The organism is Pseudomonas sp. GD04058, assembly GCF_029836855.1.
GTDB lineage: Bacteria > Pseudomonadota > Gammaproteobacteria > Pseudomonadales > Pseudomonadaceae > Aquipseudomonas > Aquipseudomonas bharatica.
The window spans coordinates 56329-110832 of record NZ_JAOECN010000017.1 but is presented as its reverse complement, the minus strand read 5'-3'; the positions used below and the strand labels follow the sequence as shown (position 1 = coordinate 110832).

At 65.5% G+C, this 54504-nt stretch carries 44 protein-coding genes (1 of these 44 only partly in view); 19 read left to right on the top strand and 25 right to left on the bottom strand.

Annotated elements, in window-relative coordinates; all coding sequences use genetic code 11:
* Positions 1 to 170 precede the first annotated feature (170 nt).
* From N7650_RS16000 to N7650_RS15990, 3 genes are read left to right on the top strand one after another with little or no spacing between them, the layout of a single operon-like run.
* A complete protein-coding gene (locus N7650_RS16000; RefSeq protein ID WP_279899059.1) occupies positions 171 to 674 on the top strand; it encodes a CinA family protein in 504 nt (167 codons plus the stop codon).
* A gap of 2 nt (positions 675 to 676) precedes the next feature.
* Positions 677 to 1183, top strand: a complete 507-nt coding sequence (locus N7650_RS15995) for a hypothetical protein (RefSeq protein WP_009396134.1) — start codon at positions 677 to 679, stop codon at positions 1181 to 1183.
* Positions 1184 to 1192: 9 nt separating this feature from the next.
* Positions 1193 to 1639 carry a YetF domain-containing protein gene (locus tag N7650_RS15990; RefSeq protein ID WP_009396135.1) on the top strand — a complete coding sequence of 149 codons (447 nt, stop codon included), beginning with the start codon at positions 1193 to 1195 and terminating at the stop codon, positions 1637 to 1639.
* Here the strand turns inward: N7650_RS15990 and sulP are convergent, their stop codons facing one another.
* The gene (sulP, locus tag N7650_RS15985) at positions 1640 to 3379 is read right to left on the bottom strand and encodes a sulfate permease (protein WP_279899058.1); all 1740 of its coding nucleotides are present in this window, start codon (positions 3377 to 3379) and stop codon (positions 1640 to 1642) included.
* 259 nt (positions 3380 to 3638) lie between these two features.
* Here sulP and N7650_RS15980 point away from each other — a divergent pair, with 259 nt between their 5' ends.
* Positions 3639 to 5816 (top strand): ATP-binding protein, encoded by a 2178-nt coding sequence (locus N7650_RS15980; protein WP_279899057.1) that lies wholly within the window; start codon positions 3639 to 3641, stop codon positions 5814 to 5816.
* A 2-nt stretch (positions 5817 to 5818) separates the two neighbouring features.
* Here the strand turns inward: N7650_RS15980 and yfcF are convergent, their stop codons facing one another.
* The 4 genes from yfcF to N7650_RS15960 all read right to left on the bottom strand — a co-directional run bounded on the left by yfcF (position 5819) and on the right by N7650_RS15960 (position 10416).
* The gene (gene yfcF / locus N7650_RS15975) at positions 5819 to 6445 is read right to left on the bottom strand and encodes a glutathione transferase (RefSeq protein ID WP_279899056.1); all 627 of its coding nucleotides are present in this window, start codon (positions 6443 to 6445) and stop codon (positions 5819 to 5821) included.
* A gap of 101 nt (positions 6446 to 6546) precedes the next feature.
* Entirely contained in the window at positions 6547 to 7878 is a 1332-nt protein-coding gene (locus N7650_RS15970; RefSeq protein ID WP_279899055.1) for a cytochrome c, read from the bottom strand.
* An 11-nt stretch (positions 7879 to 7889) separates the two neighbouring features.
* Complete coding sequence (locus N7650_RS15965) at positions 7890 to 9659, bottom strand: GMC family oxidoreductase (protein ID WP_009396361.1); 1770 nt, start codon at positions 9657 to 9659, stop codon at positions 7890 to 7892.
* Positions 9660 to 9696: 37 nt separating this feature from the next.
* Positions 9697 to 10416, bottom strand: a complete 720-nt coding sequence (locus N7650_RS15960) for a gluconate 2-dehydrogenase subunit 3 family protein (protein ID WP_009396363.1) — start codon at positions 10414 to 10416, stop codon at positions 9697 to 9699.
* Positions 10417 to 10710: 294 nt separating this feature from the next.
* Between N7650_RS15960 and N7650_RS15955 the strand changes: the two genes are divergently transcribed.
* Both N7650_RS15955 and N7650_RS15950 read left to right on the top strand, forming a co-directional pair.
* Positions 10711 to 11409, top strand: coding sequence for a 2OG-Fe(II) oxygenase (locus N7650_RS15955; RefSeq protein ID WP_279899054.1), 699 nt, complete (start codon positions 10711 to 10713; stop codon positions 11407 to 11409).
* Complete coding sequence (locus tag N7650_RS15950) at positions 11396 to 11938, top strand: 2OG-Fe(II) oxygenase (protein ID WP_279899053.1); 543 nt, start codon at positions 11396 to 11398, stop codon at positions 11936 to 11938. The genes N7650_RS15955 and N7650_RS15950 overlap by 14 nt, the downstream gene beginning before the upstream one ends.
* An 11-nt stretch (positions 11939 to 11949) precedes the next feature.
* Here the strand turns inward: N7650_RS15950 and N7650_RS15945 are convergent, their stop codons facing one another.
* The 3 genes from N7650_RS15945 to N7650_RS15935 form a co-directional block, all read right to left on the bottom strand.
* Positions 11950 to 12993 (bottom strand): ABC transporter substrate-binding protein, encoded by a 1044-nt coding sequence (locus tag N7650_RS15945; protein ID WP_064303992.1) that lies wholly within the window; start codon positions 12991 to 12993, stop codon positions 11950 to 11952.
* A 357-nt stretch (positions 12994 to 13350) separates the two neighbouring features.
* Entirely contained in the window at positions 13351 to 14277 is a 927-nt protein-coding gene (locus N7650_RS15940) for a PDR/VanB family oxidoreductase (protein ID WP_279899052.1), read from the bottom strand.
* Entirely contained in the window at positions 14274 to 15326 is a 1053-nt protein-coding gene (locus tag N7650_RS15935; protein ID WP_009407989.1) for an aromatic ring-hydroxylating dioxygenase subunit alpha, read from the bottom strand. Before N7650_RS15935 ends, N7650_RS15940 begins: the two co-directional genes overlap by 4 nt.
* 195 nt (positions 15327 to 15521) lie before the next feature.
* Here N7650_RS15935 and N7650_RS15930 point away from each other — a divergent pair, with 195 nt between their 5' ends.
* Together N7650_RS15930 and N7650_RS15925 are read left to right on the top strand one after the other, a co-directional pair.
* A complete protein-coding gene (locus N7650_RS15930) occupies positions 15522 to 16223 on the top strand; it encodes a GntR family transcriptional regulator (RefSeq protein WP_037062423.1) in 702 nt (233 codons plus the stop codon).
* Between the two features lie 227 nt (positions 16224 to 16450).
* Positions 16451 to 17785: an MFS transporter gene (locus N7650_RS15925; protein WP_279899051.1), complete on the top strand. Its 1335-nt coding sequence runs from the start codon at positions 16451 to 16453 to the stop codon at positions 17783 to 17785.
* Positions 17786 to 17971: 186 nt separating this feature from the next.
* Here N7650_RS15925 and N7650_RS15920 read toward each other — a convergent pair whose 3' ends face one another.
* Complete coding sequence (locus tag N7650_RS15920; protein ID WP_279899049.1) at positions 17972 to 19303, bottom strand: OprD family porin; 1332 nt, start codon at positions 19301 to 19303, stop codon at positions 17972 to 17974.
* Between the two features lie 358 nt (positions 19304 to 19661).
* Here N7650_RS15920 and N7650_RS15915 point away from each other — a divergent pair, with 358 nt between their 5' ends.
* Genes N7650_RS15915 through N7650_RS15905 form a run of 3 tightly spaced genes read left to right on the top strand, consistent with a single transcriptional unit; the run spans position 19662 to position 25222 of the window.
* Positions 19662 to 20819 carry a TolC family protein gene (locus tag N7650_RS15915; RefSeq protein ID WP_279899063.1) on the top strand — a complete coding sequence of 386 codons (1158 nt, stop codon included), beginning with the start codon at positions 19662 to 19664 and terminating at the stop codon, positions 20817 to 20819.
* Positions 20820 to 20836: 17 nt separating this feature from the next.
* Positions 20837 to 22048 carry an efflux RND transporter periplasmic adaptor subunit gene (locus tag N7650_RS15910; RefSeq protein ID WP_279899048.1) on the top strand — a complete coding sequence of 404 codons (1212 nt, stop codon included), beginning with the start codon at positions 20837 to 20839 and terminating at the stop codon, positions 22046 to 22048.
* 24 nt (positions 22049 to 22072) lie between these two features.
* Positions 22073 to 25222, top strand: a complete 3150-nt coding sequence (locus tag N7650_RS15905; protein WP_279899047.1) for a CusA/CzcA family heavy metal efflux RND transporter — start codon at positions 22073 to 22075, stop codon at positions 25220 to 25222.
* Positions 25223 to 25229: 7 nt separating this feature from the next.
* Here N7650_RS15905 and N7650_RS15900 read toward each other — a convergent pair whose 3' ends face one another.
* Together N7650_RS15900 and N7650_RS15895 are read right to left on the bottom strand one after the other, a co-directional pair.
* Positions 25230 to 25943, bottom strand: coding sequence for an alpha/beta fold hydrolase (locus N7650_RS15900; protein ID WP_009407978.1), 714 nt, complete (start codon positions 25941 to 25943; stop codon positions 25230 to 25232).
* A 161-nt stretch (positions 25944 to 26104) separates the two neighbouring features.
* A complete protein-coding gene (locus N7650_RS15895; protein ID WP_009407976.1) occupies positions 26105 to 26986 on the bottom strand; it encodes a LysR family transcriptional regulator in 882 nt (293 codons plus the stop codon).
* Positions 26987 to 27091: 105 nt separating this feature from the next.
* Between N7650_RS15895 and N7650_RS15890 the strand changes: the two genes are divergently transcribed.
* A complete protein-coding gene (locus tag N7650_RS15890; protein WP_279899046.1) occupies positions 27092 to 28483 on the top strand; it encodes an aldehyde dehydrogenase family protein in 1392 nt (463 codons plus the stop codon).
* A gap of 138 nt (positions 28484 to 28621) precedes the next feature.
* Here N7650_RS15890 and N7650_RS15885 read toward each other — a convergent pair whose 3' ends face one another.
* From N7650_RS15885 to glcC, 4 genes are all read right to left on the bottom strand, one after another.
* On the bottom strand, positions 28622 to 30052 hold the full coding sequence (locus N7650_RS15885; RefSeq protein WP_279899061.1) for an aldehyde dehydrogenase family protein: 1431 nt from the start codon (positions 30050 to 30052) through the stop codon (positions 28622 to 28624).
* 7 nt (positions 30053 to 30059) lie between these two features.
* Positions 30060 to 31559, bottom strand: coding sequence for a cytosine permease (locus N7650_RS15880; protein WP_279899044.1), 1500 nt, complete (start codon positions 31557 to 31559; stop codon positions 30060 to 30062).
* A gap of 73 nt (positions 31560 to 31632) precedes the next feature.
* A complete protein-coding gene (locus N7650_RS15875) occupies positions 31633 to 32034 on the bottom strand; it encodes a nuclear transport factor 2 family protein (RefSeq protein WP_009407962.1) in 402 nt (133 codons plus the stop codon).
* A 197-nt stretch (positions 32035 to 32231) separates the two neighbouring features.
* A complete protein-coding gene (glcC, locus tag N7650_RS15870; RefSeq protein ID WP_279899043.1) occupies positions 32232 to 32990 on the bottom strand; it encodes a transcriptional regulator GlcC in 759 nt (252 codons plus the stop codon).
* A 209-nt stretch (positions 32991 to 33199) separates the two neighbouring features.
* Here glcC and glcD point away from each other — a divergent pair, with 209 nt between their 5' ends.
* The 5 genes from glcD (at position 33200) to N7650_RS15845 (ending at position 39732) form a co-directional block, all read left to right on the top strand.
* Complete coding sequence (gene glcD / locus N7650_RS15865; protein ID WP_009407958.1) at positions 33200 to 34699, top strand: glycolate oxidase subunit GlcD; 1500 nt, start codon at positions 33200 to 33202, stop codon at positions 34697 to 34699.
* On the top strand, positions 34699 to 35751 hold the full coding sequence (gene glcE, locus N7650_RS15860) for a glycolate oxidase subunit GlcE (protein WP_279899042.1): 1053 nt from the start codon (positions 34699 to 34701) through the stop codon (positions 35749 to 35751). The genes glcD and glcE overlap by 1 nt, the downstream gene beginning before the upstream one ends.
* Before the next feature lie 6 nt (positions 35752 to 35757).
* Positions 35758 to 36975 (top strand): glycolate oxidase subunit GlcF, encoded by a 1218-nt coding sequence (gene glcF, locus N7650_RS15855; protein WP_279899041.1) that lies wholly within the window; start codon positions 35758 to 35760, stop codon positions 36973 to 36975.
* A 146-nt stretch (positions 36976 to 37121) separates the two neighbouring features.
* Positions 37122 to 37520, top strand: coding sequence for a heme-binding protein (locus N7650_RS15850; protein ID WP_009407955.1), 399 nt, complete (start codon positions 37122 to 37124; stop codon positions 37518 to 37520).
* Between the two features lie 28 nt (positions 37521 to 37548).
* The gene (locus N7650_RS15845) at positions 37549 to 39732 is read left to right on the top strand and encodes a malate synthase G (RefSeq protein WP_279899040.1); all 2184 of its coding nucleotides are present in this window, start codon (positions 37549 to 37551) and stop codon (positions 39730 to 39732) included.
* 106 nt (positions 39733 to 39838) lie between these two features.
* Here the strand turns inward: N7650_RS15845 and treS are convergent, their stop codons facing one another.
* The 7 genes from treS to N7650_RS15810 form a co-directional block, all read right to left on the bottom strand.
* On the bottom strand, positions 39839 to 41905 hold the full coding sequence (treS, locus tag N7650_RS15840; protein ID WP_279899039.1) for a maltose alpha-D-glucosyltransferase: 2067 nt from the start codon (positions 41903 to 41905) through the stop codon (positions 39839 to 39841).
* Between the two features lie 89 nt (positions 41906 to 41994).
* Complete coding sequence (metC, locus tag N7650_RS15835; RefSeq protein ID WP_279899037.1) at positions 41995 to 43167, bottom strand: cystathionine beta-lyase; 1173 nt, start codon at positions 43165 to 43167, stop codon at positions 41995 to 41997.
* Positions 43168 to 43278: 111 nt separating this feature from the next.
* A complete protein-coding gene (locus tag N7650_RS15830; protein WP_279899036.1) occupies positions 43279 to 45201 on the bottom strand; it encodes a methyl-accepting chemotaxis protein in 1923 nt (640 codons plus the stop codon).
* A gap of 24 nt (positions 45202 to 45225) precedes the next feature.
* Complete coding sequence (locus N7650_RS15825) at positions 45226 to 46479, bottom strand: OprD family porin (protein WP_279899035.1); 1254 nt, start codon at positions 46477 to 46479, stop codon at positions 45226 to 45228.
* Between the two features lie 33 nt (positions 46480 to 46512).
* A complete protein-coding gene (locus N7650_RS15820; protein ID WP_279899033.1) occupies positions 46513 to 47817 on the bottom strand; it encodes a citrate:proton symporter in 1305 nt (434 codons plus the stop codon).
* 106 nt (positions 47818 to 47923) lie between these two features.
* Entirely contained in the window at positions 47924 to 49243 is a 1320-nt protein-coding gene (dctA, locus tag N7650_RS15815) for a C4-dicarboxylate transporter DctA (RefSeq protein WP_279899032.1), read from the bottom strand.
* A 60-nt stretch (positions 49244 to 49303) separates the two neighbouring features.
* A complete protein-coding gene (locus N7650_RS15810; protein ID WP_081263226.1) occupies positions 49304 to 50383 on the bottom strand; it encodes a 4-oxalomesaconate tautomerase in 1080 nt (359 codons plus the stop codon).
* A 147-nt stretch (positions 50384 to 50530) separates the two neighbouring features.
* On the opposite strand from N7650_RS15810, the gene N7650_RS15805 reads away from it, so the two are divergent.
* Complete coding sequence (locus N7650_RS15805) at positions 50531 to 51424, top strand: LysR family transcriptional regulator (RefSeq protein WP_009407939.1); 894 nt, start codon at positions 50531 to 50533, stop codon at positions 51422 to 51424.
* A 436-nt stretch (positions 51425 to 51860) separates the two neighbouring features.
* Here N7650_RS15805 and N7650_RS15800 read toward each other — a convergent pair whose 3' ends face one another.
* Positions 51861 to 52763: a LysR substrate-binding domain-containing protein gene (locus tag N7650_RS15800; RefSeq protein ID WP_009400286.1), complete on the bottom strand. Its 903-nt coding sequence runs from the start codon at positions 52761 to 52763 to the stop codon at positions 51861 to 51863.
* A gap of 182 nt (positions 52764 to 52945) precedes the next feature.
* Here N7650_RS15800 and N7650_RS15795 point away from each other — a divergent pair, with 182 nt between their 5' ends.
* Entirely contained in the window at positions 52946 to 53956 is a 1011-nt protein-coding gene (locus tag N7650_RS15795) for an AbrB family transcriptional regulator (RefSeq protein WP_009400288.1), read from the top strand.
* Between the two features lie 267 nt (positions 53957 to 54223).
* On the opposite strand, the gene N7650_RS15790 is transcribed toward N7650_RS15795, so the two are convergent.
* On the bottom strand, positions 54224 to 54373 hold the full coding sequence (locus N7650_RS15790; RefSeq protein WP_279899029.1) for a hypothetical protein: 150 nt from the start codon (positions 54371 to 54373) through the stop codon (positions 54224 to 54226).
* 61 nt (positions 54374 to 54434) lie between these two features.
* Positions 54435 to 54504 carry the final stretch of a LysR family transcriptional regulator gene (locus N7650_RS15785; RefSeq protein WP_064302905.1) on the bottom strand. Its footprint extends 809 nt past the window's final position, so the window shows 70 of its 879 coding nt (coding positions 810-879); its start codon lies beyond the right edge, outside the window; the stop codon is at positions 54435 to 54437.

The following is a 54504-nucleotide window of genomic DNA, read 5'->3' as shown; positions in this document are numbered from 1 at the left end:
TGAGGGCGCTGAAGATCTACCGGCATGCACTTGGCGGCCATAACGCGGTTCTCAGACGGGCACCTCGCAGCCACCACTATTCAGAAAGATGTCTAGATACCCACGCTCTTCGCTGGAACCAACGCCCGGGCCGTTGCGTCAACCGCAAAACAGCAACAGGGTGCATGACGATGACCAAAGATCCCGTGGAGAGCGTGCTCGAATACCTCAAGCATCACCAACTGGTCCTGACCACCGCCGAGTCCTGCACGGCGGGAGACGTGGTGGCCATGCTGGCCGCGATACCCGGCACCGGCGAAGTGCTGGAAAGCGGTTATGTGGTGTATTCGCCGACTGCCAAGAAACGCCTGCTCGGCGTCAGCCAGGAGACCATCGACCGTTATGGCCTGACCAGCGAAGCAGTGGCCTGGGAAATGGCCCGCGGCGCCCTGCGCGACAGCCAGGCGAATGTCGCCATCGCCACCACCGGCATCGCCGGCCCCGAGGGCGAAGGCAGCATCCAGCCAGGCACCCTGTGCTTTGCCTGGGCCTTCGCCGGCGAGCCGCTTGCCACCTTCACCCGTAGCCAGCGTTTTTTCGGCGAGCGTGCCGAGGTCATGCGCCAGGGCGCGCTGTTCGGCTTGACCCAACTGGAGCACTACCACCAGCGCTGGCTGCGCGGCGAGCGTGCCTGACCATGAACAACGACGAGCTGGTCTCGCGCCATTACCCGGTCGAGGAAGACATGACCCTGCAGCAGCGGGTCTGGCGCTTCGAGCGGGTCGGTTGGTACGTGCTGGTGCTGATCGTGCTGCTGGCCCTGGCCGGCCTGTTCGGCAACGGTCCGCTCAGCGATGCCGAAGCCACCAGCGCCGACGGCCGCATTCGCGTGGAATACCAGCGTCTGAGCCGCAGCGGCACGACCGACAGCATGCGCATCCAGGTCCGCGGCACCCCGGGCCAGCCGGTGCAGCTGCTGCTCGGGGGCTCGCTGCTGCGCGAAGCCAGCATCGAGACCCTGCAACCCGAGCCGCTGTCGGCACAGTCCCGCGGTGAAGAAATCCTCATGCGCCTGGGCACCGGCGAGGATGGCATCGCGACGCTGTACCTGACCCTGCGCAGCGAACACGTGGGCCGCCTGGAAGGACGCGTCGGCCTTGGCCAGGGCAGCACCACAACCTTCTCGACCTTTTTCTTTCCCTAGGAGCCAGCCATGGATTCCATTCTCCGCGCCGCAGGCATGTACCTGGCGTTGATGCTGGTATTCCGCATCGCGGGGCGCCGCTCCCTGGCCGACCTGACCACCTTCGACTTCGTCCTGCTGCTGATCATCGGCGAAGCCACCCAGCAGGCATTGCTGGGCGACGACTTCTCCTTCATCAACGCCATGCTGGTCATCGCCACGCTGATCGCCCTGGACGTCGGGCTGTCGCTGGCCAAGCTCAATTCGCGCCGCCTGGCCCGGCTGCTGGACGGCCATGCCACCCTGGTGGTCGAGCACGGCCGCTTCCTCCACCAGCGCATGCGCCGGGCACGCCTGACCGAGGACGACATCCTGGAATCGGCGCGGGACAGCCAAGGCATCGAACGGGTGGAGCAGATCAAGTTCGCGATCGTGGAGCGCAACGGCAAGATTTCGGTGATCCCACAAGAACAGTGATCAGGGCTTCCAGTCCACCTGATGTTCCTCAAGATACACCTCCACTGCCGCTTCCACCGTCGGCTGGAATACGTCCCGGCCGATATGCGCCAGCACTTCGAGGCGCTCCAGCTTGTCCCGCACCGGATCCTTAACCTCGGCGAAGCGTAGTTCGATGCCCTGCCCGCGCAGGCTCTGTTCCAGCTCGACCAGCATGTCTGCCGAGGTCACGTCCACGCTGGTCACCGGCTCTGCCGCGATCACGACCCGTCGCACCGGCCCGGGTGCCTGCTGCACCGCCTGCAGTACAGAGTTCTGGAACAGCTCCGCGTTGGCGAAGAACAGCGGCGCATCCCAGCGCAGCAGCACCAGCCCCGGCACCAGCCGCGCCTGCGGGTAGCGGCTGACGTCGTGATAGCCGCGAATTCCGGCGACCCGCCCGAGTACGGCGTAGTGCGGACGCCAGCCATCCCAGAGAAACTCGATCACCGCGATGGCTACCGCCAGGCCGATGCCTGGCACCGCGCCGAGCACGGCGACACCGACAAAACAGGTGATCGACAGCCAGAACTCCCATTGCTGGATACGGTAGATGCGCCGCAGGTCCTTGAACTCGAACAGGCCGATGGCGGACGCGATCACCACGGCAGCCAGGGCGCTGCCGGGCAGATGCTTGAGCAAGTCGGGCCCCAGAAGCAGCAACAGCGCCACCCCCAGCGCACCGAACACCCCGGCCATCTGCGTACGCGCCCCGGCCGCTTCGGCCACCGGCGTACGCGATGAACTGCTGCTGACCGCAATGCCCTGGAACAGCCCGGTGGCAATGTTGGCCATGCCTAGGCCGATCATTTCCTGATTGGCATCCACTGGCGTACGGGTCTTGGCGGCATAGGTGCGCGACAGCACGCTGGTATCGGCGAAGGACACCAGCGCCGCCGCGAAGCCGCCGATCAGGGTCGCCTGCACGTCGGCAGCGTCGATCAACGGAAAGGCGAATCCCGGCAAGCCTTGGGGCAAAGAGCCGGTGACCTTGACGCCGTACCTGGCCTCGAACTGCAACGACCATGCGACCAGCGTCGCAGCCACCACGGCGACCAGCATTCCGGGCACGCGCTCGAAGCGCTTGAGCAGCAGGATGATCGCCAGGCTGCCGGCGCCCACGGCAAACGCAAGCCAGTTGGCCTTGCCATCGAGCAGCGCCTGGACAAGGTGCCAGACATCCCGCGCCGGCCCTTCGCTGTCGACGCTGATGCCGAACAGCTTGGGCGTCTGGCTGATCAGCACGGTCAGGGCGATGCCGTTCATGTAGCCGTAGCGGATCGGCTTGGACAACAGCTCGGTGATGAAACCAAGTCGCAGTATCCCGGCCGCGAGGCAGACCAGGCCCGAGACCAGGGCCATGGCACTGGCCAGGGTGATCGCCCTGAGCGGATCACCGCCGGACAGCGGCAACACCACGGCAATGATGATCGCGACCAGGGCCGAATCGGGACCGAGCACAAGGATCCGGCTCGGCCCGAACAGGGCATAGGCCAGCAGCGGCACGATGGTCGCGTACAGCCCATGGATGCCCGGCACCCCCGAGGCCTGGGCGTAGGCGATGCCCACCGGGACCAGCATGGCGGTGAGCACCAGGCCGGCCAGCAGGTCCCTGGGCAACCAGGCAAGCGGGTAGCTGCGCAGCACCTGCAGGCCCGGCAGCCAGCGCTGCCAATCACGTTTGCCAGGGGACGCGGCGGGCTTGGACGATGGAGGCTGCATAGATTTCCTTGGGCGACGAGCAGAACGCCTGAGCAAATCTAGCAAGGTTATTGGCTCCCGCAGCCGGCGGCGGTCAATGTTTGGTGCGCTGGGCAATATTCAATTGCCAGCACGGCTGTGCTAGAACATCAAGGCGGCAGGCAACCTGTGGTTTTCCCATGCCGAAGCGGAACGTCCCGGCGCGCGCGCCAGTCCAACGCCGGCTGGCTCCCTGGCCCTGCGGGCAAGAACGAATGAAAAGAAACACCGGTGGAACGCGATGAAGCACCTGACCCGTGAAGCGCTGGAGGCGGAAATCCTGCGTTTGCGCATGGCCCTGGAGAATGCGGGGCTCGATCCCGACCCGCCGTCAGCCCATTACCAACCCTTCGAAACCACCGCCATGCACAAGGCCCAGGTCGCCTTGCGCAAGAGCGAGGAACGCTTTCGCACCATCCTCGAAACGGTCGAGTCGGCCTTTGCCCTGGTCAAGGTCAAGTTCGACGCCGATGACCGTCCCATCGACTACCAGTTCGTCGAGGCCAACCCGGCCTTCGAACGCCAGGCCGGGGTCGATCTGCGCGGCAAGTGGGTCACCGAGTTCGCTCCGGACCTGGAAGACTTCTGGTTCCAGACCTACGGCCACGTGGCCAGGACCGGCGAGCCGGCCACCTTCGAAAGCTATGCCGAAGCCTTCAAGCGCTGGTTCGACGTGCGCGCGGTCAAGGTCGGCGAACCCGAGGAGCGCTTGATCGCGATCATCTTCAGCGACGTCACCGAACGCCGCAACGCCGAGGAACGCCTGCGCCGCAGCGAGGCCTTGGCGCGGCAGAACATCGAACGCGTGCAACTGGCCCTGGCCGCCGGCGCGATCATCGGTACCTGGCACTGGGACCTGCACAACGGCCGGTTCAGCATCGATGAGGCCTTTGCCCGTGCCTGCGGCCTGGATCCGGCCTGGGGCACCGAAGGCCTGACCCTCGAGCAGGTGTTGCAATCGGTGCACCCGGATGATCGCAACGGCCTGACCGAAGCCATAGGCGCGGTGATTGCCAGCGGCAAGCCCTATGCCCATCAATACCGGGTCAAGCGCAGCGACGGCCGCTATTACTGGATCGAAGCCAATGGCCGCGTCGATCGTGCCGACGATGGCAGCCCCAGCAGCCTCCCGGGTGTGGTGATCGACGTCGAGGAGCGGCGCTTGGTAGAGGCCGAGCGCGACCGCGCCATCGCCGCGTTGCGCAGCCTCAACGAAACCCTCGAACAGCGGGTCGCCGCGCGCACCCTGGAGCTGATGCAGGCCGAAGAGAAACTGCGCCAGTCGCAGAAAATGGAAGCGGTCGGCCAGCTCACCGGCGGTATCGCCCACGACTTCAACAACCTGCTGGCGGGGGTTTCCGGCGCCCTGGAAATGATGGCAACCCGTATCACCCAAGGCCGTATCCAGGAGCTGGACAAGTACCTCGACACTGCCCAGGGCGCGGTCAAGCGCGCCGCTTCCCTGACCCACCGGCTGCTCGCTTTCTCCCGCCGGCAGACCCTCGACCCGCGGCCCACCGACGTCAACCGGCTGATGCAGGGCATGGGCGAGCTGATCCAGCGCACCGTGGGCCCGGGCATCGCGGTCGAGACGTCGGCAGCCCCCGGCCTGTGGCCGACCCTGGTGGACGCCAGCCAATTGGAAAACGCCCTGCTCAACCTGTGCATCAATGCCCGCGATGCCATGCCCGATGGCGGACGCATCCGCATCGAAACCGCCAACACCAGCCTGGATGCCGAGGGTGCCCGGGCCCAGGAAATCGCCGAGGGTAAATACGTCCTGCTGACGGTGGCCGACACCGGCATCGGCATGACCCCGGACGTCCTCGCCAAGGCGTTCGACCCGTTCTTCACCACCAAGCCGATCGGCCAGGGCACCGGGCTGGGGTTGTCGATGATCTACGGTTTCGCCAAGCAGTCAGGTGGCCAGGTGCGCATCAGCTCGGAATCGAGTGGCGGCACCAGCGTGCAGATCCTCCTGCCGCGTTACCAGGGCGCCCTCGACGAGGAAAGCGCCGGCAGCGATCTCAATGCGATCATGCCGAGCGTGTCCGGGGAAACCATTCTCATCGTCGACGACGAACCCAGCGTGCGCATGCTGCTGGTGGATGCGCTGGGCGATCTCGACTACAGCCTTATCGAGGCGGGCGACAGCCTCTCGGGGCTCAAGGTGCTGCGCTCGGACGTGCACATCGACCTGCTGATCACCGATGTCGGCCTGCCCGGCGGCATGAATGGCCGGCAGATGGCCGATGCCGGGCGAATGAACAGGCCGGACCTGAAGGTACTGTTCATCACCGGCTATGCCGAGACCGCCGCCATCGGTGAAGGGCAACTCGAACCGGGGATGCAGGTGCTGACCAAGCCATTCGCCCTGGAAACCCTGGCAGAGCGGGTGCGGGAAATGATCAGGTCTTGAGATTACAACGCCGGCCGCACCTTTTCCGCCCACTCCCGCACCGACGCCCGCTGCCACTGCCGCGCCGCATAATCCTTCAGCCGCTGCGGCACTTCATCGCCATTGAGGATCAACCGGTTGAGCATCACGGCCAGGTCCGCATCGGCGATGGACCATTCCCCGCACAGATACTCCGCCCCCTCCGGCAACAACGCCTGCGCCGCCGCGATCAGCTTGCGCGCCGCGGCCTGCCCCGCCGTCGACAACGGCCCCTGCTTCGCGCCGTAGAACACCACCAGGGTGGAACGCTCTTCGCGGATCGGCATCAGGTCGCTGCGTAACCAGGCCTGAACCTGCCGGGCGCGGGCGCGCTGGCGCGGATCGCGGGGATAGACCGGGCGTTCAGGATACAGGTCTTCCAGGTATTCGCTGATGGCCGAGGACTCGGACAGGGCGAAACCGTTATGGACCAGGGTAGGTACCCGTTGGGTGAGAGACAGCCGGCTATAGTCATCCGCCTGGTTTTGCCCCTGGTCGAGGTCGACCGGCACGGTTTCGAAATCCAAGCCCTTTTCCCGCAGGGTCACATACACCGACATGGCATAAGGGCTGGTGTAGCGGGCATCGACGAACAGGCGCAACTGACTCATGGCGCAATCTCCTTGGTTGAGGAGATCACGCTATGAGGTTTTTCGAGGGAAATACAATTCAAGCTTTTCATGGAGGTATTCCAGGGCGGAATAGGGCTGGCCTACGGCTGCCCGGCGATCCCCGCCCTCACCCGCTCCACCTGCTCGACACTCACCGCCGACGCCCGGTTCGACCACCCCTGGCGCAGGAACGTGGCCAACTGCGCAACCTCGGCATCGTCCAGGCGCTTGGCAAAGCCTGGCATCGGCAGCACCGACGGCGCGCGCTCGGTAGAGGGCGTGGCCGCGCCGGCGAGGATCACGTGCAACAGCGCGTCCGGCTTGTCGGCGATGACCACCGTGGCCCCGTCCAGTTGCGGGAAGACCCGCTCCGCGCCCTTGCCGGAGACGAAGTGGCAGGCATTGCAGTTATCCAGGTACAGGCGCTCGCCAAGGCTGAGGTCGCGCGCAGCGGCAAGCTTGCGCGCCGTGGCGCCGGCACGCTCGGCGTCGGCTTGGTGAGCCCTCGCCTGCCCCGGGTCCAGCGACTTCAGATAAGCCGCCATGGCCTGCAGATCGGCATCGCTCAGGTGCGAGGTGCTGTTGGCGACCACGTCGGTCATCTCCCCCGCTACCGAGGCCTTGGCATTGCGCCCGCTGCCCAGGTACTCGGCGATCTCGTCCTCGTTCCAGTGCGGCATGCCACGCAGGGCCGGAACGTTCCAGCCATTGAGTTCGGTACCGGTGAGATAAGCGGCTGCACGCTCGTCCAGGCCATTTTCCTGCAGGGTCAGGGCCCGCGGGGTGTGACACGAGCCACAGTGCCCCAGGCCCTGGACCAGGTAGGCACCGCGAGCGATGTCGTCGCCGTTGACGGCCGCCTCGCTGCTTGCCACCGACTCGGGGGCTGGCGAGAACAACGCGCGCCAGTAGGCCAGCGGCCAGCGAATCGAAAGCGGCCAGGGAATGTCGCTGGCACGGTTCTCCTGGCGCACCGCCGGTACGCCCTGCATGAACCAGGCGTACAGCGCCCGGGTGTCGGCGTCGGTCAGGCGGGCGTAGGACGGAAACGGCATGGCCGGGTACAGCGCAGCCCCGTCGTGGCCGATGCCGCGGCGCACGGCGCGTTCGAACTGACCATAGGTCCAGCGGCCGATGCCGGTGTCCGGGTCGGGCGTGATGTTGGTGGAGTAAATGGTGCCGATCGGCGAGGCGATGCCCAGCCCGCCGGCGAACGGCTTGCCGCCCTCGCGGGCGGTATGGCAGGCGACGCAGTCGCCGGCGCGGGCCAGGTAGGCGCCCTTGTCCAGCAGCTCGGGGGTGACCGCCTGGGACATCGTTTCGGCGGCATCCCCGGACCGGTTGAGCAGCCCGGCGCCCAGCCAGGCCAGCAGGGCCCCGACCAGCAGGACAACGAACAGCGACAACAGCAGGGAGCGGGATCGGGTTGTCATGGTCGCGCTCCTCAGGCCTGTACCAACGGGCCAGGGTTCTTCAGGTACTGCTCCTTGATGGCCTGGGCCGACATCAGGGTCAGGGCGCCGATCAGCGCGGTGGGGTTGGCCTGGAAGTTCTGCGGGAAGGCATTGCCGCCGGGGACGAAGACGTTGTGCACATCCCAGCTCTGCAAGTAGCGGTTTAGCGCGCTGGTTTTCGGCGAGTCGCCCATGATCGCGCCGCCGACGTTATGCGTGGACACGTACTTGGTGATATCCCAGTGCGAGTCCATGCCCAGGAAGTTTTCGCTGTAGCTATCCGGCCCCAGCTCCCGGGTGATGTCGAGGACGATCCCGCGCAGGTACTGCTGCAGCTTCAGCTCGTTGGGTTTCCAGTCGAAGGTGATGCGCAACAGCGGCTGGCCCCACGGGTCCTTGTAGGTCGGGTCGAGGTCCACATAGTGGTCGCGATAGGACATACAGCCGGTGGAGATGTTGATGGTCATCGAATGGCCGTACCAGTCCTGCATCGCCTCCTTCCAGCCCTGGCCCCATTCCGGCGTCCCCGACGGCAGCGAGGTGCCGATGGGCGTGCCGGTGGCCTGGGAACTGTGGATCTTCGCCCCGCCGATCACGCCCAGTCCCGGGCCGTCGAAATTGCCCGGGGAGATATCGTTGAACATCTGTCCGGTGGCGCCGGCGGTGGCGAAGGGATTGAAATGCTTGTCCTTGAAGAACAGCGTCGCTCCGCCGACGCTGAGGAAGGCGTAGTTGCGGCCGATCACGCCCTCGCCGGTGTGCGGGTCATAGGGCTTGCCGATACCCGACAGCAGCATCAGGCGCACATTGACGAACTGGAAGCCGGCCAGGATGACGATCTTCGCCGGCTGGAACACCTCGTTGCCCTGGGCATCGGCGTAGGTGACGCCGCGGGCGGTCTTGCCGTCGGGGTGCAGATCGACCCGCAGCACGTTGCAGCCGGTGCGGTAGTCGAAGTTGTCCATGCGCGTGAGGGCGTCCATCACGGCGGTCTGCGGCGAGGCCTTGGAATAGTTCAGGCACGGGTACTTGCTGCAGAAGCCGCAGTAATTGCACGGCGCGATCTGGTTGCCGTAGGGATTTTTCCACGGGCGCGAAACGTTGGCCGAGGGGTTGGGGAACGGGTGGTAACCCAGCTTGCGCGCGGCCTCGGCGAACATCCTGTTGTTCAGCGTGTCTTCCAGCGCCGGCAGCGGGAACGGGCTGGAACGCGGGCCCTCGAACGGGTCGCCGCCGGCGATGATCTGCCCGCGCAGGTTGCCGGTGTTGCCGGACAGGCCGCAGATCTTGTCGAAGCGGTCCAGGTACGGCTCGATCTCGTCCCAGGTGAAGGGGTAATCCTGGATCTGCATGCGCTCGTCGAGGCTGCCCGGTGCGTAGGCCTGGTCGGCATAGGTCTTGAGCTTGATATCGGTCGGCGTCGGCCGGATCAGTACCCCGGTCCAATGCAGGCCGGAGCCGCCGACGCCGGTACCCGGGACGAAGGCGCCCCACTGCCGGGTCGGCAGCGCGTTGCCGGCGAGGTCATGGCGTACGGTCAGGGCACCGTCCCTGGGCGTGACCATGACCTTGTTGCGCAGGCCGTAGGCGTACTGGTCCGCTGGCCTGGGGTAGGAAAAATCGGCGTTGGGCCGGTCGGCGCCGCGCTCCAGGGCGCGCACCCTGAGCCCCGCCTGGGCCAGTTCGATGCTCATCAGCGAACCGGTCCAGCCCAGGCCGACCACGACCACATCGACTTCGTCATTGCTCATGCTGCTCATGCTTGCCCCTTGAATGCTGTGGCGTCGGATGACGGCTTCAGGCGCGCTGGCCACTCAGGCTCACCGGCCCGAGCGGATACGCCACGTTGTGTTGGGTCACCCATTCCAGATAGCTGGCACGGGCACCGGGAAAGCCGATGGCGATCCACGCCTTCATGCCCTTGTTGCCGCCGTAAATAGGATCGGCGAGCCAGCCCTGGCGGGTGTGGTTGAGCAGGTCGGTGAACAGCAGCTTGCCCGGCAGCACCGGCTCGCCGTGGGCAGCGAAATCGATCTGGCCGTTCTGCAACTGGCCCAGGACCTGCCCGCGGGTGGGCAGGTCGAGCAAGGCGAAATGCGTGCCGTGACTGGCCTGGCACGCGCGCTCCAGGGCGGCGATGCCCTTGCGGTAGACCTCCTGCGGGGTGAAGGGCAACTGGTAGCCGAGGGTGGCGGGCGCATTCAGGTCGAAGGGGCCTTCGAGGTAGACCTCGCTGCCCAGGTCGCCGGCCAGTTGCTGGTCGATGAAGATCGGCACGTTGCATTCGAGTGCGCCGGGGCCGCGGCCATCGGCGGGGATCAGGCGGTCGCAGGCGGCCTTGATGAAGGTCCACTCGGCGGCGCTGAAGAACACCGGGGTGTAGCTGTCGAGGCTCGGCGCGATGATCTCCGCCGCCACTGCCGCGCTCAGGCCGTCGAGGGCGATGCCCATGGCGGGCAAGGCGATCAGCGAAGACAGCAGGAACTTTCTTCGCGAGTTTTGCTTGGCTGACAACATGCAGGTTCACCTATTACCTTGCGCAGGGAACCCGGATGGCGTGCTGCATATCGACCCGGCAGGCTGGAGACCGCTCTTGTGGGTATCGACGGGCAGGCTTTGGCATCACGGGCAAAGTGGCCGGGGTTGCCTGCCTTGCTTGTTACAAGACATTTCAAAACCGGCGTTGCTATGGCTTTGTCCGCGGGATGTCCGGGGAAGTTCGGTCGGATTGTGCAAGACCAGCGCAAGGAACGGAGTGTCCTGGGCCCGCTGCCTCGGCAAACTGAGTCCATCCCACTCAGGTGCAACGGCATGCAGACCCGTTTTTCTTTTGAAAACCCCAGCCTTGTGCAGTCCCTGGATAACACGGGCCACGCCCTGCTTCCGGCACTGCTCAGCGGCGACGAATGCCGGCAACTGGTCGCCCTGTATCGGCAAAGCGACCGGTTCCGCTCGCGCATCGTCATGTCTCGCCACGGTTTTGGCAGCGGTGAATACCAGTACTTTCGCTATCCCCTGCCTGCGCAGGTCGAGCGGCTGCGCCAGCGCATCTACCCCGTGCTTGCCGGGATCGCCAACCTGTGGAACAGCCGGCTCAAGCGCCAGGAGTCTTACCCGCCCTCCCTCTCCGGCTTTCTCCGGCAGTGTCACCGGGCAGGCCAGATGCGCCCCACGCCCCTGCTGTTGCAGTACCGGCCCGGCGATTACAACTGCCTGCACCAGGACCTCTATGGAGACCTGTGCTTCCCTCTGCAGGTGGCCATCCTGCTGTCACGTCCCGGCGTTGATTTCGAGGGCGGCGAATTCTGCCTCACCGAGTATTCCAGCCAGGAGCACCGCGCCGAGGTCGTACCATTGCAGCAGGGCGACGGCGTGGTTTTCCCGGTGGCGATACGGCCAGTGCCGGGGCGGCGCGGGGGTTGGCGCAGGGTGCAGGTCAGGCATGGTGTCAGCCAGGTATCGAGCGGCAGCCGGCACACCCTGGGGGTGATCTTCCATGACGCTCGCTGATATGCTCGCCGGCCTCGAGCGGGACGGGTACCTGCTGCTCCCCGGCTACCTGGACGCCGACCGGTTCGGCTCCTGCGGCCTGCTCAACACCTTGAAGACGACCTTCTATCCGCCGCTGGCAGGCATAGCCAACCATTGGAGTGAACAGGAAGCCTACCCGCCACAACTGGCCGCACTGCAGGCGCGCTGCCGCGAAGCGGGCCGTGCGCTGGATCCTTCACGCTATACCCGCCTGCGCGAGCAGGAGCACCAGCCGTTGGGCCAATCGCCGACGGCTTTTCCGCTGCTGTTGTGCGCTCTTCTGTGCACTCCCGGCAAGGACTTCAGCGGTGGCGACCTGCTGCTCACCGAGCACCGCCCGCGCCTGCAATCCCGGCCCATCGTGGTGCCGTTGCGCCGGGGCGACATCGCGATCATTCCCGCCGGCCGCCGCCCGGTACGCCACTCCCGGGTGACGACGCGCCACGCCATCAGCCGGGTCCACAGCGGCGAGCGCCTGGGCCTGGAGCTGTTCTTCGATCTGCTGTGAGCGCGCTTCGTTTAGCGCGCAGCCCAGGCGTTGAAGCGCTCTTCCAGTTCCTCGCCGTGGTCCACCCAGAATCCGGAATCCACCAGCAGCCCCTGCTCCAGGTTGGCCGGCGCGGTCGGCAACTGGGCCTGGACGTCCAGCGGCAAGGCATCCAGCGCCTGCTTGTTGACCGGGCCGTAGGGGATGCTCGACGAGAAGCGCTGCTGGTTGGCCGCCTGGCTGGCGAAGACGATGAATTTCTCGGCCAGGGCCTTGTTCGGCGAGCCCTTGACGATGGCCCAGTGGTCGGGGTCATAGAGGCCGCCGTTCCAGACGATGCCGAGGTGGGTGCCTTCCTTCTGGGCCACGGCGATGCGTCCGTTGTAGGCGGCGGACATCACCACGTCATTGGCCGCCAGCCATTGCGGCGGCTGGGCGCCGGCTTCCCACCACTGGATCGAGGACTTGATCTGGTCGAGCTTGGCGAAGGCGCGGGTCACGCCGGCAGGGGTGGCGAGCACCTTGTACAGGTCGGCACGGCTGACGCCATCGGCGAGCAAGGCGGCTTCCAGGGTGTACTTGGCGCCTTTGCGCAGGCCGCGCTTGCCGGGATACTTGGCGGTGTCCCAGAAGTCGGCCCAGGAGGCGGGTGGCGAGGACAGCTTCGCCGGGTTGTAGGCCATGACCATGGACCAGACATAGCTGGCGACGCCGCATTCACTGACAGTATCGGCCAGGTAGTGCTCGCCGTTGCCAAGCAGCGCCGGGTCGATCTTCTCGAACAGCCCCTCTTCGCAACCGCGCAGCAGTTCAGGGCTTTCCACCTCGACCACGTCCCAGGAAACCTGGCCGACGCTGACCATGGCCTTCACCTTGGACAGCTCACCGTTATAGTCGCCGGCCACCACCTTGCCCGCCCCGCTCTGCTCGAACGGCTTGAAATAGGCCTGGTCCTGGGCGGCCTTGGTGGCGCCGCCGAAGGAAATCACGGTGAGCTTGTCCGTCGCGGCCAGGGCATTGCCCGCCGCCAGAGTGGAAACCACAGCCAACGCGCACGCACGCATTTTCAAAGACATCGACACTTCCTCCCTACTACTCAAGGTAAATGCCGGGTAGCCGCGAACAGCAGGCGCGGGTCGTCGACCCCGACATGGTTGGCAAAGACAGTCTTGAAAGGGCAGTAAGGCGGGCGCGGGCTCTTTTGTTCGGGCCCTGGCACCGGCCGGGTTTCGAGCGCGTGGAATGCGCGTCGTTTTTATTCTTCGAGTGAGGAGGATGATGGAGCAGAGCGGGGGTTAGGCAAATTATTAAAAATGTTGGGGCTGGGCAGGAAAAAGCTTTGTAGTGACCGACGGGCCAACCCGATCCCGTAATTGGATGGACTCGCCCCCGCCGAGGCGTCTGTGCGCCACGGTGGGGGCGAGTCCATCCAATTACAGGTCTAGTACCAGGCAGCCACCCCGGGCCCTTGAGCAGCAAGGCGTCATTTGCCCGCGGCGCTCTTCGGCAGTTAGGAACTGGTCGCGGTGATCCACCTCGCCATCCACCACCCGGGTAATGCAGGTGCCGCAGATTCCCTGCTCGCAGGATACCGGGATGATGATTCCGGCGTCGTCCAGCACCTGGGTGATGGAACGATCCGCCGGCACCTCGAAGACCTGCCCCGTCGCGTGGATGCGCACCTCGAAGGCCGCGTCTTCAGCCTGGGTAAGCGGCGCTGCGCCGAAGTATTCGCGATGCAGTCGCGACTCGTCCCAGCCCAGCGCCCGGGCGCCTTCGAGCACATGGTCGATGTAGCCTGCCGGACCGCAGACATACAGATGCGTATCCGCCGGCTCGTTCGCCAGGACCGTAGCCAGGTCGAGGCGTTGGCCGTCGTCGAAATAGCACCTGGCCGGCAGTTCGCCGAGCTGGTCGAGAAACGCCGCACGTTGCGCCGAACGCGCCGAGTAGTGAACGGCGAATGGCCGTCCTTCGCGGGCCAGGCTGTGGGCCATGGCCAGGATCGGCGTGATGCCGATACCACCGGCGAACAACAGCGAGCGCCCTGCCCCGCTGTCCAGCGCGAACAGGTTGCGCGGCTCGCTGACCGTCACTCGCTGGCCCACCCGCAACCGCTCGTGCACCGCGCGCGAGCCGCCGCGGGACGCCGCATCATGCAGCACACCGATGCAGTAGCGGTGCTGCTCGTGCGGGTCGTTGCACAGTGAATACTGGCGGACCAGCCCCTGGTCGAGATGCACGTCGATGTGCGCCCCGGCAGTGAACGCGGGCAATGGCGCGCCGTCTTCGCGGACCAGCTCCAGGCCGACGATGTCCTCGGCCTCCAGGCGCATCGCCTTGATCAGCAGTTCCATCACGATGCACTCCGGGCAATCACCGGTGCCTGCTCGGCGGCGATGATCCGCTCGATGATACGTCGCGACTGCACGCCGCCAGCATCGATATTGAGCTTGAGCAGGCTGCGCTGCGGGTGTTCCAGCAGGTTGCGCTGCTGGCGCTCGAGCATTTCCAGGTCCTCGGCGAAGATCTTGCCCTGGCCGCTGCGGATGGTCTCGGTCAGCGCCGGGTCGTCGGCCTTGAAGTTGCGCGCCATGCCCCAGAAGTACCAGATCGAGGTGTCGCTCTCGGGCGTGATGAAATCGACCACGATGCTCCCGGCCTTGCAATGCGCCGGTGCGTCGTAGCCGCCGGTACCGGCATGGGCCACGCCGACTTCGATCATCACGTGGCTGGGCGGGGTAAAGCGGCAGATCTGCCAGCGATCCACCGGCACGTCGTCGGCCAGGCCGTTGCCGCGCAGGGCGGCCTGCCAGAACGGCGGCGGCAGGATGTTCTCCATGAAGCGACTGGTGATCACTTCGTCGCCACTGACCCGGGTGTTGACCGGCGCCTCGTCGATTTCCTTCTGGCCGATGCTCGAAGCATGCACGTAGGTTTCGTGGGTCAGGTCCATCAGGTTGTCGATCATCAGCCGGTAGTCGCAGGCGATGTGGTAGAGCCCGCCGCCGTACGCCCAGTCAGGACTGTCAGCCCAATGCAGGTTAGGGATCAGCGCCGTGTCGGCACGGGCGGGATCACCGGGCCAGACCCAGATGAAGCCATGACGCTCTTCGACCGGGAAGCTGCGGATCGCCGGAAAGGCCTGCACCCGCTGGCACGGCATGGTGGCGGTGCGGCCATCGCTGCCCATTTCCAGGCCGTGGTAACCGCATACCAGCTTGCCGTCGCGGACGAAGCCCAGCGACAGCGGCGCGCCACGGTGCGGGCAGAAATCCTCGAGGGCGGCGACGCGGGAGTGGTCGCCGCGGTAGAACACCATATTTTCATTGCAGATCTTGCGGCCCAGGGGCTTTTCAGCGATCTCGTCCGGGGTGCAGGCGACGTACCAGGCGTTTTTCGGGTGCATGGGTCAGGCTCGTTTTGTTGTTGTGATGGATCCATAAATTGGATTTAACCCGTTAAAAACGCAATATATGCACGCTTAATGGATCCATTAAAGGTTCGATAATCGCCCGGCTTTTTTCTTCCCGCCCGCTCTTCGCAGCGGCCGGCAAAGCCGCTACAGTGCCGCGCATGAAGGGTTTTGGCCGTGGAGGCCGCAGTGAGTGGATCCGGACAACGTGTATTGAACCTGCTGCGCAGGATGATCCTCGACGGGCAGTTCGCCCCCGGCGAGCGCATCGCCGAAGTACCCACCGCCGAATTGCTGGAAGTCTCGCGGATGCCGGTACGCATGGCGTTGCGCGCGCTCGAACAGGAAGGGCTGCTGGTTCGCCACGGGGCACGGGGTTTCGCGGTGAAGCAAGTGACGGCGCAAACCCTCGGCAATGCCGTGGAGGTGCGTGGCGTACTGGAAGGGCTGGCGGCGCGGCAGGCGGCCGAGCGCGGTATAAGCATGGCGACGCGCGCAGTACTGCTGGAGTGCCTGGAGCAGGCGGACAGCTTGTTCGACAAGGGCTTCGTCAGCGAAGAAGACCTGGCGGCCTACCACGACATCAACAAGCGCTTCCACCAGGCCATCATCGAAGCCAGCGGCAACGCCGCGGTGGCCGAAGCGCTGTCGCGCAACGAACACCTGCCGTTCGCCTCGGTGAGTTCGATCGCCGTGGACCGCAGCAACCTGGCCCAGGAGTTTCGCCGGTTCAATTTCGCCAACATGCAGCATCACACCCTGGTCGATGCCCTGCTGGCCGGACAGGGCGCACGGGCCGAGGCGATCATGCGCGAGCATGCGCAGGTGACCATCAGGTACATGAAGATCTTCAGCGGACCAAGGCAGGAAGGATTGAAGATCATTCAATGACCGTACGGACAAAACATGTAAATTTTGCATGAAAACAAAACATCGTTATTAACAAAGCACCAAGCGGTATTTCACAACACAGCCCTCCGCCCCCTACCCTGTTCGCCATCCCAAGTGATGAAGAACCCAACCATGTCCCGCCCAGAAACCCGCCCTGCGCTAAGGCGGACGACCTGAACGCCCTGACCCGACCGGACGCACCACCGACCTTCCAGCGCAAGGTGCCGATGATCATCGGCTGCGCGCTGTTCATGGAGCTGCTCGACTCCACCGCCGTGCTCACCGCCCTGCCGCAACTGGCGGCGGATTTCGGCGAGCCCAGCGTGCGCATGAACCTGGTGGTCACCCTTTACCTGCTGGCGGTGGCAATGTTCATCCCCCTCAGCGGCTGGCTGGCCGAACGCCTTGGGCCGCGCCGGGTGTTCATCGCCGCCATCGGCCTGTTCGTAGCCAGCTCGCTGGCCTGTGCCCTGTCCGCCAGCCTCTGGCAACTGGCATTGGCGCGCTTCTGCCAGGGCATGGCCGCAGCGCTGATGGTGCCGGTGGGCCAGGTGATCCTGCTGCGCTGGTCGAGCAAGGGCGACCTGCTCAAGGCCATGGCCTACCTGACCATGCCCGCCCTGCTCGGCCCGGTGTTCGGCCCGCCGCTGGGCGGATTGCTGGTGACCGGGTTGTCGTGGCACTGGATCTTCCTGCTCAATTTGCCCATCGGCCTGCTCGGGATAGTGCTGGTGCTGCGCCATGTACCGGACTACCCGGGGCAACGCACCCGCTCGCTAGACCTGCGCGGCTTCCTGCTCGGCAGCCCGGCGCTGGCCTGCCTGGTGCTGGCATTCGAAAGCCTCGGGCACGGTTCGTTGCGCTGGGAATGGTCGTGCCTGTTGCTGCTGGCCGGCGCGGGTTTCGCCTGCGCCTATGTGCGCCATGCACGGCGCGCAGTTTCGCCGCTGCTGGACCTGTCGTTGCTGCGCATTCCCAGTTTTGCCCTGGTGCTATGGGGCGGCACCCTGTTTCGCCTGGGCAGTGCCTCGCTGCCGTTCTTGCTGGTGCTGCTGTTTCAGCTGGGATATGGCATGAGCGCGCTGCAGGCCGGGCTGTTGACCTTCGCCGGCGGCGCCGGTGCCCTGCTGATCAAGTTCATCTCGGTACCCCTGGCGCGGCGTTTCGGCTTTCGCGACCTGCTGATGTGGAACACGGTGCTGGGGGCGCTTTCCATTGCCCTATGTGCGCTGTTTACCGAGGACACCGCACCGCCGGTAGTGATGTCGATGCTGTTCGTCGGCGGGCTGTCGCGCTCGCTGCAAATGACTGCAATGGGCGCGCTGACCTACGCCGATATCCCGCCGGAGCGCTCGGCCAGCGCGGCGACGCTGTCGGCGACCAGCGTGCAGATCAGCCTGAGCCTGGCCGTGTGCCTGGCGGCGATGCTGCTGGGTGCGATCCAGCGGCTGCAGGGGCACGGTCAGCCACAGGCCGGCGATATCCAGATCACCCTGGTGCTGGTGAGCCTGATGTGCCTGGCCGCGGGCCTGGTGTTCCGGCGCTTGGACCGGGAGAAATGAGGTGAGCTTTCGGGCCTCATCGCTGGCAAGCCAGCTCCCACAGGGTCCGAGTCACAACCCAAAAACCTGTGGGAGCTGGCTTGCCAGCGATGAGGCCGGTAAGAGCAACACAAAAAAAGGCGCCCGAACGGGCGCCAAACGTATCCACCTTTTAACCAAAGGAGCAGGGGAGCCTCTCAAGGTGAATCAGAGTACCGACAGCGGGTATTCCACTATCAGGCGAACCTCGTCCAGGTCGGATTCGAACGCGGTGGCGCGGGTGGTGGCCTGGCGCACGCGCAGCGACAGGTCCTTGGCTGCGCCTTCCTGCACCACGTATTTCACTTCGATATCCCGCTCCCAGCGCTTCTGCTCGGTGAGCGGATCGCCATTGCCATCGCGACGCATGTAGACGCTGTTGGCATTGGAGTAGTCCGCATCGCTGCCCTTGCCATAGCGGGTCATGAATGACAGCCCCGGCACGCCGTAGCTGGCCATGTCCAGGTCGTAGCGCAGCATCCACGAGCGTTCTTTCGGCGAGTTGAAGTCGCTGTACTGGATGGAGTTGTCGAGGAAAATCGAGTCCGACTGGCGCAGGTAGTCGAAGTCATCGTCACCGTTGTTGCGCTGGTGCGTCAGGGCCACGGTATGCGCACCGAAACGCAGCCCCAGCCTGCCGCTCCAGATGGTGTTGTCGAACTCGCCCAGCAGTTGCTTGCCCTCGTCGACGGCGCGATAGGCGTTGAAACTGCTAATCAGGTCCAGGTCGTCGGCCAGCGGATAAGTGAAGCTGGTGCCGACGTAGTACTGGTTCCAGGCATCCTTGAGACGACTGCCATACAGGCTGACACTGAGATTGTCGGTGATCGCATAGTCACCACCGCCATAGGCAACCCACGGCGAATCCACTGCACCACCATAGAAGGTCACGAAACCGTCACGCATGTTGCTCGATACCGGCTGGCTCATGGCATGCAGGCGCCCTGCCTGCAAGGTCAGGCCATCGAAACTGGTGTTTTCCGCCGTCACTCCACGGAAACTTTCCGGCAGCAGGCGCGAGTCGCCGGCGGCGACCACGGGGGTCACCGGGAACACATCGCCGACCCGCACCACAGTGTCGAACAAGCGCACCTTCGCCGCGCCGCCGACCTTGGTGTACTCGTCCCGGGCCTGGCCATCACGCGCCACCGGCACTACATCGAAGGAACTGCGCCCGCCGTTGCGGCCAGCGCCGGTATCGAGCTTCAGGCCGAGCATGGCGAAGGCATCGACGCCGAAGCCGACCGTACCCTGGGTGAAGCCGGAAGAGAACTTGCCGATCACGGCGTGGGCCCAGGCTTCGGAATAACCGTTATCCCCCGGCTTCCCATAGGTTGGCGCCGGGCCATCGCGATGATCGCGTTTGAAATAGAAATTGCGGTTCAACACCGACAGGCTGCTGCCTTCGACAAAACCTTCCTCCTGTTCGGCGGCGCTGACCAACTGGCTTGCCGGCAGCGCACAAAGCGCTGCCAGATACAACGGTAACCTGCGATTCATGCAATGCTCCTTCGAGGTCCGGCAGTTTTTATTGTGAGTTCGACGGGCGTTGCTGGAATTGTGATTTCGCCCGGCCAGAGCATTGCTGACGGCAGATAACGCCAGCATGAGCGGGGCATTACATTCCCGTCATCGCGCTGTTAGCCGGCGACTGTCCTGATTACAGAATTGTCATCCTGCCGCCACCCCCTTGATAGCTGCCGCTCCCTAGAGTGCCGCCATCCACTCAACCGGGCCTGGCGGCACCTTCGGCGTTTCCGTCGGGCTTTCCGAGCACGAGGAACCGTCAGTGCCCCGCCTTCCGTTACTGCCCAGAACCGTCCTCACACTGTGCGTCGCCCTGGCCGCGTCGCCGGCCATGGCAGACAGCCTGAGCCTGCCCCAGGCCCTGGCTGCAGCCCTGGAGCGGAACCCGGCCATGGCTGCCGCACGCCAGGAGATCGGCATCGCCGACGGCGCCCGGCGCCAGGCCGGGCTGATGCCCAACCCGGAACTGTCCTACGAGGTCGAAGACACCCGGCGCAACACCAGCACCACCACCGTGACCCTTAGCCAGCCATTGGAACTGGGTGGCAAGCGCGGCGCGCGGATCGAGGTCGCCAGCCTCGGCCAGAATCTCGCTCGACTTCGCCTGGAACAGCAGGTCAACGACCTGCGTGCCGAAGTGACCCAGGCCTTCCATGCCGCCCTGCGCGCCGAGGCGGGGGTGGAACTGGCACGGCAATCCCTGGAGCTGACCGAGCGTGGCCTGCGTGTGGTCACGGGCAAGGTCGGCGCGGGCAAGTCCTCGCCGGTGGAAGCCACACGTGCCGAGGTGCAACTGGCCGAGGCACGCCTGCAACTGGGCCGCGCCGAACGCGAGCAGGACGTGGCCTGGCGACACCTGGCCCAGGTGATCGGCAGCCCTGTCGCCACCTTCGACCAACTGCTGTCACCTTCACTGTCGCCAGGCCTGCCGCCGGATCCCGAGCAGCTGCTCGCTCGCCTGGAACAGACCGCCGAACTGCGCCAGGCCGCTGCGCAAATCGAACAGAACGAAGCCGAACTGGGCTCGGAAAAGGCCCTGCGCATTCCCGACCTGACCGTCAGCCTCGGCAGCCAGTACGACCGCGCCGAGCGCGAGCGGGTCAATGTGGTCGGCCTGTCCTTGCCCTTGCCGCTGTTCGACCGCAACCAGGGCAACGTCCTGGCCGCCGCGCGCCGCGCCGACCAGGCCCGCGACCTGCGCAATGCCGTGGAACTGCGCCTGCGCAGCGAGATCCGCAGCGCCCTGAACCAATGGGCCACGGCGATGGATGAGGTGGGGGCCTACGACCGCACCATCCTGCCCGCCGCGCGCCAGGCCGTGGACACCGCTACCCGCGGCTTCGAGATGGGCAAGTTCGGCTTTATCGAAGTGCTCGACGCCCAGCGCACCCTGATCAGCGTCCGCGAGCAGTACCTCGCCGCCCTCGCCGCTGCCAGCGACGCCCGGGCCCGGGTCGAGCGGGTCTACGGCGACCTCGACATCCTTTGAATCCTACGGAGCATCCGATGAACAACTCACGCAAGATCGCCCTCGCGCTGGCCGTGGCGGCGGCCCTCGGCTTTGCCGGGCTGGCCTGGAACGACGAAGCCGGCCACGGCAAGGACGATGGGCACGGCCACGGTGCGGAAAAAACCGCCGCCCGGGACGACCACGACCATGAAGAACCAGGCGAAGCCGGCCACGAGGAAGAAGGTCGGCTGATGCTCACCGAACAGCAGATCCAGGCCGCCGGCATCGAGCTGGAGGCCGCTGCCCCGCGGAACCTGGAGAGCGTGGTCAGCTTCCCCGGCGAAATCCGCTTCGACGAGGACCGCACCGCCCATGTGGTGCCCCGGGTACCGGGCGTGGTGGAAAGTGTCCATGCCAATCTCGGCGAGACCGTGAAAAAGGGCCAGTTGCTGGCGGTGATCGCCAGCCAGCAGATTTCCGACCTGCGCAGCGAGCAGCAGGCCGCGCAGCGCCGGGTCGAACTGGCACGGGTGACGTTCGAACGGGAACGGCAGCTCTGGCAGGAGCGCATCTCCGCCGAACAGGATTACCTGCAGGCACGGCAGGCCTTGCAGGAAGCCGAGATCGGCCTGGGCAACGCCCGGCAGAAGGTCGCCGCGCTGGGCACCTCGGTCGGCGCGGTCGGCGGCAATCGCTATGAACTGCGCGCGCCGTTCGACTCGGTGGTGGTGGAGAAACACCTGGCCCTCGGCGAGGTGGTCAGCGAGGCCAGCAATGCCTTCACCCTGTCCGATCTGTCGCGGGTCTGGGCCACCTTCGCCGTGCCGCCACGGGACCTGGACAAGGTTGTCAGCGGCCGGCCCGTGCGCGTTTCGTCGCCGGACCTGGGCAGCACCGTGGACGGCGCCATCGGCTATGTCGGCAGCCTGCTGGGCGAGCAGAACCGCGCCGCCACCGTTCGCGTCACCCTGACCAACCCCGATGGCGCCTGGCGGCCGGGGCTGTTCGTCAATGTCGCGGTGGCCGGGCAGGTAGCGCCGGCAGCCGTCACCGTGCGCCATGAGGCGATACAGAGCGTGGAAGAACGGCCCTCGGTATTCGTGCGCAACGCCGACGGCTTCGATACCCGCCCGGTGTCCCTGGGCCGCCGCGACGGCGACTACGTCGAGGTCCTCGACGGCCTGGCGGCCGGCGACCTGGTCGCCACCCGTGGCAGCTTCACCCTCAAGTCCGAGCTGGGCAAGGCCTCCGCCGAGCACAGCCACTGATGCGCCCGTACAGGATGACTCTTCATGTTTGAACGACTGATTCGCTTTGCCATCGAGCAGCGCATCGTGGTGATGATCGCCGTGCTGCTGATGGCCGGCCTGGGGATCTACAGCTACCAGAAGCTGCCGATCGACGCGGTGCCGGATATCACCAACGTCCAGGTGCAGATCAACACCGCGGCCCCGGGCTACTCGCCCCTGGAAACCGAGCAGCGCATCACCTTCGCGGTGGAAACCGCCATGGCCGGCCTGCCCGGGCTCAAGCAAACGCGCTCGCTGTCGCGCTCGGGGCTGTCCCAGGTCACGGTGATCTTCGCCGATGGCACCGACATCTTCTTCGCCCGCCAGCAGGTCAACGAACGCCTGCAGGTCGCCAGGGAGCAACTGCCCGAAGGCGTGGAAGCGCTGATGGGCCCGGTATCCACCGGCCTCGGCGAGATCTTCCTGTGGACCGTGGAAGCCGAGGACGGCGCGCGCAAGGAAGACGGCACGCCCTACACCCCCACCGACCTGCGGGTGATCCAGGACTGGATCATCAAGCCGCAGTTGCGCAACGTGCCCGGCGTGGCCGAGATCAACACCATCGGCGGCTTCGCCCGGCAATACCTGGTCGCCCCGGATCCGCGGCGCCTGGCCGCCTACCGGCTGACCCTCGGCGACCTGGTCACGGCCCTGGAACGCAACAACGGCAACGTCGGCGCCGGCTACATCGAGCGCAACGGCGAGCAGTTGCTGATCCGCGCGCCGGGCCAGGTGGGCAGCCTGGAGGATATCGCCAACATCGTGATCTCCAGCGTGGACGGCACGCCGATCCGCGTGAGCAGCGTGGCCGAAGTCAGCATCGGCAAGGAACTGCGCTCCGGCGCCGCCACCGAGAACGGCCGCGAAGTGGTGCTGGGCACGGTGTTCATGCTGATCGGCGAAAACAGCCGCACGGTATCCCAGGCCGTGGCCGCCAAGCTGGCCGACATCAACCGCACCCTGCCCGAGGGCGTGGTCGCGGTAACCGTCTACGACCGCACCCACCTGGTGGAAAAGGCCATCGCCACGGTGAAGAAGAACCTGGTCGAAGGCGCGATCCTGGTGATCGCCATCCTCTTCCTGTTCCTCGGCAACATCCGCGCGGCGCTGATTACCGCGATGGTCATCCCGCTGTCGATGCTGTTCACCTTCACCGGCATGTTCCACAACAAGATCAGCGCCAACCTGATGAGCCTCGGCGCCCTGGACTTCGGCATCATCGTCGACGGCGCGGTGGTCATCGTCGAGAACGCCATCCGCCGCCTGGCCCATGCCCAGCACAGGCACGGGCGCATCCTGACCCGCGCCGAACGCTTCCATGAAGTCTTCGCCGCCGCCCGCGAGGCGCGCCGGCCGCTGATCTTCGGCCAGTTGATCATCATGGTGGTGTACCTGCCGATCTTCGCCCTGACCGGGGTCGAAGGCAAAATGTTCCACCCCATGGCCTTTACCGTGGTCATCGCCCTGCTCGGCGCCATGCTGCTGTCGGTGACCTTCGTCCCGGCGGCGATCGCCATGTTCGTCACCGGCAAGGTCAAGGAGGAGGAAGGCCTGGTCATGCGCAAGGCGCGCCTGGGCTACGCCCCGGTGCTGGAATGGGTGCTGAAGCATCGCAACCTGGCCTTTGCCTCGGCGGTGGGCGTGGTGGTGCTGACCGGCGCCATGGCCAGCCGCATGGGCAGCGAGTTCATCCCCAGCCTCAGCGAGGGCGACCTGGCCCTGCAGGCACTGCGCGTACCGGGCACCAGTCTGAGCCAGTCGGTGGAGATGCAGCAGCGTCTGGAAAAGGCGGTGATGCAGCAGGTGCCGGAAGTCGAGCGGGTATTCGCTCGCACCGGCACGGCGGAAATCGCCGCCGATCCAATGCCGCCAAACATTTCCGACGCCTACATCATGCTCAAGCCCAAGGCGCAATGGCCGGATCCGGGCAAATCGCGCGACGCCATCATCGCCGCCGTGCAACAGGCGGCCGCCAGCGTGCCAGGCAGCAACTATGAACTATCGCAGCCGATCCAGTTGCGCTTCAACGAACTGATTTCCGGGGTCCGCAGCGATGTCGCGGTGAAGGTCTTCGGCGACGACATGGACACCCTCAACCGCACGGCGGCGAAGATCGCCACGGCCTTGCAGGGTGTGCCGGGGGCCTCTGAGGTGAAGGTGGAACAGACCACCGGCCTGCCGGTGCTGACCATCAATATCGACCGCGAGAAAGCAGCGCGCCATGGCCTGAACATTGGCGAAGTGCAGGATGCCGTGGCGATCGCCGTCGGCGGGCGCCAGGCCGGCACCCTGTACGAGGGCGACCGCCGCTTCGACCTGGTGGTGCGCCTGTCCGAAACCCTGCGCACCGATGTCGCCGGGCTTGCCGACCTGCTGATCCCGGTGCCGGCCAATGCCGCCCTGGGTGCCGAGCGGATCGGTTTCATCCCGTTGTCGCAGGTCGCCAGCCTCGACCTGCAACCGGGCCCGAACCAGATCAGCCGGGAAAACGGCAAGCGTCTGGTGGTGGTCAGTGCCAACGTGCGCGGACGCGACCTGGGCTCGTTCGTCGAGGAGGCCAGCGACACGCTGGTGCGGGACGTGCAGATCCCGGCGGGGTACTGGACCACCTGGGGCGGCCAGTTCGAGCAGTTGCAATCGGCGGCCAAGCGCTTGCAGGTGGTGGTGCCGGTGGCCTTGCTGCTGGTCCTGACCCTGCTGTTCCTGATGTTCAACAACCTCAAGGATGGCTTGCTGGTGTTCACCGGGATCCCCTTCGCCCTTACCGGCGGCGTGCTGGCGCTGTGGCTGCGGGATATTCCGCTGTCGATCTCGGCGGGCGTGGGTTTTATCGCCCTGTCGGGGGTGGCGGTGCTCAACGGCCTGGTGATGATTTCCTTCATCCGCAACCTGCGCGAGGAAGGCGCCTCATTGAGCAGCGCCGTGACCGAAGGCGCCCTGACCCGCCTGCGGCCGGTGCTGATGACGGCGTTGGTGGCGTCCCTCGGCTTCATTCCAATGGCCCTGGCCACCGGCACCGGCGCAGAGGTCCAGCGGCCGCTGGCGACCGTGGTGATCGGCGGGATCCTGTCGTCGACGGCGCTGACCCTGCTGGTCTTGCCAGCGCTGTATCAGTGGGCGTATCGGCGCGACGAGGAACTGCCGGGGCAGTAACACGCCGTCAGGCGTCGAAGCGGCCGTCCAGCCACTGACCGAGCAACTCGCTGGTGCGCTCCGGGTGCTCCAGCGGCGGCAGGTGGCCACAGGCCTCGATCACTTCGAGACGGGCACCGGGGATGCCGGCCTGGATCACCCGGGCCTCGGTCAGCGGCGTGATTTCGTCCTGGGCGCCGAACAGCACCAGGGTCGGCACCTTGATCGCGGCCAGCAGCGGTTGGTAATCGGCACGTTCGATGATCGCCCGCTGCTGGCGGATGAAGCCCTCGCGGCCGATGGCATCGGCCATGTCCATCACCACCTGCGGCACCTGGCTGTCGAGGGCGCGGGCATGCATCAGGCGCGGCAGCAGTTGCGGGGTCACCCCCTTGAACTTGCCCAGCCCGGCCAGTTCCAGCAGGCCACGACGGACCCGTGCCCGCTCCGGCTCGTCGGGACGGGCCGTGGTATCGAGCAAGGCCAGGCGCGCGACCCGCTCCGGCGCGCGGCGCAGGATTTCGAAGGCGACATAGCCACCCATGGACAGCGCGGCCAGGGCGAACCGCGGTGGCGCCTGCTCCAGCACGTGATCGGCCATGGCGACGATGGACTCGTGCTGGCTGAGGTCCGGGACCAGGATCTCGCGGTCGGATTCGAAGGTGGCCTGGGCGTGGGCCCACAGGCGATGGTCGTTGAGCAGGCCGGGAAGCAGGACGAGCGGGAGGTTGTTGCGGGACAACGGAAGGACTCCAGGGGTGACGCTTGGATGAGGGGGATAGTTTATACAGATGTGTCCGGGAGTGTCGGGGTGATCTTTCGGGCCTCATCGCTGGCAAGCCAGCTCCCACAGGGTTCTCTGTGGGAGCTGGCTTGCCAGCGATGAGGCCCTCAACTACACCATCAGGCTTCGATATCCAGCACATCCCCCCTCTCCCTGAGCAACTCGACAAAGGTGCTCAAGCACCGCGACATCATCCCCTTCCTCCATACCAGCCAGGTGCGCAGATAGCGGAACCGCTCTGACAACGGCCAGACGCTCACGGTGCTGCACCCGGGCATGCTGTCGAGCATGCTGCGCGGCATCAGCGCCAGCCCGGCCCCGGCACTGACGCAGGCAAGCATGCCGTGGTAGGACTCCATTTCCAGGATTTTCCCCGGTACCGCGCCGTCCTGGGCGAACCAGCTTTCGAAGTGATGGCGGTACGAACAGTTGGCGCGGAACGCATAGATAGTCGAGCCATTGACCTCGGCGGCACGGGTAATGGCCCCATGGTTGAGCGGCGCGATCAGCACCATTTCCTCGATGAACACCGGCACGCCTTCCAGCGCCGGGTGCAGCACCGGCCCATCAACGAAGGCGGCGCTGAGCCGCCCGGCCAGCACACCGTCGATCATCGCTCCGGAAGGCCCGGTGCTGAGGTCCAGCTCGACCTTGGCATAGCTCTGGTTATAGGCCGCCAGCAACGCCGGAATGCGCACCGCCGCCGTGCTTTCCAGGGAACCGAGGGCGAACGGGCCCTGGGGTTCGTCACCGGCCACGGTCTGCCGCGCTTCGCCGACCAGGTCGAGAATGCGCCGAGCATAGTCGAGGAAGGTCCAGCCGGCCGGCGACAGGCGCAGGCGGCTTTTCTCGCGAATGAACAGGTCGACGCCCAGTTCTTCCTCCAGTTGGCGGATCCGCGTGGTCAGGTTCGACGGCACCCGATGAATATGCTGGGCCGCCGCACTGATGCTGCCCTGCTCTGCCACGGCCTTGAACATCTCCAGCTGGACCAGATCCATACAATCATTCTCTCTGCGTGAATGTTTCGCTCAGTATTATTCAGTTTAAGGGAAACATACAACGCAGTAGGCTTCGGTTCGTACTCCTTCCATCAGGACGCCGAGATGACCGTGATCAGCCACCAGACCCATGCCCTGTCGATCAACCCCGCCACCGGCGAACGGATCGGCCATTACCCCTATGAAAGCGATGCCGTGCTCGACGCCGCGCTGGCCCGGGCCGCTGCCGGCTACGCGGTGTGGCGCCGGACGCCGATCGACGGCCGCGTGGGCCAGTTGCGCGCCCTGGCCGTTGCCCTGCGCGACAATGCCGAAACCATGGCGCTGATGATCACCAATGAAATGGGCAAGCCGATCGCCCAGGCCCGCGGCGAGATCGAGAAATGCGCCCAGCTCTGCGACTGGTACGCCGAAGCAGGCCCGGCCATGCTGGCGCCGGAGCCGGCCCCGGTTCCGGTGGGCAAAGCCCGTATCGAATACCGTCCGCTCGGCCCGCTGCTGGCAGTGATGCCGTGGAACTTCCCGATCTGGCAGGTCCTGCGCGGCGCCGTTCCGGCCCTGCTGGCCGGCAACACCTACGTGCTCAAGCATGCGCCGAACGTGATGGGCAGCGCCTACCTGCTGCTGGATGCGTTCAAGCGTGCCGGCTTCCCCGAGGGCGTGTTCGAAGTGATCAACGTCACCCCGGATGGCGTGTCCAGGGCTATCGCCGACCCGCGCATCGCCGCCGTGACCCTGACCGGCAGCGTGCGCGCCGGTACCGCCATCGGCGCCCAGGCCGGTGCGGCGCTGAAGAAATGCGTGCTGGAGCTGGGCGGTTCCGACCCGTTCATCGTGCTCAATGATGCCAACCTGGATGAAGCGGTGAAGGCTGCGGTGATCGGCCGCTACCAGAACACCGGCCAGGTCTGCGCCGCTGCCAAGCGCCTGATCGTCGAGGAAGGCGTGGTCCAGGCCTTTACCGAGAAGTTCGTCGCGCTGACCCGCGAGCTGGTGATGGGCGACCCACGCAATGCCGAGACCTACATCGGCCCGATGGCACGCTTCGACCTGCGCGACGAGCTCGACGGCCAGGTCCAGGCTACATTGGCCGAAGGCGCGACCCTGCTGCTGGGCGGTGGCAAGGGCGAGGGCGAAGGCAACTACTACCAGCCGACCGTGCTGGCCGATGTCACCGACCAGATGACCTCGTTCAAGCAGGAACTGTTCGGCCCGGTGGCCTCGATCATCACCGCCCGGGATGCGCGGCATGCCCTGCAACTGGCCAACGACAGCGAATTCGGCCTGGCCTCGACCATCTACACCGCCGATGTGGAACTGGCCGAGCGACTGGTGGAAGAACTGGACACTGGCGGCATCTTCATCAACGGCTACTGCGCCAGCGATCCACGGGTGACCTTCGGTGGCGTGAAGAAGAGTGGTTTCGGGCGCGAGCTGTCGCACTTTGGCGTGCGTGAATTCTGCAATGCGCAGACGGTGTGGCTGGATCGGAACTGATCGTAACCAGGGCAAACGCAAAACCCCTGTGGGAGCTGGCTTGCCAGCGATAGGGCCCGACCTGACAACATCTTTGTCAGTGCCGGCCTCATCGCTGGCAAGCCAGCTCCCACAAGGTTTATCACAGGCCTTGAGATATCACCCCAGGCAACGGGTCACATGCTTGACCGACTGATACGCCGACAACCCCCAAGGCCCCAGCTCACGGCCGATGCCGCTGCCCTTGGTGCCGCCCCATGACGTCTCGACGAACACCGCCTGGATCGAGTTGATCCACACATGCCCCACTTCCAGGGCATCGGCGACCCGCTCGGCACGCTCAAGATCAGCGCTGACCACCGTCGCCACCAGCCCGAAACGGCTGTCATTGGCCAGCGCGATCGCTTCTTCCTCGCTACGGAAACGCTGGCTGCACAGCACCGGCCCGAAGATTTCCTCGTTCCACAGGCGGCTGTGCGCCGGAACGTCGGCATACAGGGTCGGGCTGACGAACCAGCCGGCACGGTCCAGCGGCTCGCCGCCGGTCAGGCAGTCCAGGCCCTCTTCCTTCGCCACGGCGAAGTAGGCCGCAACCTTCAGCCACTGCCCCTGGCTGGTCAGCGGGCCCATGTCGACGTCCTCGGTCAGCGGATTGCCGACCCGCAGCTTTTCCAGCGCCAGCTTCAAGCGCGCCAGCAGCGCGTCGGCGATACCTACCTGGATCAGCAAGCGCGAAGTGGCCGAGCACATCTGCCCGGCATTCCAGCAGATCCCGGCGACGATCCAGTCCACCGCCTGGTCCAGGTCGCAGTCATCGAACACCACGATGGCCGACTTGCCACCCAGTTCCAGGGTCACCGGCCGGCACTGCGCCGAGGCACTGCGCATGACCTGGCTGCCGACGGTGTTGCTGCCGGTGAAGGACAGCTTGTCCAGACCGTTGTGGTTGCTCAGGGCGATGCCCGTCTCGGCCTTGCCGACCACGATGTTCAGCACGCCCGCCGGTAGGCCCAGTTGCGCGGCGATCTGCCCGTAGCTCTGCTCGATCAGCGGCGTGACCTCGGACGGCTTGAGCACCACGGTGCAGCCGGCGGCCAGGGCCGGAGCCAGTTTCCAGGCGCTGGTCACCAGCGGGAAGTTCCACGGCACGATCAGGCCGACCACGCCCACCGGCTCCAGCCGGGTGCGGGCGCTGAAGCCTGGCGCGGCGAGGGCCACGTTGAAATCCTTGCGGGCCTGCTGCTCGATCAGGTCGGCGTAGTAGGTGAAGGTGGCGACCGCGTCGTCCAGGTCCACTTCGGCTTCATGGCGCGGCTTGCCGTTGTTGCGCATTTGCAGGGCGATCAGTTCCTCGCGGCGCAGGCCCAGGTGCTCGGCAAAACCGCGCAGGTAGCCGGCGCGGGTGGCCACGTCGAGGTCTTTCCAGGCCGGCAGCGCCTTGCGCGCGGCGGCCACCGCCTCGTCCACCTGGGCGGCCGTGGCCGCCAGCAGTTCGGCAAAAGGCTCGCCCAGTGACGGGTCGAATACCTTGATGCAGTCGGCGCTGGCGCCATCCACCCAGCGGCCATCGATGTAATGAGTCATGTGCAGCTCCGGTTCAGGCCGTTTCGGCAGTGGTCAGCGACCTTTGCGCCGCTGGTTTGCGAAATACCCAGCGCGGGCCCTTGGGGCCATATACCGCGGCGGGCTCGGGGAAGATATTGATCAGGGCCAGGTACAGCACGGCTGCCAGGCCCAGGGTGATCGGCAGGCTGATATCGATGCCGCCTGCCAGCTCGCCCAGGCTGCCAACGAACTGCCCGGGCAGGTTGACGAAGCACAGCCCGATGATCGCGCTGGGGATCCAGGCGCCCATGCCGCGCCAGTTCCAGCCATGGTGGAACCAGTAGTGGCCACCACGCTCGCCACGGGTGAACACCTGCAGGTCATCGGCGTGGTAGAAGCCGCGACGGGTGATCAGGCCGAGGATCATGATCACCATCCACGGGCTGGTGCAGGTGATGATCAGCACGGCGAAGGTGGACACGCTCTGCACCAGGTTGAAGGTGAAGCGGCCAATGAAGATGAAGGCGATGGCAGCGACGCCGATCAGCAGGGTCGCCCCGGCGCGGCTGAGCAGGCGCGGGAACACGCTGGACATGTCCAGGCCGGTGCCATACAGCGCCGTGGTGCCGGTGGACATGCCGCCGATCACTGCGATCAGGCACACCGGCAGGAAGAACCAGGTCGGCGCCACGGCCAGCAGGCCGCCGACATAATTGTTCGCTTCGATGTACTGCGGCGCCTGGGTCGCCACCAGGGTCGCGGTGCACAGGCCGAACAGGAATGGGATCAGGGTGCCGACCTGCGCGGCGATCACCGCCAGCATGATCCGCGCCTTGGATGTTTCCTGCGGGATGTAGCGCGACCAGTCACCCAGGAAGGCACCGAAGGACACCGGGTTGCTCATGGCCAGCAGTGCCGAGCCGATGAAGGCCGCCCAGAAGCCCGGCTGGCCGAGGTTGACACTGCCGGCGAAGCCCGCATCGAAAGGCCCGGCAAAGGCCAGGATGCCAAGCAGGAACAGCAGGCTGGAGGCCCATACCGCGATCTTGTTGACCCACAGCATGAAGCGGAAGCCGTGGATGCAGACGATCAGCACCAGCACCGCGAACAGGCCGTAGGCCAGGCCCAGGGTCAGGTCGGTTTCCGGCAACCCCGCCAGGCGCTTGGCACCGCCCACCAGGGCGTCGCCGGAGCTCCACACCGACAGCGAGAAGAACGCCACCGCGGTCAGCAGCGACAGGAACGAGCCGACGATACGCCCGTGCACACCGAAGTGCGCCCCGGACGACACCGCGTTGTTGGTGCCATTAAGCGCGCCGAACAGGCCCATGGGCGAAAGGATCAGCGCACCGACCCCGACGCCGAGCAGGATCGCCCAGACCCCGGCCTGGAACGACAGGCCGAACAGCACCGGGAAACTGCCCAGCACCGCCGTGGCGAAGGTATTGGCGCCGCCGAAGATCAGGCGGAAAAGATCTAGTGGCGAGGCATCGCGTTGGTTATCGGGAATCTGCTCGACCCCGTTGGTTTCGATCCCGGAGGAATGGCTCATGATGGTGCTCCAGCGCCTGTCTTGATTGTTGTTGAGTGCGTTGGCAGTAACGGCAAGGCCGTCGAAAAGGGGCTCAGCTATCGCTCAGTGCCGACAGGTGCTCATGACAGGCCAGCCAGCGCCCGCCATGCAGGCGGAAGACGATGGTTTCCCGTTCCTGCAGGCGAAGCTCTTCGCCGCCGATGCGCAGGCGAGTGGCAACGTCATGCATGAAGATCGCCACGTCGCCCTGCAGGCTGACCTGGCCATTGCTCGACTGGCAGCCGAGCACGGCAAAGCCTTCGGCCTGCCACTCTGCCCACAGCTGCTCATAGGCGAGGCGTGACATCAGGGGCTGCGGGACGGTGTGGAACAGGAAGGTAGCGTCTTCGCTGAAGCAGGCGAAGTAGCGCTCGGCGTGGTTGCTGGCGAAAGCCTCGACCAGGGCGGCGGCGGCCTGCAGAACCTGGGTTTCGCGCGTAAGGATCGGATTCACGAGTGTGGCACTCACGGTTTTTGTAGTTGTCGTGAGGGATTCTGGCGAGGGGCCAGGGCCGGAAGAATCGCTGCGGGCAAATAATCAGTTCAGATTTTTCTAAACCTTTGATGGCCTCATCGCTGGCAAGACAGTTGCTCCCACAGGGTCCCTGTGGGAGCTGGCTTGCCAGCGATGAGGCCGGATCAGGCAACATCCTACTCCCAGCCCTCCAACCGCATCGTCGCCCGCACCAGCCTTTGCTCTTCCTGCTCGATCTCCCGCAGGTTGTCCCTGATGCTTCCCAGGTGCTCCCGCGCTGCCCGCTGTGCCTGCTCCGGCTGCTGTTCCATCACGGCGTGATACAGCCGCGCGTGCTGGCGGTCGATCTGGCGTTTCTGCGCCGGGCGGCAGTAGAGGTTGTTCACCGAGGCGAACACGGTACTGAGCATCAGGTCGTTGAGCCCCTGCAGCGTATGCACCAGCACCGGGTTGTGCGAGGCCTCGCTGATGGCGCGGTGGAAGGCGTGATCGAGACGGGCCTGCTCGCGGGCATCCTGCTCCTGGGCGCCGGACATTTCATCGAAGCGGCGCTTGATCAGCAGGCGATCGACATCCGTGGCACGCAACGCCGCCAGCCGCGCCGATTCGCCTTCCAGCAGCGCACGCACTTCCAGCAGGTCGAACAGGGTCCGCGGCTGCGAGGCGAACAGGTGCATCAACGGCGTGGTGTCATCGGCCCGGCTCAGGTCGGCGACATAGGAGCCACGCCCATGTTCGGTCTCGACGATTCCCCGCCCACGCAGGATCCGCAACCCCTCGCGCAGGGCCGAGCGCGAACAGCCCAGCTTGTCCACCAGGCGTCGCTCAGAGGGCAGCGCCTGCCCGACCTTGAGCACGCCATCGACGATCAGCTTCTCGATACGCTCGGCCACCTGGTCGGCGACCTGCCTCTTTGCGGGAGTGACATCGGTCATTGAAGAACGCTCATAACTGGTAGGACCAGTGCAAATCCTGCGATGAATTCTTTCCGGAGTCCAGGCCTGAAACCACTGATGTAGCTACCTTCCGGAAGAGACACTGGCAAAAACTGGTAGGACCAGCTGGCTTTCACATCGACGGGCAACACGCCGGGCGAGCAGTCTGGCAGGCGTTCAGCCAATAACAAGACCGGACGCCCCTGCCAATGAACATCCTTTACGACGAACGCGTGGATGGTGCCCTGCCCGCCGTGGACAAGCCCCGCCTGCTGGCGCAACTGCGCCAGGCCCTGCCCGACCTGGAGATCCTCCACCGCGCCGAAGACCTGCGCCCCTACGAGTGCGACGGCCTCTCCGCCTACCGCGTGGTGCCGCTGATGGTGGTACTGCCGGAGCGCCTGGAACAGGTGCAGACCCTGCTGCGCCTGTGCCACGCCAATCGGGTGCCGGTGGTGGCCCGTGGCGCCGGAACCGGCCTGTCCGGCGGCGCGCTGCCCCTGGAAAAGGGCATCCTGCTGGTGATGGCACGCTTCAACCGGATCATCGAGGTCAACCCGCAGGGCCGCTTCGCCCGGGTCCAGCCCGGGGTGCGCAACCTGGCGATTTCCCAGGCCGCCGCGCCCCACGGCCTGTACTACGCCCCCGATCCGTCCTCGCAGATCGCCTGCTCCATCGGTGGCAACGTGGCCGAGAACGCCGGCGGCGTGCATTGCCTCAAGTACGGTTTGACCGTGCATAACCTGCTGCGGGTCGACATCCTCACCGTCGAGGGCGAGCACCTGACCCTGGGCAGCGACGCCCTGGATTCGCCAGGCTTCGACCTGCTCGCGCTGTTCACCGGCTCCGAAGGCATGCTCGGCATCGTCACCGAAGTCACCGTCAAGCTGCTGCCCAGGCCGCAGGTGGCGCGGGTGCTGCTGGCCAGCTTCGATTCGGTGGAACAGGCCGGGCGCGCGGTGGCCGATATCATCGCCGCCGGGATCATTCCCGGTGGCCTGGAAATGATGGACAACCTGTCGATCCGCGCCGCCGAGGACTTCATTCACGCCGGCTACCCGGTGGACGCCGCAGCCATGCTTCTGTGCGAGCTGGATGGCGTCGAGGCCGACGTTCACGACGACTGCGCGCGGGTCGACGCGGTACTGCGCCAGGCCGGCGCCAGCGACGTGCGCCTGGCCCGCGACGAGGCCGAGCGCGTGCGCTTCTGGGCCGGGCGCAAGAACGCCTTCCCGGCGGTCGGGCGGATTTCCCCGGACTACTACTGCATGGACGGCACCATTCCGCGCCGCGAATTGCCGGCGGTGCTGCGCGGCATCGAAACGCTGTCGCAGGCGTTCGGCCTGCGGGTAGCCAACGTCTTCCATGCCGGCGACGGCAACATGCACCCGCTGATCCTCTTCGATGCCAACCAGCCGGGTGAACTGGAGCGCGCCGAAGCCCTCGGGGCGAAGATCCTCGAACTGTGCGTGGCGGTCGGCGGCAGCATCACCGGCGAACACGGCGTCGGCCGGGAAAAGATCAACGCCATGTGCGCCCAGTTCAGCAGCGACGAAATCACCCTGTTCCACGCGGTCAAGCAGGCCTTCGATCCCCTGGGCCTGCTCAATCCCGGCAAGAACATCCCGACCCTGCACCGTTGCGCCGAATTCGGCTCGATGCATGTCCACCAGGGGAAGCTGCCCTTTCCCGAACTGGAGCGCTTTTGATGAACCTCGATCACGACAACAGCGCGGCCCTGCTGGAACAGGTCGCGCAGGCCCTGAACGACGGCGTCGCCCTGCGAATCCAGGGTGGCGACACCAAGGCCCTGCTCGGACGTCGCACCCGTGGCGAACGGCTCGACACCCGCAGCCACCGCGGCATCGTCAGCTACGACCCCACCGAGCTGGTGCTGAGCGCCCGTGCCGGCACGCCGCTGGCGGAAATCGAGGCGGCGTTGCAGGCCAAGGGGCAGATGCTGCCGTTCGAGCCCCCGCATTTCGGCGCCGGCGCCACCCTTGGCGGCACCATCGCCAGCGGCCTGTCGGGGCCGCGCCGACCCTGGTCGGGCGCGGCGCGCGACCATGTACTCGGCACCCGCCTGATCACCGGCCACGGCAAGCTGCTGCGCTTCGGCGGCGAAGTCATGAAGAACGTCGCCGGCTATGACCTGTCGCGCCTGATGGCGGGCAGCTTCGGCTGCCTCGGGCTGCTCACCGAAGTATCGATCAAGGTGCTGCCCAAGCCACGCGCCTGCGTCAGCCTCAGGCTGGAGATGGACGCTGGCGAAGCGCTGGAGGAACTGGCCCAGTGGGGCCAGCAACCTGTGCCGATCAGCGCCGCCTGCCACGACGGCAACTACCTGCACCTGCGCCTGGAAGGTGGCGAGGGCTCGGTGAAATCCGCCTGCCAGCGCCTCGGGGGCGAGCACATCGACAGCGCTTACTGGACACAACTGCGCGAGCGACAACTGCCGTTCTTCGCCAGCACCCGGCCGCTCTGGCGCCTGTCCCTGCCCAACGCCACGTCCTTGCTCGACCTGCCTGGCGAGCAATTGCTGGACTGGGCCGGGGCACAGCGCTGGCTGCTTTCGGACGCGCCCGCCGAGGACATCCGTGGGCGGGTGAGTGCCGCCGGCGGCCATGCGACCCGCTACGGCCCTGACGAAACGCCGTTCCAGCCCTTGCCCGCGCTGCTGTTGCGCTATCACCAGAACCTGAAGAAGCAGCTCGACCCCCGGGGGATCTTCAACCCTGGCCGACTCTATGCGGAGGTCTGAAACGCCATGCAAACCCAACTGAGCGAACACGCCAGGCAACTGCCCCGGGCCGCCGAGGCCGAACGTATCCTGCGTTCCTGCGTGCATTGCGGTTTCTGCACCGCCACCTGCCCGACCTACCAGTTGCTGGGCGACGAACTCGATGGCCCGCGCGGGCGCATCTACCTGATCAAGCAGGTGCTGGAAGGCCAGGACGTCACCCGCAGTACCCGGGACCACCTGGACCGCTGCCTGTCCTGCCGTAACTGCGAAACCACCTGCCCGTCCGGCGTCGAATACCACAACCTGCTGGATATCGGCCGCGCGGTGGTCGAGGAACAGGTGCCGCGCGGGCTTGGCGAACGCCTGCTGCGCCACGGGCTGCGCACGCTGGTGCCCAACCCCGTGGTGTTCAAGGCGCTGGCCCGCACCGGCCAGGTGTTCCGTCCGTTGCTGCCGGAGCACCTGCAGGCCAAGTTGCCCCGCCACCCCGTGCCGGCCAAGGCGCGACCGGCCAACCAGCATCCGCGCAAGGTGCTGATGCTGGAAGGGTGCGTGCAGCCATCGCTGTCGCCCAACACCAATGCGGCCGCCGCACGGGTGCTGGATCGCCTCGGCATCAGCGTGGTCGCGGCACGGGAGGCTGGCTGCTGCGGTGCCATCGACTACCACCTCAATGCCCAGGAACAAGGCTTGCAGCGGGCACGGCGGAACATCGACGCCTGGTGGCCGGCGATCGAGGCCGGAGCCGAGGCCATCGTCCAGACCGCCAGTGGTTGCGGCGCCTTCGTCCGCGACTATGGGCACCTGCTGGAACAGGATCCGGCCTATGCCGCCAAGGCGGCACGGGTCAGCGCGCTGAGCCGCGACCTGGCCCAGGTACTGGGTGCCGAGCCACTGGAACGCCTGGGGATTCATGCCGAACGGCGCCTGGCCGTTCACTGCCCCTGCACCCTGCAACATGCGTTGAAACTGGGTGGTGCGGTAGAGGCGATCCTCCAGCGCCTGGGTTTCAGCCTCACTGCCGTGAGCGACGGGCATCTGTGTTGCGGCTCGGCGGGCACCTATTCGCTGACCCAGCCGGAACTGTCGCGGCGCTTGCGCGATAACCGCCTGAACGCGCTGGAAGCCGGCAATCCGGAAGTCATCGTCACCGCCAACATCGGTTGCCAGACCCACCTCGACGGGGCCGGGCGCACGCCGGTGCGGCATTGGATCGAGCTGGTGGAAGAAGCACTGGCATAAGCGATATGCGGCCCCTGTGGGAGCGGCGGTTCGGCGGTCCGATTTACCCGCGATGACATCGGTGAATTCACCATCGTAATCGCGGGTAAACCCGCTCCCACAGGGTCCGCGTATCGCTGTCGAACGTCATTAAAAGGAGAACTCTCATGCAGCAAAAAGCAGTCCTGGAAAACACCGACGTCGCCCGTCTCCTCGCCGCTGCCCGCGACGAGGCCCGGCGCAACGCGTGGAACGTCACCATCGCCATCGTCGACGACGGCGGCCATCTCCTGGCCCTGGAACGCCTCGATGGCTGCGCACCGATCAGCGCCTATATCGCCACCGAAAAAGCCCGCTCGGCCGCACTGGGCCGGCGCGAAACCAAGGGTTACGAGGAGATGGTCAACAACGGCCGCACCGCTTTCGTCAGCGCACCGCTGCTGACCTCGCTCGAAGGCGGCGTGCCGGTGCTGGTCCAGGGCCAGGTGGTCGGCGCCGTAGGCGTGTCCGGGGTGAAGGCGGACCAGGATGCACAGGTGGCGGCGGCAGGCGTCGCCGGGCTTTGAACCGAACATTTACCAAGGAGTACTGGCCGTGACCCAGCGTATTGTCAGCCACCGGTTGCAGGTGGCGGAAAACCTCAAGCGATTCATCGATGACGAAGTCTTGCCGGGCACCCCTGTGGAGCCGGCACGCTTCTGGGCCGGCTTCGCCCAGTTGGTCCACGACCTGGCACCGAAGAACCGCGCCCTGCTGGCCGAACGGGACCGCCTCCAGGCGTTGCTGGACACCTGGCACCGCGAACACCCGGGCCCGGTCACGGACCTACCGGGCTACCAGGCGTTTCTCGAAGACATCGGCTACCTGGTGGCGCAACCTGCCAACGTGAAGGTCACCACCACCCAGGTCGACCACGAAATCACCGCCCAGGCCGGGCCGCAACTGGTGGTTCCGGTGATGAACGCGCGCTACGCCCTGAACGCGGCCAATGCGCGCTGGGGATCGTTGTACGACGCGCTGTATGGCACCGACATGATCGACGAGGCGGACGGCGCGCAGAAAAGCGGCGGCTACAACCCGACCCGCGGCGCCAGGGTAGTGGCCTGGGCCAAGGCGTTTCTCGACCAGGTATTTACCCTTGAAGACGCGTCCCACGCCGATGCGGTGGCCTATCGCGTGGTTGCAGGAAAGTTGCAGGTTGCCCTTGCCGATGGCCGGGAGTCGGCGCTGAAAAACCCTGCGCAATTTGCCGGCCATCAAGGCACCGCCGAGGCCCCGGACGCGGTCCTCCTGCAAAACCATGCCCTGCATATCGAATTGCAGATCGACCGCACCAGCCCCATCGGCGCGACCGACCCGGCCGGGCTCAAGGACCTGCTGGTGGAATCGGCGATCACCACCATCATGGACTGCGAAGATTCGGCGGCTGCCGTAGATGCCGAGGACAAGGTGCTGGTCTATCGCAACTGGCTGGGCCTGATGAAAGGCGACCTGAGCGAAGCGGTAAGCAAGGGCGGCAAGACCTTCTCGCGCACGCTCAACCCGGACCGCCGCTACCACGGGCGGGACGGCAAGGAGCTGGTCCTGCCCGGACGTTCGCTGCTGTTCGTGCGCAATGTCGGCCACCTGATGAGCAATCCGGCGATCCTCGACCAGGACGGCGTGGAAATCCCCGAGGGTATCCTCGATGCGGTGGTCACCAGCCTCGCCGCCCTGCACGACCTCCAGCGCAAGGGCAACTCGCGCACCGGCAGCGTCTATATCGTCAAGCCGAAGATGCACGGGCCGCAGGAAGTGGCCTTTGCCAACGAGCTGTTCGGCCGCGTCGAAGACCTGCTCGGCCTGCCGCGCCATACCCTGAAGATGGGCATCATGGACGAGGAACGGCGCACCAGCGTCAACCTCAAGGCCTGCATCGCCGAGGCGGCGCAGCGGGTGGTGTTCATCAACACCGGCTTCCTCGACCGCACCGGCGACGAGATGCACAGCGCCATGCAGGCCGGCGCCATGCTGCGCAAGGGCGATATGAAAGGCAGCGCCTGGATCCAGGCCTACGAGCGCAGCAACGTGCTGGTCGGCCTGGCCTGCGGCTTGCGCGGACGGGCGCAGATCGGCAAGGGCATGTGGGCCATGCCGGACCTGATGGCGGCGATGTTCGAACAGAAGATCGCCCATCCGCAGGCCGGCGCCAACACCGCCTGGGTGCCCTCGCCCACCGCCGCCACCCTGCATGCCCTGCACTACCACCAGGTGAATGTGCAGCAGGTCCAGGCCGGGCTCGAAGCCATCGATGCCGATGCCGAGCGCACGGCGTTGCTGCACGGCCTGCTGAGCGTTCCGGTCAGCCCGTCGCGGGACTGGAGCGCCACGGATATCCAGGCGGAACTGGACAACAATTGCCAGGGCATCCTCGGCTACGTGGTGCGCTGGGTGGAACAGGGCGTGGGTTGCTCCAAGGTGCCGGATATCCATGATGTCGGTTTGATGGAAGACCGCGCGACCCTGCGCATCTCGGCGCAGCACATCGCCAACTGGCTGCACCACGGCGTGGTCGATGCCGCCCATGTGCGCAACACCCTGGAGCGCATGGCGGCGGTGGTTGACGGGCAGAATGCCGGCGACCCGGCGTACCGGCCGATGGCGCCGGGGTTCGACACCTCCCACGCATTCCGGGCGGCCTGCGATCTTGTGTTCAAGGGCGTGGAGCAGCCGAGCGGCTATACCGAGCCGTTGTTGCATGCCTGGCGGCGGCGGTTCAAGGAGGACGTCAGCAGGTAATCAAAGGGTAAGGCTGATGGCCCTATCGCTGGCAAGCCAGCTCCCACAGGGTTCGCGGCGCACGCCTGTGGGAGCTGGCTTGCCAGCGATAGGGCCAGTGGTGTCATCACAAATGCCCGCTACTGCTGACGATCCGCAATGACAACGCCTCGTACGGATCCAGGTTGATCAGCAGGCGCCCGTCCTCGTGCAGGTCGCCTTCCAGCGTTTCGCCCAGCATGTCCACCACCGGCCCCGGGGTGAAGCCTTCCAGGACGATCTCCTCGGAGATCACCTCGCTACCGAAGTTCAGCGCCGTCAGTTGCGTGCCCTTCCCGGCCGGCAATTCATGGACCATGACCAGCAACCCCGAATGCTGTACCTCGGGCACCAGCACCTGGCGACTGCTGGCAATGCCATAGGCCTGGCGCACCGCCAGGACTTTCTTTACCCGGCTGGCAAAAGAGTCGGGCTGCTGCAATTGGCTGGACAAACTGCCATACAGCGAGCGCGCCCGGGGCATGCCGCGCAGCGATTCATCGGCCTGCGGCGCCAGGTCCACCAGGTCGTAGCCGCCGCGGTGGATCCAGCGGGTGTCGCCATCGGCCATGCGCTCGGCGACCTGCCCGGCTTCCAGCGGCAAGGCGCCGATCAGGTCCCAGCCCGACAACGCCACTACCCCAGGCTGCATGGCGTTGTAGATCACCAGCAACAGGTGGATCTTTTGGATCAGCGCCAGTTGCTCGGCACTGATCAGGCTCAGGTCACGGATCCCCAGCGCTGCGGTAATGATGCTCACCGTGGTGCAGGACACCCCATTGGTCACGAAGCGCAGGTTGTACGGGGCATGCTCGCCCGACAGCCGCTCGTACATTTCCTCGCGGATATGCTCGCGCAGGATGCTGCCGGGGAAGGTCTGGCCCTTGTAGAGGAACATGTCGTTGGCGTGCAGGGTCCAGAAATGCACCAGTTCGATGGTCAGTTCGTCGTGGTTCTGCAGGGCGTGGATCAGCGAGGCGGGATCGATGCCGAAGCGGTGCATTTCGCCGAGCATCAGGCGCAGGAAGCTGGTGTCGCCGGTGAGCAGCGCGTGCTGGTAGGCCGGACGGGTAACGAAGTCGTAGGACAGGTCGGCGCCGCCCTTGGACATCTGGGCGATGTCATCGAGGGTCAGGTTGAGTTCCTGGAAGCTGAAGGCACCGGCCTTGCGGATCATGCCGCCGAGGATCTGGTTGCCGGTCAGCGACAGCGGGTGGCTTTCCGACCAGGCGGTGTCGTTGGGACGCATTTCCACGCCGAGGAAGCCGTTGGCGTCCAGGCGCAGGCCGCGGGCACCGAGGCAGTCGATGGCATGCAGGGCATCGCCGATGATCAGTTGCTGGGCGGCGAAGGTCGGGTCAAGCCAGTTCAGCGACGGCTGGCCTTCCTTGAAGTAATGCAGGTAGACCCAGCGCCGGGTCTTACCGTCGGCGCCGGTGACCGCCGGGGTGGCGCTCCAGTCGGTTTCCTTGACCCCGGGCTCGAAGAAGATCACCCGCTGCAACTGGCCGACGATGTAGTGCCGCTGCTTGAGTTCATCGCACTGGGCCGGGCTGAGGTTGACCGCATCGCGCCCCGGCGGCACGTCCGGCAGCAGGCCCCAGTCTTCCTCGCGGATCTCGACCATGTGGTAGATGCCCGGGTATTCCTCATGGCCCAGTTCCGCCAGGCGGAAATCGGCGCCCTTGCCGGTGTGGGAAGGAATCAGGTCATCGATGGTCACGGCGTTGTGCGCCGCCGCCATGCGGCTCAGGTGCACCAGTTGCTCCTCGCTGCCATAGAGCGGGTCGATATCGAAACTGATGCGGTCGAAGTTGCCGTCGACACTGGGGGTGAACTCACGGCCGCTGATACCGCCCGAGCGCTTGATCGGGCCGGTATGCATGCCCTGCACGCCCAGTTCGGACAGGGCTTTCCACAGGCTGTCGGCGCCGAGGGCGTCGAGCACGCTGGCGTCCTCGGGGGCGATGATCGAGTCGGGGTAGACCGTCAGCCACACCGAGGCGATCTCGATGGCCCGCCGCGGCCGCGCCTCGGCGTAGGGGTTCATCCACAGCCGGGACTGCCCGGCATAGCTGCGCGCCCGGTCCCGGGCCGCCTTGAGCATGGATTGCGCCACCAGCCATTCCACATAGTCGCGGTTTGCAGCCGTCATTACCGCCTCCTCAGCAGCAGGGTCGTTGCTAACTCTGACGGTACGGCGGCGCAAACGTTCTGATGGAAGCGACGCGGCGCCATGGAGCCTCAGCCAGCCAGGCGATCGAGCCCGGCGCGCAGGTCGCGCTTGAGGTCTTCCATGCCTTCCAGGCCGATCTGCAACCTCAGCGCCAACCCGCCCGGGGCCCAATGGGTGGCGGTGCGGTAGCCGCTGCAGTCGAAGGGAATGACCAGGCTCTCGAACCCGCCCCAGGAATAACCCATGCCGAAGATTTCCAGGTGATCGAGCATATGGGCCAGGTTGCGCTTGCTGTAGCCGGGCTTGAGGATCACCGAGAACAACCCGGTGGAGCCGGTGAAATCACGCTTCCAGATCTCATGCCCCGGGCATTCCGGGAAGGCCGGATGCAGCACCGTGGCAACCTCGGCCTGCGCGGCCATCCAGTGGGCCATTTCCAGCCCGCGGCGCTGCGCTTCTTCAAGGCGCAGGTGCAGGGTGCGCAGGCCGCGCAAGGCCAGGAAGCAATCCTCGGCCCCTGGCAGCATGGCCATGGCGTCGTAGGTCTTGCGCAGCGCCGGCCAGGTTTCGGCATTGGCCGTGACCAGCCCCATCAGCAGGTCGGAGTGCCCGCCCAGGTACTTGGTCCCCGCCTCCACCGCCAGGTCGCAGCCGTGTTCATGGGCACGGAAGAACACCGGCGTGGCCCAGGTATTGTCGATGATGGTCTTGATCCCGCGCGCCCTGGCCACGGCGGTGATGGCCGGTACGTCCTGGACTTCGAAGGTCTGCGAGCCGGGGGATTCGAGGAAGATGGTCGAGGTGTTGGGTTTGAGCAACGCAACGATACCGGCGCCGACCAGCGGATCGTAGTAGGTCACCTCGACGCCGAATTTCCTGACCAGGTTGTCGCAGAGCATGCGGGTCGGCTGGTAGGTGGAGTCGGGCATCAGCAGGTGGTCGCCGCTTTTCAGCGTGGTGAACAGTGCCAGGGCCAGGGCGCCAAGCCCGGACGGCGACATTACCGTGCCTGCCGCACCGGACAGTGCGCTCCAGGCATTTTCCAGCGCCTCGATGGTCGGCGTGCCCTTGGTCCCGTAGGTGTAGCGGCCGCGGTTCGCCTCGAGGTCGGCCAGGGTCTTGAACACCACGGTGGAGCCGCGGAACACCGGCATGTTGACGAAGCCGTGTTGCATGTCGTGGTCACGGCCCAGGCGGGTCAGTTGCGTGGCGAGGGAAAAGGCGTCGTTGGAATCGGTCATCAGCGGCTCATGGTCATTCAACCCGGGACATGCCGCCATGCGCACATGGCGGCGGTTGCCCTACTGATACCCCATCCGGCGCGACAAATCGACAGGCAGGCGCGAAAGCCTTCACAGCCGGAAGCGTTGCACCTGGTCGTTCAAGACCTCGCCCAGCCCGGCCATCTCGACACTGGCCGCGCTGACCTGCCCGCTTGCGGCATGGGCCTGGTCGGCGATGTTGCGTACGCTGAGCACGCTGCGGTTGATTTCCTCGGCGACCGCGCCCTGCTGCTCGGCCGCCGTGGCGATCTGCTGGGTCATGCCCTGGATGCCGCTCATGCGAATGGTAATCCTGCCCAGCGCCTGGCCGGCGTCACGCGCCAGCCTGACGCTTTCGCCGGTCAGGTCGCGGCTGGCCTCCATGCGTTGCACCGCCTGATGGGTGCCCTGCTGCAGGGCGGCGATCAGCACTTCGATGTCTTCGGTCGATTGCTGGGTGCGCTGGGCAAGGCCGCGGACTTCATCGGCGACCACCGCGAAACCGCGCCCTGCTTCGCCGGCCCGGGCCGCCTCGATCGCTGCGTTCAGGGCCAGCAGGTTGGTTTGCTCGGCCACCGCCTTGATCACATCGAGCATGCCGCCAATCCGGCTGCTCTCCCGCGCCAGGCTGCCGACCGCTTCACCGGTCAGTTCCACTTCCCTGGCCAGGGATTCGATCTGCACCACCGCACCGGCAACCACCTGTGCACCGCTGGTGGCCTCCTCTGCCGCCTGGTCTACGCTGCGCGCCGTTTCCACGGCGTTGCGCGCCACGTCCTGGATCGAGGTGGTCATTTCGTGCATGGCCGTGGCCACCTGTTCGGTTTCCAGCTTCTGCTCGTTGGCGCTGGCGGCGGTCTGCCGGGTAATCGCCGCCAGTTCCCCGGTGGCGCTGCCGATACGCGATGCCCCCTCGCCGATGTGCCCGATCAGCCCCCTCAGGCTATCGGTCATGCGCTGCAGGGCCGTTTGCAACTGGCCGATTTCATCCGTGCGCTGCACCAGCGCCTGGTGGCTCAGGTCGCCACTGGCGATGCGCTGCACATTGTGCAAAGCGCTGCGCAGGGGCGGCACGATCTGCCGGGTAATGAGCAATGCCCCCAGCACGCCGAAGACCAGCGCCAGGACCAGGCCACTGGTCAGCGTCCACGCCGCCTCGCGGGTATCCTCCTCGCGCAGTTGCATCTGGTGGTCGTAGAGTTCCTGGCTGATGCGCACCAGCGCATCGCCGTCATTCTGTACTTGCTGGGTTATGGCGCTGGCCTGGGCCAGGGCCGATTGATGACTGTCCAGCGACTGCCGGTAGGTGCGCATGGCGCGTTCAAGTTCGTTGAAAAGCGTGGCATCCGTGTTTCCCAGGACTTCGCGTACCGGGGCCAGGCTGGCGAGCGCCGCATCGATGGCGCCGGTTGCCGCGGAGTACTGCTTGGGATTGGCGCCGTAGGTGTAGGCGCGGGTCTCGAAACGTGCATAGAGGAACTGCATCTGCACGTCCTTGATCGCCTTGTACAGTTCGAGGCGGCGTTCGCTGGAGTAGCCTTCGCCCGCCAGGAACGCATCCAGCTGGTCCAGGCCTTTCAAGGCCTGGTCGCCGCTGAGGCGCCGGGTGGCCCGCGCCTCCTCTATCTGCCGGTAGGCCTTTTCCAGCTCACCGATGTTTGCCTGGTAAGCGGCAAGGTGCCGGGCCATTTCCTCGATTCGCTGCCTGTTCTGCTCCTGGGTGAAAAAATCACCCAGTGCTTCCAGGTTGCTGGCGACCTGCCGGATCTTCTCCTTCAGCTCGTTGGCCGCTTGCCCGCCTCCTTCGCTCTCGACGAACGCGCTGCGCTCCTGGCGCAATTTCGAGAAATCGTCCATCAGCCGATTCACGGCGCTCATCCGGTCCATGCGATAGGAAAGGCTGTCGATCGCATGCCGGCCGGCGCCGAAGATCAGCACGCTCATCAGGCATAACAGACCGAAGCCGATCATCAGCTTCCGGGCGACTGGGAGGTTGGCAAGCCAGCTGAACATATCCGTGCGTCCTTGAACGATCCGCTACCAGATCGCAATGTCGTAGGTGAGGTAGATCCGGTTGCTGTCGCGACCGCGGGAATAGTCGGAGCGGTACACGTAGTTGCGCGCCTTGACGCCCAGGCCCTTGAAGGTACCCGACTGCACCACGTAGGCCAGTTCCATGTCGCGCTCCCATTCCTGGCGGCTGGCGCTGCCGGAATGGTCGTTGTCACCGCTGAGGTAGCGGGCCATGAAGGTCAGGCCGGGGATCCCGGCGGCAGCGAAGTTGTAGGCGTAGCTGGCCATCCAGGTCTTTTCGTCTTCCTCGATGAACTTGCCGATACCCACGTTACTGAAGGAATACACGGTGGCGCCGCTGATATATGGCAGGCCGGCGTCACCCTGGAGCACCTGGTAGCCGGCCCCGACTGTGTGCCCGGAGTGGGCGTAGGACAACTGCCCGCTAAGCATGTCGTTGTCGATCTTGCCGCCATGGGCTGCGCCGCTGTCCTGGCTCTTGAAGTAGCGCAGGTCGCTGGTCAGCACGCCGCCGGCCAGCGGCAGGTCGTGCTGGATACCGGCGAAGTCCTGGCGATAGAAGTTCTGCAGCTCGCCGTGGAAATAGCTCAGGCGCAGTTGCTTGCTGAAGGCGTAGTCGGCACCGGCGTAGTTGAAATCGCCGGAGGCGCCGCCGCTGTAGCCATCGAGGAACAGGCCGACACTGTCGGTGGAATCACGCAGCTTGAAGCGGCCCAGGTGGCCGGCGGTCAGGGTCAGGCCGGCGATGTCCTTGCTCACCAGTTCGGTGCCCTGGTAGGTCTGCGGCAACAACCTGGCGTCGTTGTAGACCAGCAACGGGTTCTTCGGCAACTGGGTGCCGTGGCGCAGCACCGTCTGGCCGAGGCGGACCTTGGCCGTCGCCCCGGCACTGGCGAATTCGTCGGCCGCGCGGCCATCGTCATGCACCGGCAGCAGGCCGGTGCCGCTGCGGCCCTTGCCCGAGTCGAGGCGCACACCGACCAGGCCCAGGGCATCGACCCCGAAGCCCAAGGTGCCCTGGGTGAACCCGGACTGGTAATCGAGCAGGAAGCCCTGGGCCCACTCGACCCGCTCGCTTTTGGCGGTGGCCGCGGCGCGGGCGCTCATGCCCTGCTCGTCACGGAAGTTTTCGTTGAAATAGACATTGCGCAATTGCAGCTTGAGCTTGCTATCTTCGATGAAGCCTGCGGCGCCGACACCAGGCAGGTAGCAGAAACACAGGCCGCAGGCGGCCGCACGACTGTAGATACGGGTCATGATGAAAACTCGGTTTATTTTTATTGGGTGTTTTCAGACGAAGAACGAAATGGCGCCGGTAAGCACGGCCAGTACAGTGATCACCAGGGAGGTCAGCACCGCCCATTTCACCGTGGCCTTCTGGAAATCGCCGATATCGCGATCGACCATGCCCACCAGCAGCAGGGTCGAGGCCACCAGCGGGCTCATCAAGTGCACCGGCTGGCCGAGCACCGAGGCGCGGGCGATTTCGATCGGGTCGATACCGTAGGCCGCGGCAGCGTTGGCCAGGATCGGTACCACGCCGAAGTAGTAGGCGTCGTTGGACAGCACGAAGGTCAGCGGCATGCTGGTCAGCGCCACCACCAGCGGGAACCAGTGGCCCCAGGCGTCCGGAATCCAGGCAACCAGGGTCTGGGCCAGGGCATCGACCATCTTGGTGCCCGAGAAGATCCCGGCGAAGATACCGGCGGCGAACACCAGCAGGACCACGGTCATGGCGTTGCCGGAATGGGCAAGGATCCGCTCTTTCTGCAGTTCCAGCTGCGGGTAGTTGATCATCAGGGCCGCAACGAAGCCGATCATGAACAGGATCGCCGCGTGCATCAGGCCCATCACCAGGGCGACCATCACCACGATCACCAGCAGCAGGTTGACGTAGGCCAGGCGCGGGCGCTTGTAAGGGGTATCTTCGAGGATCGCCTTGATGTAGCAGTTGCCGCCGCCGGACTCGAGCTTGATGTTGCCGATGCGCTTGCGCTCCACCCGGCCCAGCAGGAAGGCGGTGAAGACCACCCACGCCGCACCGCCGATCATGGTCGGCAGCATCGGGATGAAGTACTCGGTGGCGTCCAGGCCCAGGGCTGCGATCGCCCGGGTCGCCGGCCCCCCCCAAGGGCTCATGCCGCTCATGATGCTCAGCGAGAGCATGGAAATGGTCGCCAGGATCATCGGGTTCATGCCGATGCGCTTGTACAGCGGCAGCATCGCCGCACAGGTGATCATGTAGGTGGTGGTGCCGTCACCGTCCAGGGCCACCAGCAGCGACAGCAGCGCGGTACCGATGGCGATCTTGATCGGGTCGCCGTTGACCCGCTTGAGGATCTTGCGGATCAGCGGATCGAACAGGCCGGCATCGATCATCAGGCCGAAGAACAGGATGGCGAAGAGCAGCAGCGCGGCGGACGGCGCGACCATCTTCAGGCCGTCGAGCATCATCTTGCCCAGGTCCGGGGCGAAGCCGCCGATCAGGGCGAAGACGATCGGTACCACCGTCAGGGCAACGATCGGGGAAAGACGTTTACTCATGATCAGGTAGGTAAAGGTCACCACCATGATCAAACCAAGCAATGCGAGCATAGGATTCACTCTTGTTTTTATTGTGAAGGCAGCCGTATCCGCTACCCGGCAGTATGACTGCCGGACAGGGATGTCGGAGTGTTGTATCGGGGTAACGCGGTATGGATCAGCTGTGGCGCTGGGGCTGCTCGGCAGTCCAGGTCACCGACTGCTCGCCGGGTTCGGCGACAGGCGCCTGGTGCCCCTCCTCCAAGGCACGCATCAGCACCTCGCGGTCACAGGCCTTTTCCGACAGCGACATGACCACGGTGGCAACCGCGTTGCTGGCCAGGCTGGTCAGGGCGCGGGCCTCGGACATGAAGCGGTCGATGCCGATCAGCAGGGCCAGGCCGGCGAGCGGGATGTCGTGGATGACAGTCAGGGTCGAAGCCAGCGCGACGAAGCCGCTGCCGGTGACCCCTGCCGCGCCCTTGGACGACAGCAGCATGATCGCCAGCATGGTCAGGGTCTGGCCCAGGCCCAGTTCGATATTGCAGGCCTGGGCGATGAACACCGCGGCCAGCGACAGGTAGATCGCCGTGCCATCGAGGTTGAAGGAGTAGCCGGTCGGCAGCACCAGCCCGACCACGCCCTTGCGGCAGCCCAGGCCTTCGAGCTTCTCGATCATCCGCGGCAGCACCGGCTCGGTGGACGAGGTGCCAAGGACCACGAGGAACTCTTCGCGGAAGTAGCGCAGCAGCTTCCACAGGCTGAAGCCATGGAAGCGACACACTGCGCCCAGCACCACGATGACGAAGAAGGCACAGGCGATGTACAGGGTCATCACCAGCTTGGCCAGCGAGCCCAGCGAGGTGATGCCGTACTGGCCGACGGTGAACGCCAGCGCGCCGAAGGCACCGACCGGAGCGAAGCGCATCAGGTAGCCGAAGATGCGGAACACCATCTGCGAAACCGCTTCCAGCACATCCAGCACCGGCCGGCCGCGCTCGCCCATGGCAGACAGGGCGAAACCGCAGAGCACGGCGATGAACAGCACCGGCAGCACCTCGCCCTTGTTGAAGGCGCCGACGAAGGTCTCGGGGATGATGTGCATGAAGAAGTCCACCACGCCCAGCTTCGCCGCTGAATCGGTGTACTGGCTAAGGCCCGCCATGCTCAGGGTGGACGGGTCGATGTTCATGCCCACGCCGGGCTTGAACAGATGGACCGCGGCCAGGCCGATGGCCAGGCTGATCACCGTCAGCACCAGGAACAGCAGCAGGGTCTTGCTCATCAGGCGGCCCAGGCTGCTCTTGTCGGTCATCCCGGCGATACCGGTGACGATGGTGCAGAACACCACGGGGGCGATCATCATCTTGATCAGCTTGATGAAGGCGTCACCCAGGGGTTTCAGGGCGATTGCCTGCTGCCCCCAGATATGGCCGACCAGGACGCCGAGCAGGACGGCGCAGATGATCTGGAAGTACAGCGATTTTGCGAGTTTCATGAGGCATCACCCATTCTTGAATTTGTGCGGATGCGCTGTTGTGACTGTTTGCTACAAGTATCAGCCGGCAAGTCGTCGCGAGGCAGGTGCGTAGACGAAACCGGAGAACAATCGTCGGGCGGTACGTACCACGGAGGCCTGGATGGTCTTGCCGTCCGGACCGCTGCGCGACAGTGCGATATCGATGCCGCCACCCGGATGTTCCAGGCGCACCTCGGTCAGTTCCGCGGCGCTGTCGCCGAGCATGTCCATGGTCACCGTGCCCGGGCTGACGCAGGCAGTCGCCAGCCCGATGGCACCGGTGATCGCCAATGCACGATGACAGTTGTGGGGCATGAAGTAGCGCACCTGCAGCGTGCCGTCCTGGCGCGGTGGCGAAATCAGTACCGGCTTGGGAATGACCATATTGCTGACATCGCCCAGGCCCATCGCCCGGCCCGCCTTGAGCCGCAGCGCTTCCAGGCGCTCGAGCAAGGCAGTGTTGGCGTCCAGGTCTGCCGGGGTTTCCGAGCCGGTGACACCCAGTTGGGTGGCATCGACGATCATCATCGGCATGGCCATGTCGATGCAGGTCACCGGAACGCCATCGATCACGTCGCGCGGCTTGCCGGTCGGGAACAGCTTGCCGGTCTTGCTGCCGACCGCATCGAGGAAGGTCAGGTGGATCGGCGCGGCGGTGCCCGGCACGCCATCGATGGCGGTACGGCCCTCGTAGCGAACGATGCCGCCCGGGGTTTCCACCAGCGAATTGACGAAGGTACCGGTGTTCAGGTTACGGATGCGCACCAGCGTTCGTCCTTCCTGGCCCTTGACCAGGCCCTGCTCGATGGCGAAGGGCCCGACCGCGCAGAGCATGTTGCCGCAGTTCGGAGCCGTATCGACCCGACGCTGTGCCACCATGACCTGGACGAACAGGTAATCGACGTCGGCATCGGCATGCAGCGACGGGCTGACGATCGCGACCTTGCTGGTCTGCGGGCTACCGCCGCCGATCCCGTCGATTTCCAGCTCGTGGCCCGAGCCCATCAGGTTGAGCAGGACTTCGTCGCGCTCAACCACGTTCGCCGGCAGATCCCAGGCATGGAAGATCGGGCCTTTCGAGGTACCGCCGCGCATGAGCACACAAGGAATACGTTGCATGACTACTGACTCTCGTTTATCAATCGACACAATTGATGCTGTGCGAACAAGAGTGACAGGCTTGGATAGATCAATCCAATGCAAAGATCGTCCGGATTATTGCACTTCAAACATTAATCACAGGTACCTCGAACAAGGCCCTTCTCGATGGAATACGAGCTTCAAGATCTGAGATCTTTCGTCAAAATCGCCGAACTTGGCAGCTTCCACGAGGCTGCGGAAGCATTGCACCTGTCGCAGCCGGCCCTAAGCCGGCGTATCAAGAAACTGGAGGAAGGCCTGGGCACGCCCCTGCTCGAACGCACCACCCGTCGGGTCGGGCTGACCAGCGTCGGACGTGACTTCCTGCCCAAGGCCCGGCGCCTGCTCGACGACTTCGAAGACTCGATCCTCAGCATCCGCGAACTGGCCGAGCGCCAGAGCGGCCAGGTCACCCTGGCCTGCATTCCGACCGCGGCCTTCTATTTCCTGCCGTCGGTGATCGGCCAATATAACGAGCAATACCCGAAGATTCGTATCCGCCTGCTCGACCTCAGTGCCAACGACGGGCTGGAGGCGGTACTGCGCGGCGAAGCGGACTTCGGCATCAACATGATGAGCGGCCAGCACGCCGACATCGAATTCGTACCGCTGGTGGAGGAGAAGTTCGTCCTGGCCTGCCGTCGCGACCACGAACTGGCCGAGCGCAAGGCCCTGACCTGGTCGGAGCTGGCGCCCTACCGGCTGATCGGCGTGGGCCGCCTCAGCGGCAACCGCATGCTCCTCGACCATGCCTTGAGCGGCCTGAACATCAGGCCTAAGTGGTTCTATGAGGTGCAGCACCTGTCCACATCGCTGGGCATGGTCGAGGCCGGACTGGGGGTGTCCGCCATGCCCAGCCTGGCAATGCCGGATGCCGATCACCCGACCCTGGTCAGCATCCCGCTGGCCGAGCCGGAGGTGACCCGCACCCTGGGCCTGGTCTATCGCCGCGGTGCGTCGCTGTCGCCGGCGGCGGAGAAATTCGTGGCGATCCTGCTGGAGAAATGGCGGGAGCGGTGAGTCCGCCCCGCCTATACCGCCTGAGAACCGCGTTATGGCCACCAGGCGCATGCCGACAGATCTTCAGCGTCCTCGAGATCGAGCGCCGCCCGCGCGGCGCATCGCTGGCAAGCCAGCTCCCACATTTGCTGCAACGTGCCATGGCCTGTGAGATCTCCGTTGGCAGCCTTTGGATGGTCGACGATCTAGTGCGGGGAGGCTGTTGGGCTCAACGCGGTATCGCGTCGTCCGAACAAGGCGGTCAACCATGGCCTGACAGACATAGGCACGTTGCAGCAAATGTGGGAGCTGGCTTGCCAGCGATGCGCCGCGCGGGCGGCGCTCGATCTCAAGGGCGCTGAAGATCTTCCGGCATGCGCCTGGTGGCCATAACGGGGCTCTCAGACGGGCACCTCGCAGTAAACACCCATGCCTACACCGAAAGGCCACAATAGCCTCACGCCTCACCGAAAAACCGCCGCCCGTCTGCCTTCAGCAACTCCACCAGCGCTGCCGCCGCCGGCGGAACATAGCGGCCCGCCGCCAGGGAAATACCGATGGAACGCTGCATGGTGGTCTGCGCCAGCGGCACCTCGCGCAGCCGCGACATGCCTTGTCCATGTTCGAGAATTTCGCGGGCGACGAAGCTCAGCAGCCGGGTCCGGGCGATCAGCCGCGGCAACAGGGAAATCGAGTTGGTCTCGACCTGCACCTGCGGCACCGGCAACTGCTGGGCGATGAAGGCATTGTCGATCCAGCGCCTGGCACTGACGGTAGGCCCGCCAAGCACCCAGCGGTAGCGGCACAGGTCCTTCATCTGGATCGGCGCGTCCCACAGCGGATGATCGACGCTGGCCACGACGACCATTTCATCCTCGAGTACGGGGTAGGAGACGAAGTGCTCATCATCCGTAACCAAAGGGCAAATGATCACATCCAGCCGGTCTGCGCGCAGCGATTCCCTGAGCACGTCATCCTGAGCGATCGACAGCTTCACCACCAGTTCCGGCGCCCGCTCCAGCAACGCGGCAGTGAGCTGCGGCAGCAGGTATTCGGCCATGCTCGCCGCGCAGCCCAGGCGCAGGGTGCCGGTCAGGCCGCCGGCGAAATCACGGATCTCGCGCTCGGTCTCGGCGATGCTCATCTGCAATTGCCGCCCCCGCGCCAACAACAGTTCGCCGACATCGGTCAGCCTGATGCGCCGACCGTCGCGCTTGAACAGCCGTGCACCGAGGGACTCCTCCAGGCGCTGGATGCTCTTGCTCAAGGCCGGCTGGCTGCGGTTGAGCTTCTCCGCCGCCTTGCCGAGATGGCCGAGCTCGGCGATGGTGGCGAAATACTTAAGGTCGCGAAGGTCCATGATTCATGAATTTCAGTTATCGATTGATCGAAAGTAGAAAATAGACTTGATGATTGGCGACGTCGATAATTTTCCTGCCGGCCGGGCTGCGTTCCGGTCGCTGTCCCACCTGCAGGAGACCTTCGACCTTGCCTTCCCCCACTCTGGAGCGCCCACCCCGACCTTCCTGGCTGCGCTGGCTGATGCTGGCGCTGAGCGCCGGCGCTACGGGCCAGTTGCTCCACGCGTTGTCGGTGCCCGCCGGGCTGTTCCTCGGCCCCATGCTGGTGGCCATCGTGTTCGGCGTCAGCGGCGCCAACCTGCACCTGCATCGCCAGGTGTTCCGCTTCGGCCAGGGCTGCGTCGGGCTGCTGGTCGCCCACTCGGTGACCTGGGCGGTGCTGGTGTCGCTGGCCCAGGCCTGGCCGTTGATGCTGTTCGCCACCCTGGTGACGGTGGTGCTGAGCGCCCTGGTCGGCCTGGGCACCGTACGTTTCGGCGGGATTCCCGGCAGTACCGCGGCCTGGGGCACGGCGCCGGGCGCCGCCTCGGCGATGGTGTCGATGGCCGAGGAATACGGTGCCGACGGGCGGGTGGTGGCGACCATGCAGTACGTGCGGGTGGTGTGCGTGGTGATGGTCGGTTCGCTGGTCAGCCATGCCCTGGGCGTGTCCCCGGCCGAGGGGCTGGTGGCTGCGGCGCGGGTCAGCGATCCGGACCCGGTCAACCTGGCCCTGGGCCTGCTGGTGATCCTGCTGGGCATCACCCTCGGCAACCGCATGCCCGCCGGCGCCCTGCTCATGCCGCTGCTGCTCGGCGGCGCGTTGCAGCTGGGCGGCGTGCTGGTGATCGAAATGCCCGAATGGCTGCTGGCCTTCGCCTACGGTGCCATCGGTTGCTACATCGGCCTGCGCTTCGACCGCCAGACCCTGGGCTACGTGGGCAAACGCCTGCCGGCGATGATCAGCGGCGCGCTGGTGCTGATCCTCCTCTGCGCGGGCTGCGCATGGTTGCTCGCCCGTGTCGCCGGGACCGATTTCCTGTCCATGTACCTGGCCACCAGCCCCGGCGGGCTGGATGCCATGGCCATCATCGCGGTGGAAACCCACGCGGATGTCGGCCTGGTTTTGGCCATGCAGACCTTGCGGCTGTTCGGGGTGATTCTCACCGGGGCGTTTTGTGCCAGGCAGATTATTCGTTTGACCGAGCGGTAAGTGGTTGGCTTTGGTGTGTTGGTGCGGGGTATTGGGTGTTGATCCGTTTGCTCCGGCGACGCTGAGTCACCTTTTCGCCCTTACGGCGACCCACTTTTGAAAAGCGCAAAAGTGGGCAAAACGCTCTTGCTCCCACATCCGGCCCTCCGCTTCGCTCCGGGTCCCTTCCTTCCGCACTGATTCCAGGGGCCGCGCCATACGGGCATCCTGCCCTATGGCGCTTTCCGGGCCATCCATGGCCCTCCACCCCTTACATCAGCGCTCCACTCAGCCTCCTGAAGTCGCGGGCAGATCAAAAGCAAGATCAAGATCAAGATCAAGATCAAGATCAAGATCAAGATCAAGATCAAGATCAAGATCAACAGCAACAGCAACAGCAACAGCAACAGCAACAGCCAGAGCGCGAAGCGCAGTCACCACTCCTGAGAACAACACCTAATACCCAGCACCAGCACCACAAGGACCAGCACCAGCCCCCTCACATATGCATGGAAATGAAATCCACAAAACACCGCAGCTTCGGCGCAATGAACCGGCTAGGCGGCCAT

Excerpts from the sequence above, each read along its gene's own strand:
- glcF (WP_279899041.1), top strand. The coding sequence starts at position 35,758 with ATGCAAACCCAACTGAGCGAACACGCCAGGCAACTGCCCCGGGCCGCC.
- dctA (WP_279899032.1), bottom strand. The coding sequence starts at position 49,243 with ATGAAACTCGCAAAATCGCTGTACTTCCAGATCATCTGCGCCGTCCTG.
- N7650_RS15995 (WP_009396134.1), top strand. The coding sequence starts at position 677 with ATGAACAACGACGAGCTGGTCTCGCGCCATTACCCGGTCGAGGAAGAC.
- N7650_RS15880 (WP_279899044.1), bottom strand. The coding sequence starts at position 31,559 with ATGAGCCATTCCTCCGGGATCGAAACCAACGGGGTCGAGCAGATTCCC.
- glcC (WP_279899043.1), bottom strand. The coding sequence starts at position 32,990 with ATGACCGATGTCACTCCCGCAAAGAGGCAGGTCGCCGACCAGGTGGCC.
- N7650_RS15895 (WP_009407976.1), bottom strand. The coding sequence starts at position 26,986 with ATGGATCTGGTCCAGCTGGAGATGTTCAAGGCCGTGGCAGAGCAGGGC.
- N7650_RS15805 (WP_009407939.1), top strand. The coding sequence starts at position 50,531 with ATGGAATACGAGCTTCAAGATCTGAGATCTTTCGTCAAAATCGCCGAA.
- N7650_RS15945 (WP_064303992.1), bottom strand. The coding sequence starts at position 12,993 with ATGTCTTTGAAAATGCGTGCGTGCGCGTTGGCTGTGGTTTCCACTCTG.
- N7650_RS15800 (WP_009400286.1), bottom strand. The coding sequence starts at position 52,763 with ATGGACCTTCGCGACCTTAAGTATTTCGCCACCATCGCCGAGCTCGGC.
- N7650_RS15960 (WP_009396363.1), bottom strand. The coding sequence starts at position 10,416 with ATGTTGTCAGCCAAGCAAAACTCGCGAAGAAAGTTCCTGCTGTCTTCG.
- N7650_RS15925 (WP_279899051.1), top strand. The coding sequence starts at position 16,451 with ATGATCATCGGCTGCGCGCTGTTCATGGAGCTGCTCGACTCCACCGCC.
- N7650_RS15990 (WP_009396135.1), top strand. The coding sequence starts at position 1,193 with ATGGATTCCATTCTCCGCGCCGCAGGCATGTACCTGGCGTTGATGCTG.
- N7650_RS15810 (WP_081263226.1), bottom strand. The coding sequence starts at position 50,383 with ATGCAACGTATTCCTTGTGTGCTCATGCGCGGCGGTACCTCGAAAGGC.
- N7650_RS15955 (WP_279899054.1), top strand. The coding sequence starts at position 10,711 with ATGCAGACCCGTTTTTCTTTTGAAAACCCCAGCCTTGTGCAGTCCCTG.
- N7650_RS15830 (WP_279899036.1), bottom strand. The coding sequence starts at position 45,201 with ATGTTCAGCTGGCTTGCCAACCTCCCAGTCGCCCGGAAGCTGATGATC.
- N7650_RS15935 (WP_009407989.1), bottom strand. The coding sequence starts at position 15,326 with ATGCACCCGAAAAACGCCTGGTACGTCGCCTGCACCCCGGACGAGATC.
- sulP (WP_279899058.1), bottom strand. The coding sequence starts at position 3,379 with ATGCAGCCTCCATCGTCCAAGCCCGCCGCGTCCCCTGGCAAACGTGAT.
- yfcF (WP_279899056.1), bottom strand. The coding sequence starts at position 6,445 with ATGAGTCAGTTGCGCCTGTTCGTCGATGCCCGCTACACCAGCCCTTAT.
- N7650_RS15825 (WP_279899035.1), bottom strand. The coding sequence starts at position 46,479 with ATGACCCGTATCTACAGTCGTGCGGCCGCCTGCGGCCTGTGTTTCTGC.
- N7650_RS15965 (WP_009396361.1), bottom strand. The coding sequence starts at position 9,659 with ATGAGCAGCATGAGCAATGACGAAGTCGATGTGGTCGTGGTCGGCCTG.
- N7650_RS15820 (WP_279899033.1), bottom strand. The coding sequence starts at position 47,817 with ATGCTCGCATTGCTTGGTTTGATCATGGTGGTGACCTTTACCTACCTG.
- N7650_RS15795 (WP_009400288.1), top strand. The coding sequence starts at position 52,946 with ATGCTGGCGCTGAGCGCCGGCGCTACGGGCCAGTTGCTCCACGCGTTG.
- treS (WP_279899039.1), bottom strand. The coding sequence starts at position 41,905 with ATGACGGCTGCAAACCGCGACTATGTGGAATGGCTGGTGGCGCAATCC.
- metC (WP_279899037.1), bottom strand. The coding sequence starts at position 43,167 with ATGACCGATTCCAACGACGCCTTTTCCCTCGCCACGCAACTGACCCGC.
- N7650_RS15970 (WP_279899055.1), bottom strand. The coding sequence starts at position 7,878 with ATGACAACCCGATCCCGCTCCCTGCTGTTGTCGCTGTTCGTTGTCCTG.
- N7650_RS15920 (WP_279899049.1), bottom strand. The coding sequence starts at position 19,303 with ATGAATCGCAGGTTACCGTTGTATCTGGCAGCGCTTTGTGCGCTGCCG.
- N7650_RS15890 (WP_279899046.1), top strand. The coding sequence starts at position 27,092 with ATGACCGTGATCAGCCACCAGACCCATGCCCTGTCGATCAACCCCGCC.
- N7650_RS15980 (WP_279899057.1), top strand. The coding sequence starts at position 3,639 with ATGAAGCACCTGACCCGTGAAGCGCTGGAGGCGGAAATCCTGCGTTTG.
- glcD (WP_009407958.1), top strand. The coding sequence starts at position 33,200 with ATGAACATCCTTTACGACGAACGCGTGGATGGTGCCCTGCCCGCCGTG.
- N7650_RS15915 (WP_279899063.1), top strand. The coding sequence starts at position 19,662 with ATGGCAGACAGCCTGAGCCTGCCCCAGGCCCTGGCTGCAGCCCTGGAG.
- N7650_RS15850 (WP_009407955.1), top strand. The coding sequence starts at position 37,122 with ATGCAGCAAAAAGCAGTCCTGGAAAACACCGACGTCGCCCGTCTCCTC.
- N7650_RS15910 (WP_279899048.1), top strand. The coding sequence starts at position 20,837 with ATGAACAACTCACGCAAGATCGCCCTCGCGCTGGCCGTGGCGGCGGCC.
- N7650_RS15905 (WP_279899047.1), top strand. The coding sequence starts at position 22,073 with ATGTTTGAACGACTGATTCGCTTTGCCATCGAGCAGCGCATCGTGGTG.
- glcE (WP_279899042.1), top strand. The coding sequence starts at position 34,699 with ATGAACCTCGATCACGACAACAGCGCGGCCCTGCTGGAACAGGTCGCG.
- N7650_RS16000 (WP_279899059.1), top strand. The coding sequence starts at position 171 with ATGACCAAAGATCCCGTGGAGAGCGTGCTCGAATACCTCAAGCATCAC.
- N7650_RS15950 (WP_279899053.1), top strand. The coding sequence starts at position 11,396 with ATGACGCTCGCTGATATGCTCGCCGGCCTCGAGCGGGACGGGTACCTG.